General features: G+C 69.0%; 55 protein-coding genes, 2 tRNA genes and 2 pseudogenes. 10 read left to right on the top strand and 49 right to left on the bottom strand.

Features of this window, described 5'->3' with window-relative positions:
* Nucleotides 1-171 precede the first annotated feature (171 nt).
* Together OG828_RS00300 and OG828_RS00295 are read right to left on the bottom strand one after the other, a co-directional pair.
* Nucleotides 172-561, bottom strand: coding sequence for a hypothetical protein (locus OG828_RS00300; protein ID WP_328499638.1), 390 nt, complete (start codon nt 559-561; stop codon nt 172-174).
* Nucleotides 558-1181: a hypothetical protein gene (locus tag OG828_RS00295; protein WP_328499637.1), complete on the bottom strand. Its 624-nt coding sequence runs from the start codon at nt 1179-1181 to the stop codon at nt 558-560. Before OG828_RS00295 ends, OG828_RS00300 begins: the two co-directional genes overlap by 4 nt.
* 827 nt (nt 1182-2008) lie before the next feature.
* Here OG828_RS00295 and OG828_RS00290 point away from each other — a divergent pair.
* Genes OG828_RS00290 through OG828_RS00280 form a run of 3 tightly spaced genes read left to right on the top strand, consistent with a single transcriptional unit; the run spans nt 2009 to nt 5090 of the window.
* A complete protein-coding gene (locus tag OG828_RS00290; RefSeq protein ID WP_328499636.1) occupies nt 2009-2854 on the top strand; it encodes a helix-turn-helix domain-containing protein in 846 nt (281 codons plus the stop codon).
* Nucleotides 2851-3645, top strand: a complete 795-nt coding sequence (locus OG828_RS00285; protein WP_328499635.1) for an SAM-dependent methyltransferase — start codon at nt 2851-2853, stop codon at nt 3643-3645. Before OG828_RS00290 ends, OG828_RS00285 begins: the two co-directional genes overlap by 4 nt.
* Nucleotides 3642-5090, top strand: a complete 1449-nt coding sequence (locus OG828_RS00280) for a helix-turn-helix domain-containing protein (protein ID WP_328499634.1) — start codon at nt 3642-3644, stop codon at nt 5088-5090. Before OG828_RS00285 ends, OG828_RS00280 begins: the two co-directional genes overlap by 4 nt.
* A gap of 39 nt (nt 5091-5129) precedes the next feature.
* On the opposite strand, the gene OG828_RS00275 is transcribed toward OG828_RS00280, so the two are convergent.
* Nucleotides 5130-5258 carry a hypothetical protein gene (locus OG828_RS00275; protein WP_282615240.1) on the bottom strand — a complete coding sequence of 43 codons (129 nt, stop codon included), beginning with the start codon at nt 5256-5258 and terminating at the stop codon, nt 5130-5132.
* 253 nt (nt 5259-5511) lie between these two features.
* Between OG828_RS00275 and OG828_RS00270 the strand changes: the two genes are divergently transcribed.
* A complete protein-coding gene (locus OG828_RS00270) occupies nt 5512-6690 on the top strand; it encodes a serine hydrolase domain-containing protein (RefSeq protein WP_328499633.1) in 1179 nt (392 codons plus the stop codon).
* Nucleotides 6691-6931: 241 nt separating this feature from the next.
* Nucleotides 6932-7309, top strand: coding sequence for a VOC family protein (locus OG828_RS00265; protein WP_328349132.1), 378 nt, complete (start codon nt 6932-6934; stop codon nt 7307-7309).
* Between the two features lie 80 nt (nt 7310-7389).
* Here the strand turns inward: OG828_RS00265 and OG828_RS00260 are convergent.
* The 10 genes and pseudogenes from OG828_RS00260 to OG828_RS00215 all read right to left on the bottom strand — a co-directional run.
* Nucleotides 7390-7539 (bottom strand): annotated as a pseudogene (locus OG828_RS00260) (IS5 family transposase); the annotation flags it as partial.
* A 166-nt stretch (nt 7540-7705) separates the two neighbouring features.
* The gene (locus OG828_RS00255; protein ID WP_328499632.1) at nt 7706-10336 is read right to left on the bottom strand and encodes an ATP/GTP-binding protein; all 2631 of its coding nucleotides are present in this window, start codon (nt 10334-10336) and stop codon (nt 7706-7708) included.
* Complete coding sequence (locus OG828_RS00250) at nt 10312-10935, bottom strand: hypothetical protein (protein WP_328499631.1); 624 nt, start codon at nt 10933-10935, stop codon at nt 10312-10314. The genes OG828_RS00255 and OG828_RS00250 overlap by 25 nt, the downstream gene beginning before the upstream one ends.
* Nucleotides 10932-12032 carry a C40 family peptidase gene (locus tag OG828_RS00245; protein WP_328499630.1) on the bottom strand — a complete coding sequence of 367 codons (1101 nt, stop codon included), beginning with the start codon at nt 12030-12032 and terminating at the stop codon, nt 10932-10934. Before OG828_RS00245 ends, OG828_RS00250 begins: the two co-directional genes overlap by 4 nt.
* Before the next feature lie 50 nt (nt 12033-12082).
* Entirely contained in the window at nt 12083-14872 is a 2790-nt protein-coding gene (locus OG828_RS00240) for a hypothetical protein (protein WP_328499629.1), read from the bottom strand.
* Nucleotides 14873-15250, bottom strand: coding sequence for a hypothetical protein (locus OG828_RS00235; RefSeq protein WP_328499628.1), 378 nt, complete (start codon nt 15248-15250; stop codon nt 14873-14875).
* Nucleotides 15247-17925 carry an ATP-binding protein gene (locus OG828_RS00230; protein ID WP_328499627.1) on the bottom strand — a complete coding sequence of 893 codons (2679 nt, stop codon included), beginning with the start codon at nt 17923-17925 and terminating at the stop codon, nt 15247-15249. The genes OG828_RS00235 and OG828_RS00230 overlap by 4 nt, the downstream gene beginning before the upstream one ends.
* Nucleotides 17922-18485 carry a hypothetical protein gene (locus OG828_RS00225; RefSeq protein WP_328499626.1) on the bottom strand — a complete coding sequence of 188 codons (564 nt, stop codon included), beginning with the start codon at nt 18483-18485 and terminating at the stop codon, nt 17922-17924. The genes OG828_RS00230 and OG828_RS00225 overlap by 4 nt, the downstream gene beginning before the upstream one ends.
* The gene (locus tag OG828_RS00220; RefSeq protein ID WP_328499625.1) at nt 18482-18814 is read right to left on the bottom strand and encodes a hypothetical protein; all 333 of its coding nucleotides are present in this window, start codon (nt 18812-18814) and stop codon (nt 18482-18484) included. The genes OG828_RS00225 and OG828_RS00220 overlap by 4 nt, the downstream gene beginning before the upstream one ends.
* Entirely contained in the window at nt 18811-19746 is a 936-nt protein-coding gene (locus OG828_RS00215) for a conjugal transfer protein (RefSeq protein ID WP_328499624.1), read from the bottom strand. The genes OG828_RS00220 and OG828_RS00215 overlap by 4 nt, the downstream gene beginning before the upstream one ends.
* Before the next feature lie 705 nt (nt 19747-20451).
* Between OG828_RS00215 and OG828_RS00210 the strand changes: the two genes are divergently transcribed.
* Nucleotides 20452-21879: a hypothetical protein gene (locus tag OG828_RS00210; RefSeq protein WP_328504767.1), complete on the top strand. Its 1428-nt coding sequence runs from the start codon at nt 20452-20454 to the stop codon at nt 21877-21879.
* Nucleotides 21876-23321, top strand: a complete 1446-nt coding sequence (locus OG828_RS00205) for a hypothetical protein (protein ID WP_328499623.1) — start codon at nt 21876-21878, stop codon at nt 23319-23321. The genes OG828_RS00210 and OG828_RS00205 overlap by 4 nt, the downstream gene beginning before the upstream one ends.
* A gap of 341 nt (nt 23322-23662) precedes the next feature.
* On the opposite strand, the gene OG828_RS49400 is transcribed toward OG828_RS00205, so the two are convergent.
* The gene (locus tag OG828_RS49400; RefSeq protein ID WP_443062487.1) at nt 23663-24136 is read right to left on the bottom strand and encodes a bacteriocin fulvocin C-related protein; all 474 of its coding nucleotides are present in this window, start codon (nt 24134-24136) and stop codon (nt 23663-23665) included.
* 1580 nt (nt 24137-25716) lie between these two features.
* On the opposite strand from OG828_RS49400, the gene OG828_RS00200 reads away from it, so the two are divergent.
* Both OG828_RS00200 and OG828_RS00190 read left to right on the top strand, forming a co-directional pair.
* A complete protein-coding gene (locus OG828_RS00200; RefSeq protein WP_328499622.1) occupies nt 25717-26628 on the top strand; it encodes a helix-turn-helix transcriptional regulator in 912 nt (303 codons plus the stop codon).
* Between the two features lie 919 nt (nt 26629-27547).
* Nucleotides 27548-27943 carry a hypothetical protein gene (locus OG828_RS00190; protein ID WP_328499621.1) on the top strand — a complete coding sequence of 132 codons (396 nt, stop codon included), beginning with the start codon at nt 27548-27550 and terminating at the stop codon, nt 27941-27943.
* A 1794-nt stretch (nt 27944-29737) separates the two neighbouring features.
* On the opposite strand, the gene OG828_RS49395 is transcribed toward OG828_RS00190, so the two are convergent.
* From OG828_RS49395 to OG828_RS00150, 7 genes and pseudogenes are all read right to left on the bottom strand, one after another.
* A protein-coding gene (locus OG828_RS49395; RefSeq protein ID WP_443062357.1) for an IS630 family transposase occupies nt 29738-30801 on the bottom strand; the annotation gives its coding sequence in 2 pieces (ribosomal slippage) (nt 29738-30355 and nt 30358-30801; 1062 coding nt in all).
* A gap of 73 nt (nt 30802-30874) precedes the next feature.
* Nucleotides 30875-31792, bottom strand: coding sequence for a replication-relaxation family protein (locus OG828_RS00175; RefSeq protein ID WP_328499620.1), 918 nt, complete (start codon nt 31790-31792; stop codon nt 30875-30877).
* Nucleotides 31793-32119: 327 nt separating this feature from the next.
* Nucleotides 32120-32836: a hypothetical protein gene (locus tag OG828_RS00170; RefSeq protein WP_328499619.1), complete on the bottom strand. Its 717-nt coding sequence runs from the start codon at nt 32834-32836 to the stop codon at nt 32120-32122.
* Nucleotides 32837-32969: 133 nt separating this feature from the next.
* Nucleotides 32970-33308, bottom strand: a complete 339-nt coding sequence (locus tag OG828_RS00165; protein ID WP_328499618.1) for a hypothetical protein — start codon at nt 33306-33308, stop codon at nt 32970-32972.
* A 49-nt stretch (nt 33309-33357) separates the two neighbouring features.
* Nucleotides 33358-33978, bottom strand: coding sequence for a hypothetical protein (locus OG828_RS00160; protein WP_328499617.1), 621 nt, complete (start codon nt 33976-33978; stop codon nt 33358-33360).
* A gap of 215 nt (nt 33979-34193) precedes the next feature.
* A complete protein-coding gene (locus OG828_RS00155) occupies nt 34194-35573 on the bottom strand; it encodes a hypothetical protein (protein WP_328499616.1) in 1380 nt (459 codons plus the stop codon).
* Between the two features lie 190 nt (nt 35574-35763).
* Nucleotides 35764-36188: pseudogene (locus OG828_RS00150) on the bottom strand (transposase); the annotation flags it as partial.
* Nucleotides 36189-36251: 63 nt separating this feature from the next.
* Here OG828_RS00150 and OG828_RS00145 point away from each other — a divergent pair.
* Nucleotides 36252-37082 (top strand): DUF6602 domain-containing protein, encoded by an 831-nt coding sequence (locus OG828_RS00145; RefSeq protein ID WP_328499615.1) that lies wholly within the window; start codon nt 36252-36254, stop codon nt 37080-37082.
* Nucleotides 37083-37130: 48 nt separating this feature from the next.
* Here the strand turns inward: OG828_RS00145 and OG828_RS00140 are convergent, their stop codons facing one another.
* From OG828_RS00140 to OG828_RS00005, 28 genes are all read right to left on the bottom strand, one after another.
* On the bottom strand, nt 37131-37364 hold the full coding sequence (locus tag OG828_RS00140) for a hypothetical protein (protein ID WP_328499614.1): 234 nt from the start codon (nt 37362-37364) through the stop codon (nt 37131-37133).
* Between the two features lie 8 nt (nt 37365-37372).
* Complete coding sequence (locus tag OG828_RS00135) at nt 37373-38491, bottom strand: DNA-processing protein DprA (protein WP_328499613.1); 1119 nt, start codon at nt 38489-38491, stop codon at nt 37373-37375.
* A gap of 133 nt (nt 38492-38624) precedes the next feature.
* On the bottom strand, nt 38625-39092 hold the full coding sequence (locus OG828_RS00130) for a single-stranded DNA-binding protein (RefSeq protein ID WP_328499612.1): 468 nt from the start codon (nt 39090-39092) through the stop codon (nt 38625-38627).
* A 44-nt stretch (nt 39093-39136) separates the two neighbouring features.
* A complete protein-coding gene (locus OG828_RS00125) occupies nt 39137-39943 on the bottom strand; it encodes a hypothetical protein (protein ID WP_328499611.1) in 807 nt (268 codons plus the stop codon).
* Between the two features lie 30 nt (nt 39944-39973).
* Complete coding sequence (locus tag OG828_RS00120; protein WP_328499610.1) at nt 39974-40585, bottom strand: cell envelope biogenesis protein OmpA; 612 nt, start codon at nt 40583-40585, stop codon at nt 39974-39976.
* 53 nt (nt 40586-40638) lie between these two features.
* On the bottom strand, nt 40639-41070 hold the full coding sequence (locus OG828_RS00115; protein ID WP_328499609.1) for a hypothetical protein: 432 nt from the start codon (nt 41068-41070) through the stop codon (nt 40639-40641).
* Between the two features lie 120 nt (nt 41071-41190).
* Entirely contained in the window at nt 41191-41523 is a 333-nt protein-coding gene (locus OG828_RS00110; protein WP_328499608.1) for a hypothetical protein, read from the bottom strand.
* A gap of 100 nt (nt 41524-41623) precedes the next feature.
* Nucleotides 41624-42001, bottom strand: a complete 378-nt coding sequence (locus OG828_RS00105; RefSeq protein WP_328499607.1) for a hypothetical protein — start codon at nt 41999-42001, stop codon at nt 41624-41626.
* 83 nt (nt 42002-42084) lie between these two features.
* The gene (locus OG828_RS00100; RefSeq protein WP_328499606.1) at nt 42085-43557 is read right to left on the bottom strand and encodes a ParB/RepB/Spo0J family partition protein; all 1473 of its coding nucleotides are present in this window, start codon (nt 43555-43557) and stop codon (nt 42085-42087) included.
* 172 nt (nt 43558-43729) lie between these two features.
* Complete coding sequence (locus OG828_RS00095) at nt 43730-44428, bottom strand: hypothetical protein (RefSeq protein WP_328499605.1); 699 nt, start codon at nt 44426-44428, stop codon at nt 43730-43732.
* 58 nt (nt 44429-44486) lie between these two features.
* Nucleotides 44487-44726, bottom strand: coding sequence for a hypothetical protein (locus OG828_RS00090; RefSeq protein WP_328499604.1), 240 nt, complete (start codon nt 44724-44726; stop codon nt 44487-44489).
* Between the two features lie 61 nt (nt 44727-44787).
* On the bottom strand, nt 44788-45132 hold the full coding sequence (locus tag OG828_RS00085) for a hypothetical protein (RefSeq protein ID WP_328499603.1): 345 nt from the start codon (nt 45130-45132) through the stop codon (nt 44788-44790).
* A gap of 166 nt (nt 45133-45298) precedes the next feature.
* Entirely contained in the window at nt 45299-45997 is a 699-nt protein-coding gene (locus OG828_RS00080; RefSeq protein WP_328499602.1) for a hypothetical protein, read from the bottom strand.
* A 162-nt stretch (nt 45998-46159) separates the two neighbouring features.
* Nucleotides 46160-47017, bottom strand: a complete 858-nt coding sequence (locus tag OG828_RS00075) for a hypothetical protein (RefSeq protein ID WP_328504766.1) — start codon at nt 47015-47017, stop codon at nt 46160-46162.
* Between the two features lie 466 nt (nt 47018-47483).
* Nucleotides 47484-47552 (bottom strand) — tRNA-OTHER (locus OG828_RS00070).
* 36 nt (nt 47553-47588) lie between these two features.
* On the bottom strand, nt 47589-48020 hold the full coding sequence (locus tag OG828_RS00065; RefSeq protein ID WP_328499601.1) for a hypothetical protein: 432 nt from the start codon (nt 48018-48020) through the stop codon (nt 47589-47591).
* Nucleotides 48021-48052: 32 nt separating this feature from the next.
* Nucleotides 48053-48126 (bottom strand) — tRNA-Ile (locus OG828_RS00060).
* Nucleotides 48127-48308: 182 nt separating this feature from the next.
* Nucleotides 48309-48914 (bottom strand): hypothetical protein, encoded by a 606-nt coding sequence (locus OG828_RS00055; RefSeq protein ID WP_328499600.1) that lies wholly within the window; start codon nt 48912-48914, stop codon nt 48309-48311.
* Nucleotides 48915-49120: 206 nt separating this feature from the next.
* Entirely contained in the window at nt 49121-49831 is a 711-nt protein-coding gene (locus OG828_RS00050) for a hypothetical protein (RefSeq protein ID WP_328499599.1), read from the bottom strand.
* Nucleotides 49832-49883: 52 nt separating this feature from the next.
* Nucleotides 49884-50243 (bottom strand): hypothetical protein, encoded by a 360-nt coding sequence (locus tag OG828_RS00045; protein ID WP_328499598.1) that lies wholly within the window; start codon nt 50241-50243, stop codon nt 49884-49886.
* A 70-nt stretch (nt 50244-50313) separates the two neighbouring features.
* Complete coding sequence (locus tag OG828_RS00040) at nt 50314-50556, bottom strand: hypothetical protein (RefSeq protein ID WP_328349049.1); 243 nt, start codon at nt 50554-50556, stop codon at nt 50314-50316.
* 133 nt (nt 50557-50689) lie between these two features.
* Nucleotides 50690-51502, bottom strand: a complete 813-nt coding sequence (locus tag OG828_RS00035) for a hypothetical protein (RefSeq protein ID WP_328499597.1) — start codon at nt 51500-51502, stop codon at nt 50690-50692.
* Nucleotides 51503-51671: 169 nt separating this feature from the next.
* Entirely contained in the window at nt 51672-51869 is a 198-nt protein-coding gene (locus tag OG828_RS00030; RefSeq protein WP_328499596.1) for a hypothetical protein, read from the bottom strand.
* Nucleotides 51866-52345: a hypothetical protein gene (locus tag OG828_RS00025; RefSeq protein ID WP_328499595.1), complete on the bottom strand. Its 480-nt coding sequence runs from the start codon at nt 52343-52345 to the stop codon at nt 51866-51868. The genes OG828_RS00030 and OG828_RS00025 overlap by 4 nt, the downstream gene beginning before the upstream one ends.
* Nucleotides 52338-52826 carry a hypothetical protein gene (locus tag OG828_RS00020; RefSeq protein WP_328349043.1) on the bottom strand — a complete coding sequence of 163 codons (489 nt, stop codon included), beginning with the start codon at nt 52824-52826 and terminating at the stop codon, nt 52338-52340. Before OG828_RS00020 ends, OG828_RS00025 begins: the two co-directional genes overlap by 8 nt.
* A 248-nt stretch (nt 52827-53074) precedes the next feature.
* Complete coding sequence (locus OG828_RS00015; protein WP_328499594.1) at nt 53075-54250, bottom strand: DUF932 domain-containing protein; 1176 nt, start codon at nt 54248-54250, stop codon at nt 53075-53077.
* Between the two features lie 117 nt (nt 54251-54367).
* Nucleotides 54368-54931: a hypothetical protein gene (locus OG828_RS00010; RefSeq protein ID WP_328499593.1), complete on the bottom strand. Its 564-nt coding sequence runs from the start codon at nt 54929-54931 to the stop codon at nt 54368-54370.
* A 65-nt stretch (nt 54932-54996) separates the two neighbouring features.
* The gene (locus OG828_RS00005) at nt 54997-55368 is read right to left on the bottom strand and encodes a hypothetical protein (RefSeq protein ID WP_328499592.1); all 372 of its coding nucleotides are present in this window, start codon (nt 55366-55368) and stop codon (nt 54997-54999) included.
* Between the last annotated feature and the right edge of the window lie 777 nt (nt 55369-56145).

Here is a 56145-nt window from a genome sequence, read left to right as displayed (position 1 = left end):
CCCGTGGAGCGCGGTATGACATGGCCGCTGTTGCCACCGGTGCACGGCAGCCCGGATCCGCGGCACGGTCAAGCCGCGGTGGTGCGTTTGCGTAGCGAGAAGATTACGCATATGCCAGGCAACTTCCCAGTGCGCTAGGCGAGTTGATCTCAGTGACTTGGATGCCTCCGCTCACCTGCCGAGCAAGGCCGTCAGCGGGTCGATCGGCGGCTTGGTTGCGGCGGGATGGAAGGACAGTTCCCACTCGGGATGGCCGGCCCAGATACTGTGAGCGACGCTGCGCAACGCCCAGCCAAGGGTGCTGACCTGGTTAAGGTGCAGGTCGTCGGTGTCCTCGGTGGCGAGGTCGCGTTGGGCGAGCCATTCGGCGAAGACGTCTTGCACGCCGGCCAGGGCCTTGAGTTCTGCGAGGCAGCAGCCGAGTGCCTCGGCCTCGGCCAGCCGTTTGGTGAGGAACCGTGCGAAGCGCTGGTCGCGGTTGTGGGCCCACTCGTCGAGGGTCGCGAACGTTTGCCTCAGCGATTGCGGGATGCGCGGCGAGGATGTCTGGGCGGGTCTCATCGGGAGTTCGCCATCGTGTACCTGTGGGTGAGCACCTTTGGCTTGCCCGTCAGGGTCAGTGTCGCGAGGGCCTGGCCCTGATACTCGTCCGTGATCAGGGGCCGCCGCTCGCTGTTGTAGACCGCCTCCGCCGGGCCCGGGATGATCCTGCCGCCGTTCATGAACCGCTTGTGGAGGTATTCGATGGTGTAGGCGCTCGGGAACAGCGCGAGGACGCCGCCGTCGGCCAGGCGCAGCGCGTACACCTTCGGGTGCGCCGGTTTCCCGTCGAAGTGCTTGACCGTGGCGAAGCTGGCCTCTTTGACCTTGGTGCGGTTCGTGTAGTTCTTGGTGAACTCCTTGGTGGGGGCCAGCTGCTGGCCCTCCTTCTTGCCGCCGGTCTCCACCAGGTCCTCGAAGGTGTTGCCCAGTTGGTGGTTCGGGGAGTGCACGGAGGGGACGTCAGCTTCCCGCAGTGCGTGCCGAGCTCTGGCCGGGGCTTGGCATGTGGCGACGGCTGCAGGGGAGTTGCCGGGCAGGCCCAGGTGCTGGGGCAGGTGGGCGGCGAGCCTGGCATGGCGGGGCTCGTTAGTGACGGGCCCGCCGACGGAGTGGTCGACGAGGCGTGTTGTCGTGTGCACGGTTACGCCCTCCGGACGTCAGGGTGCGTCGGCTGGATGACCGTCGGTCACCGCGGCGCGGCAAGCCGGCTGCCGGGCGAGCAAAGGCTGGTATGAGCTGCGGCTGTGCACCGAAGTCACCGGTCGGTGCCGGTCGGTGGCCTCTTAGGGGGCTGTGGCGTGGGCCGGAGGGCCGGGGCGCGGCGTGCAGTGCCGGGAGCGGCGGGCGGGGGATGGCCCGCAGCACTCGAGTGTGTAGTGTGCATGTCACATCCTTGGGTGAGGGCAGGGCACCCCGGGCTCAGAATCGGGATCCGGCCGGACGGCACAGGACGTCGCGATCCTGTGCGTGAGCCGGTCTATCCTGAGCCCAGCGGCGTGCCGCGAACACGCCGACCGGAGCACCCCAGTGATGGATGGGTCTGTACCTGGTGTGCCTGACTCGGATGAGTCGCCAGGTGGCCGTTCCCTCCGAGGGCGGCCACCTCTGTGCGTGTTACATCGTGCAGGCGCGCATAGCCGCCGAACCGGATCCGGCGCCGTCGTCCCTCCTGCTGACGGAAGTCCCTCCAGGGGCCGACTGCCGCAGATCACGTCTGTCCATGCGTCCTCCCGATCCTGTCCCCATAGACGTCGACCGCACCCGACTTACTCCCGGGCCGGTGCGACGGCACGTATGTGAACGGAGCCCCCGTCGGCGGCCGACCGCGATCTCGCGGCATGCCGTCGCCTACCAACTGCGCGCCGGCTGCGGCGGGTTAGACATACTCAAAGGGTTGTGAACGGAGATTGCAAGGTACAGAGTTTGCACTACCCGCAGGTTGTAGAAAGTGCCGGAAGGGGATGCTGTGGCTCGCGCAAGGTCTGGAAGGACCGTCGCGCACCTGGTTCTAGCCACCCGGCTCAAAACGTTGCGTGAGGCGGCCGGGATGTCCCGGGGCGAGGCCGCCCATGCACTTGGGGCCCACACCGCAACAGTGCGCCGCATTGAGCAGGCCGAGACCTCCCTGGACGAAGGTCAGGTCCATGCCCTGCTCACGGCGTACGGCGCGGGCACGGCCGAAATCGAAGCGTTCCTCGGGCAGCTCGCGGCTGCCAACCTCCCCGGGTGGTGGCATCCGTGGCGGTCTGTCATGGACTCATGGCAGCTGGACCTCATGAGCGTGGAATCCGCGGCCCGGATCATCCGCGTGTGGGAGCCGGCCCTCGTCCCTGCCCTGCTACGTACGCCGTCCTATGCCCGCGCCGTCGAAAACGTCCGCAGACCTGACCTGTCCCCCGCGGACAAGGACCGACGGACTGAGCTGCTCATAGAACGCCAGAAGCGGTTGCGTCACCAGGACACCCGCATCTGGGCCATCATGTCCGCCGCGGCGCTGCATACGTCCGTAGGCGACGAAGATGTGATGGCCGAGCAGCGGCAGGCACTGAGGGCAGCCGTCGAGCGCCCCGATGTGACCTTGCAGATTCACCCACTCGACGGTCGTTGCCACCCCATGACCGGCATGCCGACCGTGACCCTGTACCGGGTCGACGTACCGGAGATCCCCGACCACGTAGTCCGTGAAGGAGATCTCCGCGGAACAGCCGAAGTCTTGAACAGCCTGCACGCGGTGTCAGCATATCACTTGTTGATGGACCACACCTGCGTCATCGCACCCCATCCCAACGAATCGAAAGACGTACTGACATGACCGAACCGACTCGCCCGCATCAGCCGATCGACACGTCCGTCGCGCACAGTGCGCGCGTCTGGAACTACTGGCTGGGCGGAAAAGACCACTACCCCGCCGACCAGGCCGCCGGTGACGCCTACAGCAGCAAGTACCCCAACATCGTCCCGTTCGCCAAGGAATCGCGGGACTTCCTCCGACGTACCACCGCCTTCCTCGCCAAGGCAGGGATCCGGCAGTTCATCGACCTGGGTGCCGGGCTGCCGACCAGTAACAACACTCACGAAGTCGCACAGCGGATCTCGCCCGACTGCCGCGTGGTCTACATCGACCACGACCCGATCGTGCTGCTGCACGTCCATGCGCTGCTCACCAGCACCCCCGAGGGCGCCACCGCCTATGTGCAGGCGGACATGCGCGACACGGACGCCGTCTTAACCGGCGCGGCCAAGACGCTGGACAGGACCCAGCCCACTGCCCTGGTCATCAACGACGTGCTGGGCCACATCGAGGACTGGACCGAAGCCAGGGGTCTGGTGCGCCGGCTGGTCGAGCAGCTTCCCCCAGGCAGCTACCTGTCACTGAGCCACTCCACCGCCGCAGACCAGGAACACCAAGCGGTGCAGGACGAGTACAACAGCTCCGGTGCGATCCCCTACATCTTCCGGGAGCCGTCGGTGGCCGTCGAACTCTTCGAAGGCACCGAACTGGTCGAACCCGGGTTCACGAGCTGGCCGCGCTGGCGCCCCGACGCGAACACCGGCACGCTCACCGACCGCGCGGGCTGGGGCGGGGTCGCACGGATCCGATGACGACGAGCCGTGCCGGGCCGCCCATGCCTGCCCGCCCCGTGAAGCTGACCCGATACCAGGTGGTGCGACGACTCACCCGGGCAGCAGCCCACTCGGACGCCCAGCTCATTGCCGAAGCCGCAGTCCTGGCCGAGGGCTCGGCGGTCCTGGCGGACCTCACGGGCGGCGTCGTCTGCAGCACCCCAGACACCGCCGGACCTGAAGGGGTGCGTGCCGCCGCGCACCCCCGCCTGCACCCGCACCTGACGATCCGCAAGATGACCGGTGGCGTCCTCGTTATCCGTCCCGGCCCGGCATCGCCCGTATCGCGCATTGACCTGATCGCGCGGACCTGCGTCGATCTGCTCAGAATGCGGGCGCGGGTTCGCCGGGCGGAGGACACCCGCCACGCTGAGCAGAGACTGCACACCGCCGTCCTGCATCTCCTGCTGAGCGGCCAGCCCCATCTGGCGACCGACGTGCTGGGCACCGCCGCCACCCACGCGACGGTGTTCCGGCTGGCCGGTCCGCAGATGCATGCCGCCTATCAGACTCATTGGCGAGCAGCGCAGCCCAGCGTGACTTCCAAAGCCCCCCGCATGCTGGTGTGTATGGAGGGAACCGAGGTGGCGGTCGTCGCGCTCCACGGCCTCGGCCACGACCGCCACGTGGCCCGCCCTTACGTCGCGCGCATCGTAGAGCGCCATCAACTGGTCGGCGGCGTCTCGGACCCATTGCCGCTGGACATGGTCGCCACGGCATGGGCCGAGGCCGGCAACGCGCGGCACGGCGCAACTCCCGGCTGCCTGGCGTCCGCGACCTTCCTGGGTTCGCACGGGCTGCTCCGCGCCGTGCCCGCCGACCGGCTCGCCCGCTGGTCCGCCGCCGTCCTTACGCCCCTCACCCGCGAGCAGCACCGGACGCTGGAGGCATACCTGCGGTCGGGGTCCGCTCAGGCCGCCGCAGCAGTGCTCGACGTGTCCGAAGGCACGGTTCGTGCACGCCTGCGCTGGATCGGCACTGCCCTGGCTGCCGACCTGGACAACCCCACCGTGCAGGCACAACTCCTGCTGGCGTTGCGGGCCCCGGTACCTTCCCCACAAGTCAGCACATCCGTACGCCTTGTTCCCGACCCCCCGCTGCCCACCGATCTACTCGGCCCCGACGACGCCCATCACTGGGCTACCGCCCTCCTCAGACCTCTGGACAAGCCGCTGCGTATCGCCCTTCGCTGCTGGCTCCAACACCGCGGCCGCACAGCGCCCGCTGCCTCCGAGCTAGGCCTGAGCCGCAGTACGCTCACCGACCGGCTCAGCAAGTGCGGCAGGGCACTATCCCTGGATCTGTCGTCCGCGACCGTGCGGGCCGAACTCCACCTGGCCGCCGAGACGATCGCGACCCCCGAGGACACCCCGGCCCGGTTGCCGCGGCGAGGAGGCAGAACCTACCGGGGACAACTGCCCTGAAAAGAGCGTTCTTCTCTGCAGCCAACCGGAGCGGGGATGTCACTGTTCGGTCCAGGACCGTCGTCCCCCGCCGGCCAGCGGCACCCACACGTCAGAGGTGGGGCCGTGCTCTTCGAGGTCGTTCAGGACGACCGCTCCGAGCGGCACCTCGCGGGCCATCTCGGCCACGAGTGGATGGTGGTCGACCATGGCCTGCAAGTCGTTTGGCCTGCCTGATGTCGGTGATCTGCGGCCTTTCGTGAGCGTCGAGACTCCGGAACGGGGTCCGACGTTTGCGGGGCAGCGGCGTACACCGAAAGGATGTCGACTCACTGTGACGTTCTTGGATTAACTTGAGTACCGCCAGGTACGGGTTGGATTAGGGATACCAGGGGGACATCCCGGATACCCGGGGTACGAGGCCGTCGGCAGCATGAGCTCCATGAACTCTCAGTCGATCTCCCGACGTTCTCTGGCCCGTGGTTTTGTGGCCGGTGCCGTGCTGGTCGCGGCCGGAAGTGCGGCTTCCCGGGCGGCGGCGGACTCCGCCAGGTCTGAGGAGTTGGACGCCGGCTTGGACACCGGCGCCTTACAGGCGGCGATCTCCGACCTCTCCCACCCGCCGGCCACCTCCGCCCAACTACGTGCCGCCCACGGCACGGACCACTGGTACGGCACCACAGGCATGGCCGACCTCACCACCGGGCGTGCCGCACGCCCCGACGACAAGTTCCGCGCGGGCAGCGTCACCAAGGCCTTCGTGGCCACGGTCGTACTCCAGCTGTGGACAGAGCGCCGCGTGGAGCTGAACGCACCGATCGGGCGCTACCTTCCGGGGCTGCTCCCCTCCGACTTCCCTCGCATCACCGTCACCCAACTCCTCAACCACACCAGCGGAATCCCCGACCACCAGGGCATCCCTGACACGAGCACGCCGGAGGCTGCCCTGAGGCACCGGTTCGACCGCTGGACGCCGCACGAGTGGGTGCGGACAGTGACGCACGGTCCGCTGAAGTTCCGCCCGGGCACCAAACAGGAATACCGGGGCATCAACTACGTACTCCTCGCCCTCCTCATCGAAAAGCTGACCGGACAACGCTACGGCGAGGCGATCGGCTGCCGCGTCCTGCGACCGCTCGGCCTCACGCGCACGCTGCTACCGGGCGACGACCCCCGCCTGCACGGTCCGCATGTCCACGGCTATCTACGGATGACCGACGGCTCCCTGCGCGACGCCACCGTCTACAACCCCTCCAGCACATGGGGCGAGGGCGAACTGGTCTCCACCGTCGACGATCTCTTCAGTTTCCAACAGGCGTTGTTCTCCGGCGACTTGCTGCCGCCCCGGGCGATGGACAAGCTGTGCACACTTCCCCCGGCCGAGGTCCGCATGCTGAAGGACGGCAGTCCCGCCCGCTACAGCATGGGCCTGCAGACGGCCACGGTGAACGGCGTGACGTTCTGGGGAAAGACCGGCGAGATGTACGGCTACCGCACCCGCGTGTTCTCCACTCTCGACCTCCGGCTCCGCTTCGTCCTGTCCTACACCCCGACCCCGTTGACCACGGACGAGGACATGATCAACCGGGTGGTCGCCGCACTCACCTCCGACAACTCCTGACCTCGCCCAAAAGGGAAGGCCGAATGTGTCTGTGACGACCACGCCGGCGAGCTGAGCACACTGGGCTGCGACCGAACCGGACAAGAGGAGCACGCATTCGAACATGATCATTGGGTGGGCATGAAGTCCGTCGCGAGTCGCCCCGGTGGGTCGAGCCTGTGACTCGGTAGCTCCGCCGTACTCCGGAACGTTAAGACTCAATCCATGGGCTGCGAGCGGGCCGACAGAGCAGGATGGCGGCATGGAACGCGTGACAGGCATCGGCGGCATCTTCTTCCGTGCTAGCGACCCCGAGGCACTGGCCAGTTGGTATGAGACTCACCTCGGCGTAGGACGCCCACCGGATACCTACGATGAGCGGTCCTGGGAGACCGAGACTGGGCCGACTGTGTTCGCCCCGCTCCCGAGCGGATCGGAGCATTTCCGCACCCCCGAACAGCAGTGGGCGATCAACTTCCGGGTTCGCGATCTCGATGCCATGGTGGCCCAGCTGCGCAGCGCGGGCATCCAGGTCGATGTCCATGAGCAGGACTACCCCAATGGCCGGTTCGCCGAGCTCAGCGACCCGGAGGGCACCCCGATCCAGCTCTGGGAACCCGCCGGTGCGGACGCCGTATGAGCATCCGAGACAGGATCAACGCTCAGTAAGACCTCGTTTCCTCCCGATGTTTCATCCCGAGATGGATCTTTGACGAACTATCAGAGCCCTCGCCAGGTTGGTGCAGATTCCTTGGTGAGGCGGCGGGCCATCAGGGCGATCATCGCGATGTAGATTATGGCGGTGGAGTGGGTCGGGAGGGCTTCGTAGTCGCAGGCCAGGCGGCGGTGGAGCATCAGCCAGCCGAGCGTGGAGGTCTTGATGCTCTGCGCGTCGATCACCATCGCGGTCGGTTCGGGCCAGCGGCCTTCGTCCTCGCGGACGCGGCGCCCAGCAGGGCGTTGAGATGCTGGAAGATGCCGGCCTTTTTCTGACCGGAGCGGACCGTCCCACAGGACCTGTCGCACGGGATTGGGATCACTGATATCCGTCCGAGTGCTTGCTCATTCGTACGTCCGCTGTGGCAGCGGGAGCGCGCTGGGCGAGGAATGCGCTGACACGGCCTTGCTGGTCGGCAGCGGTGGCGGTGAGCTCGCCGAGCGGCACTGCCCCGGCGGTGGTGCGGGCAGCACGCTCCAGGGCGGCGACATCGCCGGGTCGGGCGTAGTCGGCGAACACCTCGTCCAGGTGCGGACCGGTGATCCGGACCGGCCCAACACGGCGGCCGTCGACGGTGAGCGTCATGTAGTGCTCGAACCGGTCGAGTGCGGCGACCTCGTCCGCGCTCGGCTTGTCCCCCCACTCCGCGGTGATCGGAGCGATCGCGGTCTTGGAACCGGCCGTGGACGCCAGCGTGGACGCGTTCTGCGTCAACGACATCCGCACCGGCGCCGGCAGACGGCCCAGCAGCTGCGTCATGCCGTGCACGGTGACCCTGAACTTGCGGAAGTCTTCGAACATCGACGCGATGGTCTCCGGAGCCGCACCGGTCAGGGTGATCAGCTCGTCGAAGTACAGCCGGAACAGCCGCCGTTGCTCCTCGGGCGTGTCCCGGCGCGAGCGCACCGCCCGCAGCAGGTCCCGCGCGAGGAGCGCGGTCAGCAGCCGGTCGGTGGGGCCGTTCCCGGCCGGGCACACCCACACGATCAGCCCGTTGTCCATGGCGGCCCGGCTGTTGTAGACGCCGACCGGCTGGCCGAGAAAGGCACGGGTGACCGGGTTGGCGGCCAGCCGGGCGAGCGGGTTGAGGACGACGGCGAACGCGTCCGGAGGGAAGGTCGGAAACACCGTCCGCCACCACGCCCGTGTCTCCTCGTCCAGCCGGTCCGCCATGGCGGCCAGCGCCGCAGCCCGGAAGCCGGGGTCGGAGATCAGGGACCGCACATGGAAGACGGTGGTCTGGTCTTCGCGGCGTCCGGCCTGGCAGGCGGCCTGGTTGATGGCGACCAGCACGGCCAGGCACGAGGTGAGGATGGTCAGCGCGCGGGGAGCGGCGGCGTCGTCCCAGCCGAGGATGGAGGCGAAGGCGTCGGTGACCGCCTCGACGACGTCGTGCGGAGCCGGCCCGTGGTGCATGGCGATCGGATTCCACGAGCTCAACATCGGTGAGGGCCCTGCTGCGTTGAGGTCGATCAGCGCGATCTTCTGCATTAGGTGGTCGTGGGCGAGGAACGTCGCGGCGCGCGGCCAGGAGTCGCGGTGTGGGTCGAGGAACATCAATCCGCCGCCGGCGTGCGCCCACCCGATCGCCTGCGCCAGCGCGCGTTCCGTCTTCCCGCCACCGGCTTTGCCCACTCCGCACTCGAACAGCGTCTGGGCCGTGTAGGTGGCGACCAGACGCCTGCGGCCGTCCGGTCCCCGGTAGATGCCCTGCAGCAACAGCTCAGGATTCCCGAACTCGAACGTCGGCAAGTCACCGGGAAGCAGCGGCAGCCGGCAGTGGACGGTCGGCGGCTTGAGCAGTCCGGTCAATTCCTCCAGCCGCACCCAGTTCGCGCGGGGCGGCTGGCACTGCCCCAAGTCCCAGCGGCGTTCGAAGCTGCGCCGGGTGGGCCAGTGATCGGCACCGAACCGCCACGGTCCCAGCCGCCAGCCGCGCATGGCCCACCGAGAGCGGCCGCCGAACACATCGAACCCCGCTTGGAGTTGGGCGAGACGGGCCTGGGCGCGGCCTTCGACGTTCGACGCGCACATCACGAGCAGCTGCACGCGGACGAGGTGGTCGTCCTCGGCGAGCTTGCCGAGGGCCTGGGACCGGTCAACCCGGCGCGGCACCGGGGGCATCACCAGTCGCCGCCCGGCTGAGTGGTCCTTGCCGGTGACTAGCGCCTGCAGGTTCCAGGCCAGCGAGTCTTCGATCCCGGTGGCGTCCTGGCGCACCCAGCGCGCCGCGCGCTGGGTCTCCCGGCGCTCCTGGCGGCGTGCGGTACTCATGAGCTGCAGACGGCGAGCGCGCAGGGCCCACTTGGGGGCGCGCTGGATGTCGAGGCGGATCTCGGCGAGGTCGCCCAGTTCGGCCCGCAGGTCGGACACGGCGTCGACCAGGGGCTGCAGCGGGTCGGGCTCCAGTGGCACCTCCCGCAGGGGAGCGGTGAGTCTGCCGCGCAGGATGAACTCCGCCCGCACCACGTGATCGCGTGGCTTGTCCACGATCGGGCGGGCGCGGTCGACGGTGACGTTCGGCCCGAACGGGGTGATAGACAGCAGCCGTTCGCCCCCAGCGGGGCCCTCGATGCGGTAGCGCAGCGTGCTGGAGCCGTCCGCGCGCAGCCTGATCTGCACGGTCTTCGACCGGCGCGGCGCCCACCACGGCATGCTCGTCGAGGCCCGGGCCAGCTGCACACCGCGGCGGAAGATCTCCTCCAAGCCCGGGTCGAAGTGCCGGGCGGGGGTGAGCTCCAGGGCCATCCGCTCGGCAACGGCCCGCTCCGCCAGGCGCCGTACCACCATCTCGCCCACACCCCAGGGAGCGGCGACGGCGAGGGCGAGCAGGTACCAGTGGTCGTAGAGCCAGGCGACGGCTTCGACGAGCCCGGTGATCAGGCCGAATACTTGGCCCGTGGCCCCGTCGAAGGCCTGTTCCCTCAGATATGAGGCTGCGGAGTCCACGTCGGCTCCCCCTTCCGGACGGTGCGGGTGAAGAACAGATCGGTGATGCGGCCGTCGGTGTAGGTGCCGCCGCGGTCGGCACCCGCCCACACCAGGTGCACGACCGCCGTGTCCGGGCTGCCGTCGCGGCGGGCGATCGCGGCCTGGATTCGGAAGCGGGCCGTGGCGAAGGCCGGAGCGACCGCCCGCCCGGAGCCGCGGAACATGCCGGGCCACCTGGCGCGGCCGATCCCGGTGGCGTCCGCGCGCAGCAGGGCGCGGCCGGCGGTGAGCAACTGACGCTCGTCGACGGCGGGAAGGTCGGCGGGCCAGGCCCTCTCCAGCACTTGCTGGATGGCTCGGTCGCCAGCCGGGCCTTCGCCGTGCGGCGGCAGCGCGGACTCGGGTGCCGCCGGCGTCGTGGGCGCGGAGCGCGTACGGTTCGGAACCGGCGCGGACGAAGCCCTGGACGGGGAATCCGCTGACGCGGTCACGCTGGGCGGTGTCGCCGAGACTGGCACCGTCCTGCCGTGGGGGAGGGCCAGGAGAACGACCCCGCCAGCGGCGAGCGCGACGGTGATGATCAGCAGCAGGCGTGGGGAGCGTGGGGTGGAGGTCACAGCAGTCTGGCTCCTCCCGCGTATCCCGACATTGCGTCGACCGCGTCCAGGCGGACGACCGTGTTCGGGCGGGCGGCGTTGGTCATCTGTCCGCCGCCGGTGTAGAGGCCGACGTGGTAGATCGTGGAATCGCGGCCGGGTGCGTAGGCGAAGAAGACCAAGTCGCCGGGCTTGAGGGCGGATGTGCCCAGGCGGGCGGGGATCCGCTGGCCAGCACCGGCCTGGGCGGATGCGACCCGCGGCAGCCGGATGCCGACTTTGGCGTACGCGTACTGGGTTAGCCCAGAGCAGTCGAAGCCGTTGATGTGCTCGCCGCTGGACCCGTTGGGCGAGCAGCAGATCCCGGTCGATTTGCCGTTCGTGTTGCCGCCACCCCATGAGTAGGGCACGCCCCGCTGGGACAGAGCCGCATCAAGCACGGTGCGGATCTTTCTGGACACGTTCTTGAGGCCTGGGTCCTTGGCGGCCGCCGTGTACTGGTCGATCCAGCCCAGCACGTTCGAGAGGTACGTGTTGGAGTGGTTGTACTGCAGGATCGCCGCCTTGAGCTGGTCACGCTGGGTCAGGTCCCGGCCGTTGCCGCACAGATAGATCGCGGCGCCGAGGGCGGCGTCGTCGGCGTTGTGCGGGTCGGCGGTCTTGTCGCCGCCGATGTCCTCGCCGACGGTCGACCAGGTGGACGGCAGGAACTGGAAGGGGCCAACGGCGCGCTCGCCCTGAGAGGTGCCGTCCCATTTGCCGCCGTCGGTGTCCGGGAAGACGGTGGTGTTGCCACCGGCCCCGGACCCGTTGAGGAGCACCCCGTAGATCTTCGGGCGGATGTCTCCGTTGCCGGCGACGTTGCGGCCCACGGCGTGGTTGGACTCGACCTTGGCGATCCCGGCGAGGATCGGCCAGCGCATGCCCTGACACTTCGGCACATAGTTCCCGACCTGCTGGACCGCCTTCTTGTAGGCGGTGAGCATGCGCGGTGGGATGTCCGCTGCCGTGCCGCCTTCGGCGATCCCGCCGTCGCCGGTGCCTGCACCCGTCTTCAGCGCGACGTACGCGCTGATCGCGTTCCCTGCCGGCACGGCGCAGCACACGGCGGCGAACATCAGCAGTGCGACGATACATACCCACCGCCTCATGCGACGGCCAGGCGGCCTCACTCGTCGTCACCGTCCTCGGAGCGCCACCGTTCGCGCATCTCACCCAATGCCTCTGCTTGTCGCATCCGCTCCTGGTTGGTGATGCCAGCGGAACCGTCTGCGTCACTGCCGCCAGTGCGGCGAGGCGGGCCGGCAGGCGGCGTGGCCGCAGTGCGGTTGGTGCGCGAAGACGGTGCGCTGGGCCGTGCGGTGCGAGGGGAGGCATCGGGCCGGTGAGGAGACGCCGCCGGGGCGGCGGTCGCCGACGATGTCCTGGTCAGGCGGCGGCTGATGAAGGGGCCTGGCCCGCCGCGGTCATCGCTCTCCCGCACAACCCGGGCCACATGACGCCCCGTGTCACCCCAGGCGCGGCCGTCTTCGCGGACAGTGTTGCCCCACACCCGCACCTGCTGCCGGGCATCTTGGGCATAGCGCGAGCCGCCCGACCGTGCCCGGCGGACGCCTGCGGGCAGGCCGTACGTCGCTCCGTACGCGGTCCGGCCGCCGCGGTTCAGGATGCGGTAGCCGCGGAAGCGGACCAGCCGGTTGTGGGCGCGCGTCGACAGCAGCGTGCGGTCGGTGTCCTGGTCGTGCAGCACCTGGCCGGTGTTGCGGTCGACGACCTGGCCCTGCTCGTTGCGGTAGCGGTCGGGCGGACCTCCCGGCCGGCGCGGCCCCGCACCGCCGGGACCACCGTCGCCGCCATCCGGCGGGCCGCCCGAACTCGGGTCCCCGCCGGCGGTGGGCTTGCGCCACTTGGCCAGCTGCTCTCTGTCCGGCCGACGGCCGATCAGCAGCCAGTGCGCACCCTTCGCGCCGAGCCGTGCGCCCAGCCCGCCCACGGCCGCCGCCGCGGTGAGCGGGGCCAGACCACGTCCGGCTTCGGCGGTGGCATCGGCGAGGACGCCGCCGGTGTCCACCGGCATCCCCGCGCCATCGACGAAGGAGGCGAGCGCGCCCATCAGCCGCTGGCGGGTACCGAGCATCCCGTACCGGCCGCCTCCACCGCCCGTGAAGGCACGCAGCCCGCCGCCGTAACCGCCCATCGCAGCTGGGGAGTTCATGGCAAGCGCGGCGCCGAGCTCGGAGGTGTCACCGGGCAGGTGGGTGCCGCCGACCTTGGCGTAGCGCATCCGCATGGCCATGCGACGGCCGAACGAGCCGATGCCGGTCAGCAGGCGGCGGTGGCCGGCCGCGCCCGCGATGGCCAGCACGTCGATCAGCAGGATCCGCTCGACCATCAGGTCCGGGCCGTCGGTGATCGTGGCGTCGATGGCGATGCCGAAGAACGGGATGAAGGCGCAGATGCCGACCATGGCGAGGATCGCAATGCCCCAGATCGACAGCCACCTCCACACCGACTGCCGTGGGGGCCCGGGCAGCATGGCGGCGACGAACGTGACGCCGCCGGCGGCTGCGGCCGCGGCGCAGACACCCTGGGTACCGAGCAGGACGATCGCGGACGACAGCAGCATGCCGCAGACGAACAGTGCGGCGAGCAGCATCAGCAAGGCGCCGCCGACCCGCCACCAGGTGGGCTGCTTGGCGTACGCGGCGCAGGCCTTGCCGACGTCGCCGGAGTCGCTCAAATCGCCGAGGAATGCCTCGAACTCGCGGTCCTCCTTGCTGACCACAGCGTTGGTCGAGTTCAGCAGCTCGCCGCCGGGGGTGAGTTCGGGCAGATCGTCCGCAGCGACTCCGCCGCCGCGCTCGCAGTAGGCTTTGGCCGGCCCTTTGATCCGGTTGCAGGGATCGTCGCCTCCACTGCCCCCGCCGGTGTCCCGCATACAGACTTCGTAGGCTTGGCCGTCCAGGAGGCTGCAGGTGTTCTTCTCTTCCTCCTTTTCGTTCCGTTCTTCGCAGTATTTCTGGGCGGGTGGGGCGAGTTGGTCACATCCGTTGTCCTCATCGCCGCTGGCGTCGCTGTCCTTGGTGGCCTGGTAGCCGCCGGTGACCCACTTCAGGTGGACGGCGTAGGCCTGGCGGTCGGACTTCTTGGCCGGGTCGAGGATGCGCCCGTACTGCAGCAGCATGTAGGGCTTGACGATCATTGCGTTGGTGACCGAGTCCTGGAGCGGGCGGGCCACGTCTTGTGCCGACACCGGCTTTGCGGCCTGAAGCTCCTCGCACTTGATTTCCTGCATGCCGGCCATGCCGTCGCACGGACTCAAGGTGGCGAGCTTGCCGCCCCAGTCGTAGGAGTTGACGCTCTCCTGGGCGACCTCGGCGGCCACCTGCTGAGTTTGCCCCAGCGGTCCGTTCTGGGTGAGCAGGTAGTCGGGGCGGACGAAGGTGGACGCGGCGAACGCCGCGATCAGCAGGGTCAGGAAGATCTCGCCCAGCCCGCGGCCGACCCGGCCGCGCACGATCATGAAGCCGGCGAAGACGAAACCCCAGGCCAGCAGCAGCCCCTTGAGACCGAGGGCGTCGACGACCACGGTGTTGTAGGCGTCGGCGACCTTCTGCGCCGGAGCGGTGAGGATCTTCAGCAGCGGGAACCGGAAGGCGACCTCGATGGCCCACCCCGCCAGTCCGACCAGGAGCCGGATGAGGGTGAACAGGCCGGACAGGGCGAAGGCGAGGGACTGCGTCTTGAAGCTGACGATGGAGCCGCCCTGGGCGTTCAGCTCGTAGCCGTTGATCGGCACCCCTTCGGAGGAGGTGATGTTCAGCGGCGCGAGGAGGTCTCCGGTCTCGCTGTTGCTGCTCGCCGCGTATACGACCTGGCTGTTGACCAGGAGGAACACGCCGGTGAGCAGGACGACGACACCGGCCGAGCGGAGTGTGCCGCGGTCTGGGCGCCACATTCAGCGCCGCCCGTGTCCGGCAGTGCCCCGGCGCCGCCACACGACGACGGCAGCCAGTCCTGCAGCGGGTGGAATCAGCATCCAAGCCGCGCTCGCGCCGTCGCGGGAAGCCGCGTTCGCCGAAGACGTGGCGGAGTTGGCGCCGCGCTCGCAGTACTCCTTGGCCGGGCCCGCGATCAGATCGCACGGATCCTGGCGTGCGGATGCGGAGTGAGTGTCGGCGGCGAAGGCCTGTTCGGTGCGCGGCCACCACGGCTCCGGCACGCCTGCCCCCACAACCAGGGCGAGCAGGGCGGCCGGTAGGACGATGGCTATCAGGACACTCGCCGCGGTGGCGAGGAGCCGGGCGCGGGATGCGGAGAAAGAAGACGCGGTCATGAGACGTGTTCCTTCGGTCGTGCCGTGGCGGGATCGCTGGAGGCATGCGCAGCGCGCGCGGCAGTACGGCGGCCCGGTGTGGTGGCGATGGACGTGGTGATCCGCTCGATGCGGGGGATGACGGCCTTGATCCGGCCCGTGTTCTGCCGTGGGCAGGCCAGCAGGAACTCCCCCTCGCGGCCGCGCTGGCCGACGGGGGACAGGCCAGTGGTAACCAGCCGCAGCAGCTCGGCGTCGTTCGGGTCGAGGCCGACGAACTCAAGTCCGCGGCGGGCGCGTCCACGGTCGGCCGTGCGTGCGAGCGCCCGGTAGGCCATCAGCCCGCGGTCGGGGCCGAGTTCCTCGGCGTCGTGGGAGGCGGCGAGCAGGCCGGCACCGTGCTTGCGGCCGTCATGGAGGATCTCGTGGACCAGCGCGGTGCCCTCGGCCGACGAGGTGAGCCAGTACAACTCGTCCGCGACAACCGCGGTGAACCGCTCGGGGTCCTCGAACGCGGTCTGCCGGGCGAGCGCCGCGATCAGGTAGAGCACGGCACGCCCGATCAGGGCTTCCAGCGGTTGCTGGTGCAGGACCTCCGGGTTGGCGAACGCAGCCTTGGGCGGCAGCTTCAGACCCGCGGTCGTGATCACGATCATGTCGGAGGTGCTTGAGGCGTCCAACCGCACCGGGGGCAGGGTGGGATCGAACACCATCGCCGCCAGGGAGTTGGTGGCCACGACGCGGACGAGTCCGGCGAGCGCGGACGCCGCGTCCTGCCGCTTGCCCACCTCGCGTACGGCCATCTCCTCCAGGACCTTCAGCACGCGGCGCATGGAGGGGGCATCGCTGGCGGCGGCCTTCTCGACGGCGTGGTGCAGGACCTCGCCGTTGGTGCTCATCGGGCCGATGCCGAGCTGCAAGGTCAGGTACGACAGGGCGTAGTGGCGGCCCTCGGGCCCGTCGAACATCCTCAAGGGGTCGATGGACACCTCGGCCTGGGCGGCGTCGATGATCTGGACACGGCCCTTCGCGGCGGTACGGGCGAAGGTCGCCCACTCGCGGATGGGGGTGCGGTCGATGCAGATCGCGCAGCCGCCGCGCGCCCACACCGCCTCCGCGATCAGCTTCTGCAGGACGCTCTTCCCGGCCCCCAGATCACCGACGATGCCCAGGGAGGCGCTGGCGTCGTGCTTCGGCGCGTCCGCCACGTTGATCATGACGGGGCGGGTGGTGCCGCAGTCCAGGTCGATGCCGAGGAACATGCCGTTGGGGTCGCCGACCTCACCGATGGTGAAGGCGCCGCCCAACGCCCAGTCCTCGGAGACCTGGTGCTGCGTGAACTCCCGCACTACGCCCGGCCGTGTGGTGCCCGGCAGCCCGAGCATGAAAAGCGCCTCCTGCAGTCCGGCCGGGCGTACGGCCCGGTAGTCGGCGCCGCCGAGCAGGGCCGCCAAGGCCCGGGCGCGGGCGTCGCAGATCGCGGCGGTCGGCCCCCACACCGTGAGGACGGTCACGGACTGCACCTCGACCTCGACCGAGGTGCGCGACAGGCGGGCGTCCAGCTCGCCCAGGTCGCGGGCGGCGTCCGTGAGCGAGGCGGGCATGCCGGTCGGCCGGGCGTCGTACTGGTCGGCCTGGTCGACGAGTTCATTCCGCTTGCGCCGCACTTGGTCCCGCGCCTTCTCCGCAGGCACGAGCGTCAGGTCGACGGTGTAGTCGACAGGAAAATCGAGCGTCTCCAGCTGAGCGAACAGATCGGCGGCATCCACGCTGACCGCGGGCGGGCACTCAGCCAGCGCCAACTGCGCCTGGTAGCCGGTGCCGGCGTCGGACTCGATCTGCAGCCATCGGCGGCGCAGCGGCGAGGCCGTGTTCACTCGCCACCACGCCTTGCGTCCCGACCGGGTGAGCTGGTCGGTGCTCTTGAGCTCGTCGACGTCGTCGAGGTCCGGGTCGATGCCGCCCTCCTGGAGGCGGACCTGCCCGAGATCGGCGTAGCTGGGGGAGTGCAGAACCCCCTCGCGTACCTGCCCGCCGAACAGCTCGCTGCTCTCGGCTTCGGCCAGCAGCGGCTCGTCCATCCCGCGGTGCAGCGCGTGCTGGACCATCCACACGATCTCCGCCGGGCGGGCGGGGCGGAACGCGGCGCCGTCGGCGAGGGCGGCCTCCACCCGTGCAGCCTGCTCCTGGTACGCGGTCACTTCCCGCCGCGCCACTGGCGTCGGCCGCATGCCCAGCGCCGGGGCGATCTCGGCCCACAGCGCGCCGAACTGAGCGGTCATCTGCAAGCCGGCGCCGTCGGTCTGGAGCGGGACCGCCAGCCACAGGGTGCGGCGGTGCATCTCCTGCCCGTCCAGCAGATCCAGCGTGGCCTCGACGTTCTCCACCCACGGGTGCATCTGGCCCCGCGGTGCATCCGCGGGTTCGATGCCCTCGATCATGCGGAGCGCGACCTCACCCGGATCGACCCGGGCGCACAGGCCGAACAGCCGCGGCGCCCCCGACAGGGACCGCACCAAATGGGTGATCTTGGCAAGCTGCTCCTCCCGTACAGCGGCCGGCACATAGGTGCCCTGCACGGTCTCCTCATGGCGGCCCTGACGGTCCGGGCCCGGGTGCAGCCGGTAGACGGCCCACACGCTGCCGTGCGTCGACCACACCAGATGCCCGGCGATGTGACGGATCGGCACCCTCACCGCGCACCCCCCTGTTCGGCGAGCGCGAGCAACTGCTGCACACCCGATGCCGGCCTCACCGGCGCCGGGCCGACGGCCACCGGGCGATCGCCCGACCGAGACCGTGCCGGTGCCCGGCGCGGCGAACGCCCGGCCGACGATCGCGGCTGCGGAGCCGTGGCGAGGGGCGCGGCCGGGGCGGCGCCCTCGATGACGAAGCCGCCGATCAGAGGGCGGGCGGCGTGGTCGCGGGCCGCGCGGCCGCCGATCCGGCCCCCGCGCGGCTGCCAGCACAGCAGCAGCCAGCCCAGGGCCGCTGGGATCGGGGCACGCCCTTTGATCTTCTGGCGACGCACCGCCCAAATGGCCAGCAGCCAGGCGGCGATGGGGACCGGCCCCATCCACGACCACCACGGAATCGTCTTGACCAGAACGAAGCCGCCGACGACGGCGAGGAGAATCTGCGCGGGTGTGAACGGGCCGAGCGGGATACGCCAGTCGGCCACCTTGCCCAGCACCCACGGGTGGCGGCGGGCTGCGGTGTAGAAGCGGCCCATCCGTACGGCGGTGGTGGCGCTCACAGCCAGCCTCCGACGCCTGCGGAGTGTTCACGGGCGGCCGGCGGCTCACCCTGCTCGATGCCGGGAACTGTGGGCGCCGATTTGGACGGATTCTTGACCTCGTCTTCGAACATGTCGGCGAGGTCGTTGCGCGAGTTGTACAGGCCGAGCGCGATCACCATCAGAATCAGCGCACCGATCCCGGCCTTCAGGCTGAACTTCTGGACCATGATCACGACGACGAGGACGAGCAATCCGGCCTGCAGGCCCTTGGTCGCCCAGTTCTCGAACATCGTGATCCACGAGTCACCGAGGTCGTCGAGCCTCCCAGCGAGCACCACACCGGTCATGACCCGGCACCCCCCGCCCGGGCGGTGCCGGACTCCAGAGCGGCGACTTCCCAGCGGCCCGAGCGGGCCTTAAGCGTCAACTCGTACGCCAGCGGCCACCGCCCTGAACTGTCACGGGCCTCCACCTGGGCCATCACCCGCACCCGGGTCCCGTCCGCCGGGACGGACTCGGCAGCTGCCGCCTGGTCGGCGGCAAGGATCTGCTGGACCGTGACCGTCTGGTACGGGGCGGGGGAGACGGGCCACAGACTCACGCCGGGCGCGAGGTAGCGGTCGACCTCACCGGCACCCGCCAGATACGCGGCGAGGAATTCCCCAGCCGCGGACGACAGATCGCTGTCCGTCGGGACGGTCACCGTGTACGGCGACTGCGCCTCCTGGGCGCGGGCCGGGCCGGAGACCACCCCGGGGGCGCCGGACACGGTGAACGAGGCGCCGCCGGAGTCGGCGACGACGGGCACCGCGAAGTAGCGCACCGAGCCGTCGGCGTACTGCGCAGCGAGCGTCACCGACCACGCCCTGCCGGTCTGCTGCGCACTGCGCACCGCCACGACCGACTCCGGGCCGGGCTGCGCATCCGACGCCTCGGGCAGATCAACGTCCGGGCCCATCGACTGCGCAAGCCGGGCCTGCGCAGTGCTCTCGGCGCCTGCGCGGCTGCGCAGCCACGCGTCGAGGAACACCGTGGCATACCCGGCCGGGTTGGCCGCCCCGGTCGTCTTCACGGTGGTGGCCGGCTTCGCCGCGGAGGCGGCACGGACCACGGTCGCTGGGGTAGCCACAGCAACGGCCAGCGCGATGGGGCCGGCCGCCACGGCGGCCCACACGCCCAGGCGGCCCAGACGGACCCGACGCCGCATCTGCTGCAGCCGAGCCCCCGCAGCGGTCGGAGGAGCGGCGTGCTCCTCCGCTGCCTGCTTGGCAGGAGACATTCCAAACTCCCAGGTCAGAGCGAGTTGTTGCTTCTGACCCGAGGCAACCGGCCGACCCCGACCCGACCACCGACCACAAGTCCCCGACCACGGTCACGATGGGGACACGAAGGCCATGGTCGGGGTCATGGTCGGCCCGACCATGACCCCGACCATGGGTCAGCTGCGAGCTGGCAACCGCTCACCCTGTCTGGCACGAGCCCTACTGCTGGCGCCTGCTGCGTGGCGTTCATGCCGCGCGGCCGTCGGATCCGTACACCGATGCGCAGACGGCATTCGCCCGGGACGGTTGCGGAGTTGCGCGCTGCGCCATCCAGACCTGCGCACCCGAACGTCAGGAACCCTCGGGCGGACTGCGCAGCCGCTTAGCGCCACGCGACTGCGCACGACCCTCGACCGGTTGCGCACCCGTGCGCACTGCTCGTTCGGGGCTGCGCAATCGGGCGTGCGCACCGGGTGCCCGCCGGGTCTGACCCCGCGTGGTCGGCCCGACCATGAACCCGACCACGGCAGCTAGACGGCTGCGTTGCCGGATCGTGACCGATGGTCGGGGCTGGTGGCCGCCAGCTTGGTCGGGGTCGGCCGGTGAGCTGGCGGCATGGCACACACGCCCGCCTCCACGCCCAGGCTCACCGGCTGCCCCACCTCGGCGAGTCCGGTGCGCCGTCCTGGCTACCGCGCGCAGCCGGCGTCGGGGGCACGGCGGTGAGCCGCTTCGGGGCGGGGATCCGCCGGGGTGTGATGGCCGGTGATCAGTTCACCCAGATCGCCAACGCGCTGTTCCGCGACGCCCAGCTGTCGTTCAAAGCCAAGGGGATCTTCGGGTACGTCAGTACGCACCGGAGCGGCTGGCAGGTGACGATCGCCGACCTCGTCCGCCTGGGCCCGGACGGACGGGAAGCGGTCCGCACCGCCCTGAAGGAGCTGGAGGCGCACGGCTACCTGATCCGTGAGCGCCTGCGTCGCCCGGACGGCACCCTCGGCGAGATCGTCTACTGCATCACCGACCGCCCGGCCACCCTGGACATCGCGCTGATCGAAGCCGACGTGGTGGTCACGGCCCCCGAGACCGAGGCGGCCGGCCGCTTCGGGGCGGGGATCCGCCGGGGGGTGATGGCCGGCGATCAGTTCACCCAGATCGCCAACGCGTTGTTCCGCGACGCCCAGTTGTCCTTCAAGGCCAAGGGCCTGTTCGGACTGCTCTCCACGCACCGGGAGGGCTGGCGGATGACCGTCACCGACATCGCCCGCCGGGGCCGCGACGGCGAGTCAGCCGTCAAGAGCGGGCTGAAGGAACTGGAGAAGCACGGCTTCCTCGTCCGCGAACGCGAGCGCGACCTGGACGGCACCCTCGGTGCGGCCGCGTACTTCATCACCGATCTGCCCGCCCTGCAAAACACCAGGTCCGGGCCAGAGTCGGGTTTTCCACCATTGGATGACCCTACGTTGGCTGATCGGTCCACTAAGAACACCAACAGTAAGAAGACCACTCAGCAGAAGACCAGACCCCTCCCTCCCGGCGCCTGCGCACCACGACCGCGCCGCGCGGCGCCGTCGGCGCCGCGGACGGCCCCGACCGCATCGGAGCCCGCGGACCTCGAACCGGGCGTTCGCCTGCTGCTGGCGATCGGCGCACGGCGCCCCGAGCTGCTGCTGACCGACCAGGTCCTCACCGAGCAGGGCCGGACCGTCACCGCGATGCTGGACGCCGGCTGGACGCGCGAGCAGCTCGAGCACGTCATCAGCGGCCGCCCTCTGCCACAGCCGGTCCGCACCACCGTCGGCGCGATCATCGCCGCCCGCCTGCGCGCCGCCCAGGCATACCCACCGCCCGCCACGGTCGCCGATCACCACGACATGCCCGTGTGGCGTGACATGCCGCCGCGATCGGCGAGGTCCGCGGCCGCGCGCACGGTGAGCGAGGCCCTGACCTACCGGGCCCTCGTCGAATGCGCCGGCTGCGGCAGGCCCGGCACCGCCCCCGGCGAGGACCTCTGCCCGGCCTGCCTCGGCTGGTCGCCGTGCCGCACCTGCCCCGGCCCCACCGCCCGCCGGGCTCACCCCGACGGCGACGGCCGCTGCACCACATGCGCCTCAGCCCTGATCGATCCTCTGGAAGCGAGCACTTCATGACGGACACGCTCCACACACCGCGCACGGCACCCCAGCAGCCTCTCCGTCCCTTCGCCCGCGATCCGCGACGGTGGGAGGAAGAACGATCCCGCGCGCTGCTGACCGGCCACGTCTGCCGCGACACCGCGTGCACCGGCACGTGCGAGCCCGTGCTCGTGTGCGAGCGCACCGGGTGGGGCTGGCTGACCTGGACCGTGCCCGGTGACGGCACTCTGCCCGACCTCCCTCGACAGATCGGGGTGCTCACCCCGGGCGCGACGATGACACAACGGCTGGCCGTGCGCTGGCTGACCAGGCGCCCCGCCCTGACCAGTACAAGCCCCGCATCCCTGCGGCTCTCCGCGGTTCTCGTGGCCGTCATCAGCCTCTTCGCCGCCCTGTTCGCCCTCAACCGCGGCATCCCCACCGACCTCGTGCTGCCGGCGATGCTGCTTGCCCCGCTGCTCACCGAGCACCTGCCCGACCGGCTCGACGACCGGGCCCGCGAACACGTCCGCAGCGTCGAAGGAGACGCCGCCTGCCAGTACCTCCAGCGCCTCGCTGCCCTGCACACCTACATCGTCCAGGCTGCCGCTGGCAGGGACCGCTACGACCTGCGCCGGGCGGCCGAGATCGGCCACCACCTGTTGTGGGACGCCGCCGACCTGCTCCAGAACCAGGACACCCGCTCGGCCTCGACTCGCCTTAGCGACCGGGAACGGCTGATGGTCCAGCTCGCCGACCAAGTCGCCCAGACCGTGGAGCGCACCCGCGCCGAGCTGGCTTCCGGCGAGGCCGACCAGCCCCACGGTGGCGACGGCCCGTTGGGCCCGCTCCCGCCCGGCTTCGAACCAGCGACACGGCCAACACCTTCACCCGCACCCGACACTTCACCGCTGAAGGGATTCCGACCCATGACGCAAACCCAGGCCGACGACGCCGTCCGCACCACGGACGTCTACCTGCTCTTCGCCCACGAGCCGTACTACCCTGGCGATGGCGCACGGGAGATCAACACCACCGTGGTCGCCGCCGCCTCCCTGCTCCACCCCCAGGTGCAACAGCCCGACGGCGCCCGGATTCACGAACGCCTCACCCGGAGACGCAAGCCGGGCGAGATCATCCCGCTCTCGACCCTCACCCACGAACTGGGCGGCGGCGCCGACTGGCCGAAGGTCGGCGATTGGGAGAAGGTCACCACCGACCTCCTGCAGCTCGTCCACGCCAGGGAGTGCGACGCCCTCAGCCTCGGCCTCCCCGAGATCGCGCGCGCCCTCATCATCGCCGGGCCGAACAACCACGTGCGCGCCTACGACACCGCAGCCGACCAGTCGACCACTTACGGGCCGACGGACCGCGCCGCCGTCCTGGCCGAGGTCACCAAGTTCCTCACCGGCCTCGTAGCCGAGCAGGACCTCTGGCCGGGCGATGGCCTGCTGCCCCCGCGCTTCCACCAGGCGTAAAAGCCCGGTTCTGACCCCTGGCCCGGCGGCAATGTCGGTGCGCTGCGCCAGTTATCACGTTCAACCCTGCGTCGTCGGCTGCGAATGCCGCCCGAAGACAAGCTCAGAGGCCGTGTCACAACGGTTGCGTCCATGGAGATGGTGTACGGGTTCGACCTGATCCGGGGGTTTGCTCCGGCATTGGGGATGGTGCCCGCATAGATGAACGGCCACCGGCTGATCTTCGAAGTGAGATCACCGAGTGGCCGTCAACACACCACTCCCGCGGACGTGACCGCGGTGGCAGTACTTGGGGCGATTCCTCATCGCTCTGGTGGCTGGCGAGGATGGCCCCGACCTCATCATCCGCATCGACCATTGCAATCGAACATCCAGAACAAACCGCAGTCGGAGGGAATAACGGTGCAACCTCCGCGCAAGCAGTAGTAGCCGCCGGCGCAGCAAACGCAGTCCTGGGTTGAACAATCACAATAGGCAGACGGGCCCCGGATTGCTGGCGGGTCAGCAGGACCGATACGCATGGCCATAGCTTCAGCTTCCTGCAAACCTAGTGTCTCCTTGGCCCGCTTACTGAGTCTGCGCATCTCCTCGGTGTGATCGCCGGGTGACACGAAGACGCGAGCAGCGAGGGCGGAAACATCATCCATGACCTGGAGTTGAGCGGCTGTCGCGTGGGGGTGATCTCGGCGGTAGTGATCGATGTTCCTGAGCCAGACCGCGGTTCGTTCCTCGGGGGACAGGGCTTTTACGATTGCCTTCCGGTAAGGGACTGTGTGCCGGACGATCTCCTCGTACGTGCGCGGCAGACGGTCCATGTTTGCTGTAACCCAGGCGTCGGCCGCGGTACGTTTCGATTGGGCGAAGGCGGGAGTCCGACCGGTCAGGGTCAGCCCAATTGCGACGCCCAAGCCACCACTCAGCTGAAGGAATCGCTTGCGCCCCATTTCGGGGCCAGATGCCTCTGAAGGCTTCCCACTGGTTCCCTGGCGTTGTCTTCCCAGTGCTCGCAGCACCCGTACCGTCACCTGGGGACCGAGATGCCTGGCCAGTGTGAATGACATGGCGGTGCCTGTCCAGGCTTTTACTTTGTCGCCGTTCACTCGCAGCAATGTAGGCGCCCATTTCGGGTCCGCGCCCATTCTCCTGTGTCGCCAACGCTGGACGTCGTCATGTTCCAGTGGCATCACCTCAAGCTTCCCGGCGCTTGCCTCTGACACAGATGCGGAGATGGCAGAGCATGTATTACATGCCCCGTCGAAGGCTAGAACCCATCGCGTCTGATCTAATTGAGGTTTCATTCTCTCCCTGTTCTGCTTGCAGGAACTTCACTAAGTGAGGGACAGTGATTTTCTGGTCAGCGTTGTTCTCATGCATTCGATGGCCCATCAGCGGCGTCCTAGCCTCGGTCTTGCGTTTTTCAATTCCCTGCAGAGTCATGATGGACAGGCCGGTGGCTTGACAATCGCGTCGGGTGGTCGCAGGTTCCACTGTTCCGGGGCAGGACCTGTTGCGGTGCCGCCGACTACGCTTTCCGGCGGCACCGCGACAGGCGTCGGAGAGCATGGCGACTTCCCGGCAGCGGTAGATGAAGGACTTAGCGCTGACGCCCCAGAATCTATGCAGGTCGGCGAGCGTGCCAGGTCAAGGCGGCGCAGCAGGGGGCGATCCTCGTGGAGGGGGTGAGGAACTCCTTAGCGAACGCGTCGGCCTGGCTCCTGCCGGCGTCGCAGTGCGGTACGAGGGAGCCCAACGGGACTACCTGGAGCGCCACACAAGGCAGGCCACTACGCCAGGCTGCCTCACCTTTTTAGTATTCCCACTCCGACCAAATATCGCTGGCGTATTCCAAATTCGGACACGTAGCCCTAGACCTGCTGGTGCTACCCACCCATGGTCCTGTCACCACGTGGTCGCCGGTTCGGGGGTTGAGACAGTAGACCTTTACTCGGTGAGAAATGCCCCATGAGCCAGAAATGCAGCGAGACTCGCCTGTGACCTGATTGACCCGATAGCCCGAGCAAGGTGCGGCAGCTGAAGGGGCGGAAGCCGACGACGGGAGCACAGCTGCTTGTGCCGCGGCGGGGGCGCAGAGGGCTACGATCGCAGCGGCGCCAGTAGCGGCGGCTGCTAGGCGTATGCGCATCAGATCTTCTCCTATGCATCGTGTTGCGGGATTCGCTTATCAGGGCAGGCTTGCAACGCCCCGAAGGCAGAGGCTGATGACAAGCCGTAAGGCTGGCTGGCGCCCACGGCCGGGGCAACGGCCATCGGTTGTCCCGGACAGACATGGGCTGTCCGGGCAGGTCAGGGCCTTGTCTGAATCGTGTCCCGGACAGCCGGGCATGGCGGATTCCGCCGTTGTCCCTCCTGCCAAAGCCACAGCAAGATGACGTTCATGGGGAACCTGGGGGAGTTGTCGCCGTACGAAGCCCGAGACGCTGCCGGTTTCATCCAGTCGATGCAGCAGCTCAAGGAGCGTTCAGGGCTGACCTATCGCGAATTGGAGGAGCAGGCCGCCCGAAACGGCGACGTGCTGGCGCGCAGCACGCTGGCCGACATCCTCAGACGGACAAGCCTGCCGCGACCCGACCTGCTGGCCGCATTCGTCCGCGCCTGCGGGGACGGCGAGCGGGTCGACGCCTGGCTGGACGCCAGGGACCGGATCGCCACCACACACACGACTGCCGCGCCTGTCCCTGCGCCCGACTTCGAAACCGATGCTCATCCGCAAGCCGAAGCGGCTGCGATCGTGCGGCCCCGCCGGACCAGGACCCGCACAGCCGCCGCCGCGACCGCGCTCCCGCTCCTGGCCCTGGCCGCCTGGGGATTGCTCCCCGGCGACTCCGACGAGCCAAAGACACCGGCTTCTCCCGCCGACGGCTGGGTCACCATCCACCCCGTCCGCACGCCCGATCTCTGCCTGACCGACGGACGCGACCGCGACGGCGCCTACGACAGCGCCGTAGCCGTCCAACTCCCCTGTGCCCAGGCCCCCGTGCCGCGCACCTACCTCGAACCGACAGGTGCGGGGCTCTACCGCATCCAGTGGCACCATCCCCAGCTGGGAAAGGGATGCCTGACGGTCATGGGCGAGGACCAGCTCAAAGGCATGCTCGAACCCCGCCGGAACTGTGCGCAGGGCACCCTCTTCCGCCTGGAACCCACTGCCGGGACCTTCCGGCTGCGTCCGGCCACCAGCAGCGGGTGCATCGGCATCGTCGACAACGACACCACTGCGGGCGCCGAGGCGATCGAGGAACGCTGCACCGGCGCGGCGGATCAGCGTTTCCTGGTCCGGGCGGGCTGATAGCCCCGTGCACCTGAGCCTTCGCAGGCGGCGACCCTGCCCCTGTCCTGGCCGCACGGGCGGCTCCTTCAACGACACTGAGAGGCGAGTCGTCGCACGAGGCAATGAGTGGTGTGCATCGTGAAGTCGCAGGTCGCGGGTCTGGTGTGCGTGACGAGTGGGGTACTCGTGCTGGTCGGCGGCCGATGACCACGACCTAGATCATCGGGCATGTCCGGTTCAGGCGGGATGCTGGGTTCGACTGCGACCACCACCGGCCCCCGCAGGGGGCCGGCGTGTTCCTGCTGTGCGGGGAAGGTTCCCGCATCTTCGGTAGTCACGTGCTCACCCCTCCGTCGCCGTCTGCAGGTGTATACCGGCGTATCCAGGCCCAGTTGGACCGCTGGGCGTCGCCGCGGGCCCGGAGCTGGTCCGCCGCCTCATACGTGAATTGGGCCTGGTGCCCTGCCAGCCGCGGCCGAGGAGGTTCGGCCTCACGCAGGCCGCAGCCGGCCAGGTGCCGGACCTCGTCGGCCACGACTTCACGGCGGATGCGTCCGGCGCAAAGCTCGTCAGACAGGATCCGGACAGGATCCGGACAAGGCGAGTGACCAGGCCGGACAGAGTGTCAGCTGTCCGGGACAGAAAACTCTGATTGCGCCGCCTGGCATTCCCCCGTCAGTCTTTGTCTCGCTGTCCGGTCCGCATGTCCCCCGCTTCCATCCGCACACGGAGCGGCCGGGCCGACTATCCGAGCGACTGCCCGAATACCAGACTGGAGAAGGTCGTTGCGAGCCCTCCAGGGCTTATGACAACCCGATCATGGGAAAACGGGCGATCTGAAACCGTTACGACCCAGAAGAGGGGAATGCCTATGCGTGCGCGCAGTGTTGGTCGCCGTCTAGCCACCGTCTGTGTTTCTGCTGCTGCTCTCACACTCGTGATCAGTAGTGCGCCGGCCAACGCAGCCGACGACTACAACCAGGCTGTGCCAGGCTCACCGCCGTCGGGCATGAGCTGTTACTCCAACTCCTACCTGGATGCCTGCTTCAAGAAGTACGGCGATCAGCTGTGGGTGAGAAACCACAGCGCCAGTTCGCCCGCCTACATGCAGTGGGAGAACTGGTTGTACATGACCAACGGCGGGTGGGAACTGTACCGCCAAGGCAACTGCACGACTACGCAACTCAATGTCGGGCAGTGGGGTGTGTGCAACAAAGACTTCTACGAGAACACCACCGAACGGTGGGACGGTACCGGCAGTATGCTGCGGTGGCGCATCATCTCTGGGGCTTCCATCTCGTCCTGGGGCCCGTATTACCTGAACGATCAGTAATCTGGAGTCGCCCGCCGGGGACGAGGCCCGTGGCCCTGGAACCACCTTTCCAGGGCCACGCCGCATGTCGGTGCAAACCTGGGTGAACCATCATCGTTTTCTCTTCATCCGCCGATAGGTGCGATGGCCTAATCGAACTCGGGAAGACCTTCGGCGGCCCCGAGGGCTGGTACGTGAAACGCGTCTCGGGGAACGCCCGGCGTCTGGTCGGCCAGTGGCCCACCGCGGAGCAGTTCGTCGACGAATTGGCCCAGCGTCTCGGCCAAGCAGCGGATGACGAGCCGGATGAGGAGCGCCCGTCCCGACTGCGAGAGCTGGCAAGTTCAGCTGGGGACGTGGCCCGCAACGTCTTCGTCGACGTGGGGCTGTCCCGAGTCGACGCCGAATCTTTGGCGTGGTTCGGACTCGGTGTTGTGCGTCCAGTCAGGCGATCGGAGAGGGACCCCGTACTGCTCATAGCCCGATGGCTGACTTGGGTCCCATGTAGGAACCGGCTCCCGGGATCCATCCCGGCACAGCTTGACGCATAGCTCGCTGAATCCGATGCCGGTCAGGGAGTCGAGCGGGACCAACTCGAGTGCGTGGATCGGCCGGGTGTCAGTGCCTTCGTAGACCGGGCATCAGGGTGGGGCGTCAAGAGTCGGGTTCCTCGACGACTCGGACGGCGGCAGCGCGGTCGCCGAACATGGCCCGCGGCTGGGTGCGGAACAGCCATCCAGAGCAGGGAGGGCGCTGGTGTCGCCGATGGCGACCGGGGTTCGCCGTGGCCAGCGCTCCCCCTCAGTCGGTGCCGCTCCGCCCCGCAAGATGGGGCGGCTGTCTCCTTCAGGCGCCCAACCAACGCACCCACATTGTCAGGGCCTACCTGCGACGCGCCTGTGTTGTCAGTTATCAACTGACCGTCGATGCGAGACCAGCGTTTGCCGGAACGGTCGGCGAAGCGCAGGCGGACAGATCGGACGACGAGCGTTGCTTCCTTGGGAAGCTCGTTGAGTTCGTGCCCCCCGGCGTTGTCGGTTCTGGGAAGCACCATTCTCAGTTGACGGGCTTCGACTGTCTTCACAGTGCAGGGGGGAACACTCGTCAGTTTGATCTCGTAGGACAGGGAGTCGATGTCGCCTCCGTGTTCACCGTGCACATCCAGAGCGAAGTAGAGGGTCACAGTGGTGACGGGGTCTGCCGAACGATTCATCACGCTCACGCGCGGTTGCTCACCTTGAGGTGCCTCGTCCCAGGCGGCCACCTGAACAGCCTGGGCTTTCGCCTGCTGATCGGCGGCCTTCTCTGACTGTTCAAGCTGATCACTAGCCACCACCGCGCTGAAGTACGTGGCAACGCCCGTGAACGCCAGGCTGCCGATCGCAGTGATCGCGCCCGAGACGGCCCCAACGTGCACCCATGGCACGCGCCGCCTCCACCTGCCGACGCGCTCCGCCACGCGCCGCCACCACCTATTTCGCGCCGATCGCGGTTCCGGCTCAGGCCGAGACTCCGGCTGGGGCTCCGGCTCGGTGTCAGGCTGGGGCTGGAGTGGCTCCTGTCGCACCCGCGCTCGTACCCGGTCCGGCGTGGTGCGACGGCGGGCCAGTCGTAGCCTGACCCGCCGTTGTTCCTCGTTGGTCATTCGCCCCCCTGTGTCCTCAGAGCCCTAGACGCTGACACAGCACACATGGATCCCACAGCTCACTTTGCCAATACGGCGCCCTTACGCCGCGGCCGTGCCGTTCGCTGGTCTGGCGGTACCCTCCTGTTCCGCAGGGGGACGTGATTACCGACCTTGAATGCGTGATGTCGTCATGGCGGGGTGGGGCGAAGTCCGGTGCCGGTGAGGCAGCCGTCGAGTGCGTCGCTGCGGTATTGGAGTAGGCGTAGGCCCTGCCGGACAGCGGCGATGAGGTCCTCCGGGTCGGCGAACGCGCGGTTGGCCAGTGTCGTCCGGCGGAGGATGGACCAGATTCCTTCGACTGGGTTGAGGTCAGGCGCATAGGCAGGCAGCTGGTAGACGGTGAGCCAGTCGCGCTCGGCGATGTAGCGGCGCATCCCCGCTGTCAGGTGCGTGTTGAGGTTGTCCCACACCAGCACGATCGGGCCACCGAGCTGGTGGTGAGCGGCCTGGACGAGATCGCGGTAGTCGGTCCAGGCGAAGCTCTTGCGTCCGTCCGGCCGGGTGTCGGGGCGGGGTCGGTAGATCAGCCGGGACGCCCGCCCGGGTTTGTAGCAGGCCAGGGCGGCGACCGATAAGCGGCGGCGGGAACGGCCACGGACCCGCACGATCGGCGTGTGCCCGCGTCGGGACCAGGTGCGGGTGGTGGGCGGCGTCATCGAGAAGCCGGCCTCGTCCTCGAACACGAGCCAGGCGTCGAGCGCCGCCGCGGTCATTCCACGCGCGGCCAGGTCTCTTTCACCCAGCCGGCCACCGCTTCCTCGTCCCGCTCAAGCGCCCGGCGGGCGGGGACCTGGCAGGTCCAGCCGTGCCGCTTGAGCAGGGCCGCGACGCCCTGGACCGTGTAGCTCTTGTGGAACCGGCGCCCGATCAGGGTCTTGATGCGCGACAGAGTCCAGGTCTGGTCCGGCCAGCCATGCGCGACCGGTCCCTTGTCCAACTCACGTTCCAGCACCACGAACAGTTCGTCGCTCAGCAGCGGCAGCGACGCCGGGCCCTTCGACGCCAGTGCTCGCGGACCTTCTTCGGCCCACGCTTTCCGCCAGCGTTGCACCGAGCGGACGGTGACCCGCAGATCACGGGCGACGACGGCATTGTCGTCACCCCGGACGAAGCGTTCGGCGGCCTCTCTCCGTAACCGCTCACGAAACGCCCGACGTTCAGCGGTCAGCCCGCCACCCTGCGCGTACCTCATAAAGACGGCATACCGCTGGGATCACCAGCCGTCAGCCCTCACGACACCACGCTTTCAAGGTCAGTAGACGTGATTACAGGTCGGTCCATGGGCGAGGTTCGCCCCCGGTCAATGGCACCCACACGGACCCGGACGGGCCGCGCTCCTCGATGTCGTCCAGCATGCAGGCGCCAAGTGGGACTTCGCGGGAGAGGGCTGCAACGAGCGGGTGTTGGGCGACCATCGCCTTCAGGTCGCTGATCCGGTGTTCCAGCCTGGTGCGGGAGGCGCCGGTGAGGATGAAGAGCACGCGGGGAAAGACGGGGTACCAGCGGAGCCATGCCGGGCCGGTGGTGGTCGGCCTGCGGCGGCCGACGGGCTGCGCTTCGTACTGGAACAGCCTGGCGTACTCGATCAGCTTCACGGCCAGGCGCTCGCTGCTCATGGTGGTGCGATCGACTTCCACGAACGCGCGCAGCTTCCGTCGGTGTTCGCCGTCGACGACGGTGTAGTGCATGACGGCGTCAGCCACAAGCCGCTCGCCCTCACCGATGGAGTGAGCAACCTCAGGGGTCCAGTCCCACGGGCCGTGCTCATGCCCGAGCCGACGGGCTTCTGCCGCGAAGGGCAGGTGGGCGCGCACGACCGTGAGCGTGTGCGGTGTCTTCAGCGACGCTGCGGTTGTCGAGGTGATGGGGTACGGCGGCCGCCCCCGCAGGATGGGGAGATCGCGGGTCAGACGCGCCCCCTCCGGGGTGAGGTACCAGGCGTGCGTACGCGACCGGTCCGAGTCCGGCAGCGGGGTGAGGTCGACGAAGCCCGTGGAACGCAGCTTGTTCAGCCCGCGGGAGACCAGTTGGCGGGAACTGTCCGGCCGCAGCATCTGGCGCAACTGGCCGGTCGTGGCCATGCGGTGCAGGGCGAGCGCGGTCAGGACTTGCAGACGCAGCGGTTCAGCGGGGCTGGGGGCCAACTCGGCGGCCGCAGCAGCACCTGATGTGGGACGGGTCATGGAGAAGAGGCAACCCTCAGCCCTCGACCCAACCCCCGACCACGAGACCCCGACCACGGTCACAACACAGGAACACTCTCGTGGTCGGGGCTCCACAGCCCTGACCACGCGACTGCGCGAGCGCTCAGGAGGACCCGCGATCGTGTCAGAGCTCAACGACAGGTGCTGGAAGATGAGCGATGGCCGGTCCGCATTGCTGCTGCGGGGCGTGGTGGCGAACCACGCCATGCCGGCCATCGTGCGACACCCGGCCCGCAAGGGACCAACTCCCAAAACCAGGCGCCGCGTTCATGGGGCGGTGCGCGGAGGTCCGCTCACCGCCGGGTACTACTTCTTGGACCGCTGGGCGGCCTGCTGGAGGATGCGCCGGCGCGTCCACCGCCGACGTCCGTTCTGGCGCCCGGCATTCTCGGCAACCCCGTCCGTGGTCTTCAGCAGCGGAAGGTTGCCCTGGGACAGGCTGCTAGAGAAGGAGCCGACGCTCTTGTACCCCAGCAGCGCGGCCGCCTGGCTCGCCCCCAGCAGCTCGTCGGGATCACCGTCGGCGGAGACCTCGGGCAGGGGCGGCGCCTGCTTGGCTCCGGCTCGCCTTCCGCGGCCGGGCCGGCTGGCCATCCACTCCTGCAGGGTCGCCACCTTCCAGAGCTGCCGGCGGTAGGGGTTCTCGGCCGTGCCCATCTCTTCGATGGCGTCCGGCTCGGGGAAGTAACCGGGGTGGTCGCGCACGAAGGTGGTGACCTGGTTGGGGTTCTTGTAGCCGAGGAACCTCGAGGCGTCCGCCGCGTTCAGCAGCTCCTCCGGATCACGGGCGGGCGGCTTGTGCCCCTGGAGGCGTGCCGGCGCGCGGTGGGCGAACCACTTCGTGACCGCCGCGTGGTCCCACAGACGGGCGCGGCCGCGCATGTCGACAGGCTCCGGGAACGTCATGCCGACCGAGTTCTCCGCACGCTCGGTGTAGAGGCCGGTGATCCTCGCGGAAGTCAGGCCGTGTTCAGCCGCGATCTCGGCAGCGTCGGCCAGGCGAGGCACACGGCGCGAGGTCATGGCAGAACCGTCCGTCCTGTCAGCAGCGAGCCGGCCTGCCCGGCGCGCAAAACAAATAATGGCAGGAGTTCGGGTTGGGGGTCCAGTACGCGGACCAAGGGTTCTCCCTGACGGCCCGCCTCACGGACCACGGCTACTCCTCGGGGATCAGGCAGACACCCCGGCGTGCGGCGGCCTCGGCCATCTCCGTGTACGCCATGGCGGCCGGCGTCATCTCCCACTCGACCAGGGCCAGCAGCAGGATCACCTCGTCGCGGCCCTGCGAGGCATCACATGGCATGCCGGCGGTGTCCGCGGCGGACATCAGGTCCGCGGTGGCCAGCCCGTCGAGACGTGCTGCCACTTCCCGGTGCAGATCCTGCAGGCCCTGTTGGTACAGCTCGTTCGCCTCGCCCAGGAGCAGCACCAGGTCCTCGCCGTGGCTGGCCGGTGCCGCAGCAGCGAGGTCGAGGATGCGCTGGGTCGTCGTCATCGTCATTGAGTATCCCTCCCCGGATGGGGGTGAGCGCCGGCCTGGTGGTTCAGCTGCAGCCATCGCACCCGGCGGCGCTGTGCAGGAGCTCGCCCGGCCCGGTACGGGCCTTGGAGTCCCATGTGGGCGGCTTGCGCAGGGCAGCGTGGACGTCGCGCTCCATCCGCTCGAAGTCCTCGGTCTCCTCAACCTCGACGCCAGGGTCCGGGGCGTCGCGCCGACGGGACAGCGCGATGAGCTCGGCCATGGTGATGTTCGGATTGAACGGCACCTGGCGGACGCGTTCGACCAGCGCGCACAGCTCGGCGAGCCGCGGGCGGCGCCCGACGGTCAGCAGCAGATCGCGGTGGTTGGCCAGGGTGCAGGCCGAGCACGAACAGCGACTGGAACCACGCCGGTCCTTGGCGCCGGGGTACGAGTCGTAGCACCAGTGGTAGGGCAGCCCCGCACTGATCGTGCATTCCCAGACCTCCTCGGTGCTCACCTGGTGGGCGGGCAGCCACTCGTCGACGACCCGGGCCGAGTTGTCGGTCGTACGGCGCCACACCTCCCGATTGCGCCGGTCCGGGCTCTCCTCGGCCCGCATCCCGAGCACGTTGGCGAACATCAGCGGGCCGTCCGTCTCTTTCCTGAGCGCGCGGACCTGCGGGGTGAGCGCCTGGTACACCATCCTCGTCTTCCACGGGCCCGTGCACGTGCGGGCACGGCCGAGCCAGGGCCAGTCGCCCCGCTCCGCGATGACGCTGAGAAGTGGACCAAAGAGGCTGGTTCAACCCGAGCTGACTACGCTGCCGAGATTTCCCGTCGCAGCACTGCCGCCCCGATTTAGGAGGAGGATCGCGGCCCATTGGTCGCTCCCCTCCATAACCGAGATGAGTTGGCGCCCTAATGGGCGCGGAACTGATAAGGAATGGAGCCAAATAGGCTCATTTCGATGAAGCCGTCACTTCGGAGCTCGGGGATTATCGAGGGATCACGCAAGAATTCGCCCGTCGCCTCCCGGAAGTCCTCTTTGCGGTTCTTGATTTTTTTCGCCCTTTTCAAAGTAAAAAGGGTCAGAGCTGCACCCACGGACGCGCCAGTCCCATAACCAAGCAGATGTGCGCTATCCGGAATTGCCTGACTTAGTTCATTTACCCTGGCGGCGATAGTTCCGACCGCTCCAGGGATGGGAACCCGAGTGAGCTGACCTTTCGGCGTCTCCCACAGCCAGCTTACTCTTTGATGATCCCATTCCGTTAGAAACTCGCCCGTACTCACCTCCAGAGAGTCCCTGAATTCTTGCATGGCTCGGTCGATGCGAAATGCGGCAGAATCGCTCTCTTCTTGGCTGTGCTTTTGGAGGTCTCTGAGGAATTTCTGATGCTCCGACCTGCGGCGTATTTTGGAGATTTCATCTGCGCCTAGAAGTGCTGCTATCTCATGAATGTTACGTTCCTCGTCAAGGCGTCTCGGAGATTTCTCCTCGAACGGCTCCAGTAGTTCCATCTTCCCGTCGGAAGGTCGATGCCGCCATGGAGTGTGTGTGCCGTAGAGCCGGTCAACGCTTCGTCCGTAAGCCGCAGGAAAGGTTGGAGGCAGTCCCATTCCTTTAGCCATAGTGCCCAGGGATGCGATAGTCATGTATACGCGAATTTGTTGCGCCAGTGCCACTTGATCAGGCCTGACGAGGCTGTCGCGAACGTACTCCCAAAATTCGGTTTGCCGTATAGACCCAATGTGGCGCTCTTCAATTTTCCGGCTGACGATATCGATCATTTCAGTTGCTACTTGCTCGGGTACGCCAAGGGATACCCAGTACTCCGGTTTCAGGAGATATTCGTCCCCTATCGCTCGCATCTTGTCGCGAGTGTCAGTACGGATGATTTGCGGATTGAGACTGTCTAGGAGGGCTGCCGATTCTCGTATCCTTTCCTTCTCCATCTCGGCGACGAAGTGGCGCCTCTCTATTACTATCTCGGCGACTTCCGCATAGTTATTGGCCTCCGCCCGCAGGGCGGTCACTATCAGCCCATCGCGGAACAGTTGTTGATAGCCAGAGCCGTAGCGCTCATCGCGAAGAAGGGTGAACATTGAAGGGCTCACCAACATACTTGTGTCTGCGAGAAACAGGCGGCGATGCAGAAGAAGATTATGGTTGATATTCGCGCGCAAGCGGGATGTTCGCTTCTCGCCTGGTGGTTCCAGAAGTTGGTATGCTTCGTCGCCGGCGGCCCAATAGGTATCGGGGTACTCGGGAGGATTGCTTATCTCACGGAGTTCCATCCTGTGCCCCCAAGATGCTGCGGAGCGATGGTTGAAGAACGAGAACGGCTTCCTCGAAAGAGTGAGAGTGCCTTCTTAGTCAGTCTACGGAAGCTGACCCTGTGTTGTCGCGGCATCCGACAGTCCTGGATCCCTGTGTAGCCGCCATGGTGCGCTATCCGCAGGGCGGCGCGAGGTACGTTTACGCCTGTCTCATCAGGGCCGCGACGGCCTCGCCGGTTCTGCCCGGTCCGTGGTCGACGAACCCATCGGCGGGTGGTGCCGTAGGTCTCCTTCCAGGTCGAGGGTGGCGTCCTGCTTGTCCGAGTGCGCGACGACCAGCACTCCGCCTAGGTCCACGGTTACCCGCCCGTCGGCGTCCGGAGCCCGACCCCGACCTGCAGCCAACTACCAGATGTGGCCGCGGACTTCGGCCCGAGCGGCTCGCATCACGGTCAGTGCCTTCCCGCCGACGGTGGCGAGGGTGTCGATCAGGCGGGAGACCGCCGGGTCGGAGGCCACCGGTCCGAACACGGCCGGCTCGGGCCGCAGCAGCGCGACGTCGGCGAGGCAGTCCCCGCCGAGCGCGACCGCCAGGTCCAGGTCCAGGAGGACCTTGCCCGGGTCGTGGACGGCTAAGCAAGATGTCTGTAGGTCTGGGGGCATGCAACTTGAAGGTGCGAAACATACCATCAAGGGATGAGTGGGAACTTTCTAGAAGAGACTCTGCACTCGATCGCCCAACGCATGAAGGAAGACTTCCAGCTATCTGGAGGATTCAGTCATAACACGGGAAAGGGGACTGCCCGCGAAGGCGTCTTCCATGACTTCACGGAGAGCTACCTGCCGGGCCACCTTCGCGCCTTCCACAACGCCGAGATCATCTCAGTCGACGGCAAAAGGTCAGGTCAGTGCGACATCCTCATTTGCGACCGAAGCACGCCGCCTTTGCTCGACATGAACAACTACCGGATCGTGCCGAACGAGTGCGTATACGGACTCATCGAAGTCAAGTCCTTCCTTGACGGCAAGCAACTGGTCCAGGACTGCGAAAAGATCAAGAAGGCTAAGGCCCTCAAAAAATCCGCATACCAGAAGAGCCCAGGCGCCCAGAACCGACTGATGCCAGCCGACTTCAAGCCCTTCCCGACGGTCGGCATGATCTTCGCCTTCGACAGCATCGCACCAGAGACTCTCGGCACCCACTTCGCTGAGTGGTGCGACGATCACGATCCTGCAGAGCGGCCCGACGCCATCTGGCTTCTCAACAAGGGTTACCTCGGTTGGGTCAGCCCTGACGGGCAGGCTCTCCGGCCATCCCGACAAGGAACGAACCTTCACCTGGTCGATCCGATGCCACAGGGCGACATCATTTTCCCCCTCACGATCTACATGAACGCTGCCTTCGCTTCTGCCTGGATGCCACCGTTCGAGCTCTTGGACTACGCCTCCGGCAACCTGGGAGAAAGCCGCAAATACTGGGGCGAGCAGGAAGAGGGAGAAGGCATTCCGGGCGCAACGGGCGACTAGCACCTGTCGCATCTCGCAGAAGGCCCCCCACCCTCCATTCCGCAAGATTCAATAGCCGGGATTACCGATATCGGCCAGGAGCCGGGTTTCGGGCCACTCGCTGCCGGCTGCCATGTAGAGGACGGCGGTACGGTCGAGGTCGATCCCGTGGGCCTCCGGGGCGGTGAGCATCTTGGTGATGTAGGCCGTGCTGTCGGCGCCGGCACCCCAGTTGATGACGGTGTCCAGGTTGTCGTCGGAGCTGAGGCCGGGCAGCGGCGGCGTGTAGGTCGGACGGGGCATGGCGGCTCTCACTCCTCGAGGGGCCGGCCGGTCAGCCGCTGGGCGGAGACGATGAGCAGGAGGTCGTCGGCGGGCCACGGATCGCAGGACTCCCAGGGATCGCCCTGGGACAGCACCACCACCTCGCCGGGTTCCGTGACGAGGCAGCACACGCCGCAGCCGCACGACGGGTCGAAAGGCTCGGGGTGGGCGATGTAGGGGGTGTTGAAGTAGTCGGCTCCCTGCTCCCCGACCGCGGCCAGGAGCAGGTCGCCGTCCGCGACGTCGCCGGCGCGGGCCACACGCGCGTGGGGCAGAGCGAGCGGGAGACGGGGGTCCGGGCTGTTCACGGCGAGCTGCCCGTCGATGAGGCGGGCGTTGCCGCTGGAGCGGACATCGCCGGTGGCGGGCGCGGCGAGCAGGGGCCGGTGGAGGTCGACGGCCGTCTCGGCCGCGTACATCGCCTCGACGTGGTCCAGGGCCTCGACGAGGATCACTGCCCGGGCGAGCGCCGCCAGCACGACGGCGCTGGCCTTCAGCGTCGCGCCGCTGGCTGCTGTGCCGGGCCGGTAGAGGCTGACCGCCGCGCCGCCGCCGTCGAGGACGGAGCGCAGCAGCGGGGCGTGCGCGTGGGGGTGGGTGCCGTCCAGGCCGCGCGGCAGGACGGTGAGGGATGCCCGGCCCGCCTCGGCGGCGGCCTGGTGGGCGGTGGAGTCGACGCCGTAGGCGAGCGTGGCGGTGACCGTGTGACCGGCCTCGGCGAGGGCGGTGGCGAAGTCGTGCGCGCGGGTGACGGCCTGCTCGGTGGGGACCCGGTTGCCGGTCACGACGACGGCATTGCCGGTCGGCCGCGGCAGTCGCTCGCGGCCGCGGACCCACAGGCCCAGCGGGCAGGCAGGCCCCAGGTCGGCGAGGGCGGTGGGCCACTCCTCGTCCGAAGGGATGACGAACGGGCAGGTCAGCTCTGCTTGGGCGAGCTCCTCGCGCGGCCGGTAGGAGGCAAGGAGCCCGTTGCCGTCGTCGCGGACGCGCCGGTCCCACGCCTCGGCCGGTATGTACTTATCGAGGTCGGCGGCGAGTTGGCCGGGGGCGAAGTGGGCAGCGAGCGCGGCGCGTGTGGCTCGTTCGGACACGGCGCGTGCGGGCATGGGCGGCCGGCCTTTCGGGCAGGGCGCGGCACTGGCAGGCGAACCGGTGCCGCGCCGGGGCGGGCGAAGGGAGAAGGGACCAGCGGCCGACGGGAAGGGGAGTGCCGTCGGCGGCTGCCGTGGACGGGCCGGGCTAGGACCAGTTGGCGGACGGCTTCTGCTCCCACCAGGCGGGCGGGCCGCCCGGCCCGGTGGCCGGTCGGGACGCGGCGGCGGGCTGAGGCGCCGGCGGTGCCGTGTACCTGCGGGCGGCGATCGGACTGGGCAGGCTGGTCTCGGTGTAGGCGATGCGCTTGCGCAGGCTGATGCCGAGGTCGTCGATGCTCAGGTAGAGAGAGTCGTCCTTGACCCCGGTGATGCGCCCCTTGACCAGGACGTTGACCCCGTCGGCGAGCGACTCGGCGGCGTTGCTGGCCAGGTCCCGCCAGGCGGTGCAGATGTAGGGAATCGGGTCCAGATCACGCCACTTCTGCGCGGCGGCATCCCACTGCGTGGGGGTCTCGGTGAGACGGAACCGGCAGACAGCAATGCCGTCTTGGGTGAACCGGACTTCCACGCCACCGGCGATGGTGCCGGTCACGTGCGTGACGGACGGGGCCATGCGAACACCTCCTGTTCAAAATAATAGTGTTTCTCGGGGGATGGTCAACCCCCCTGCCGGCACTTACCGCCGCCGGAGAGAGCGGTACGGCGGGTGAGGTGCCGGAAGCGGGCTTTCCACCCGGTCGGCGGCGCTGGGGCCGGCGGCGGGGTGAGGTTGTCGAACACCGTGGCGTCCTCGATCTCCACCAGCAGCGGCACCGTGCCGTCGGCCCGGACCAGCTGCTCGTCGGTGGTGTCCAGATGAACGGAGACCCGTACGGCCCCGCGGTCGGCGTCGAGGTAGACGAACACGAGGATGCCCGCGATCTCCATGCAGGGCAGGCCCTCGTCGTCAGGCCCCCGCATCGCGTGGAACACCGCCGCGCTGTTCGCCTCCGCGCACTCCTCGGCGTCCGAGAGGCTGGGATTTCGGGGCGCGATCACGCAGCGGGAGATGTCCGCGTCGTACAGCGTGTAGCCCTCGATGTCCTCCCTCGACTCGTAGAACAGGTCCACGGCCGTACGGTCGTCGGCGGGCGGACGGAACGGGACGCCGTCCTCGCCCGCCACGTCGTCCCAGGCATTGCGCACGTGCTGCGCCAGCGAGGCAAGGGCGGAAGCCTCGTCAGACCAGAGCGTGACATCGTCGCTGTGCCGGTCCCACTGGCGCAGCACCCACGCGCGGCCTGTCACCTGCGGGGCGAGGTTCTCGTCGACGGCGAAGCTGAAGCGGCTCAGCCACCCTTCGAGGATGCTGACGGTGTCCGCCCCCGGCCATTCGCCGGTGCGCTCCTGGAGGCCGTCCATCAGGTCGGCCAGGTCGATGATGGCCCCGCCTGCGGGCGTGGCCGGGTCCGGTTTGATCGGCATGGCGGTTTCCTTCCGTGTGGAACGGGGCGGTCAGGACCCGTCCATCAGGGCGTTCCAGAGGTCCATCAGGTGTTGCTGGTCGGGGGTGAGAGTCGCGGTGCGCAGCACGCGCTGGCGCAGGACAGGCACGTCGAGGCTGATGCCGGAGGGCACATCGGGCCGCTCGGGCAGCGTGACCAGCTGGTAGTTCCGGGTGTGGATCATCCAGGCCTCGTACCGGTCGGCAGGGCTTCCGCTGCGGGCGGTGGGGCCCTCGCCCGTCGTGCGCGACAGGCAGAGGCAGGAGGGATCGGTGCAGGGCCGTCCGGCGGGGTGGCTGGCCAGGACCGGGCTGCGGCGGTAGTGCGTGGCGGTGCCGTTCAGCATCGGGCAGTGGTCGGCGGTGTACGGCAGGCACTCGGGGTGCAGTGCCGGTTCCGGGGAGCGTCCCTTGAGGACGTCGGCCGGGCGGACGAGCAGGAAGCACCGTTCGTCCAGCGGGTGTTCGCAGATCTGGCACAGGCGGCGCCGGAAGGCGTTGATGGTCTTGTCGGCGTCGAGGACACCGAAGGCCGCGTGGCCGTCGTTGATCAGGGTCACGTACGGCACCACCAGCCCGCCCGCCAGCGGCCGGTGGGCACAGCGTTGGGGTATCGCGTGCATGGGTCAGTTCCTTCGGATCGCGGGAGTGCGCGGCGGGGCCCGGGCGCCCGGCGTCAGTTGCTGGCCGGTGGGGGAGGGTCGGCGGGGCCGCCGGCCAGGAGCGCTTCCCAGTGGGCGTAGCGGCATTCGGTGGCGTCGTGCAGGCGCAGGTGCAGCCAGCTGAGGTTGTCTCCGGCCCGGATGACGGCCTCGGCCCCGATGGCGGCGGCCCGGGGGTAGATGGTGCCGTCGTCGGGGTCGACCAGGACGACGATCAGTCCCCGGCGGTGCGGCACGTGGCGGAGCGTGAAGTCGCTGTAGCTGCGGTCGTCCAGGAGCACGAGCGGGGCACGCCGGTACTCCTCGGCGCTGAAAAGGGGCGACGGCAGATGCAGGCGGGGGACCGGGCACGTCCGCAGGCCGACCGGATCGTCGTCGGTGCTGTCGCTGATGACCAGCACCGGGGCCTGCGGTCCTTCCCTGGGGGCTAGTGCTGGGGCGGACATGGCGGTGACACATCGCTTTCGTGAATACCGAGACCAGAAAAGGGCCCCGGGCAAAGGGGAGTTGGCGGCCTGCGGGCGAGGGGCGTCCGGATGCGGGCGCCCCCGCCCGTGGGCGTTCGCTCAGCCGAGCGGGAAGAGCACCAGCGCGGGGACGGCGGTGTCGGGGATGCGGTCCGCGTACAACTCGCGCAGGTCCTCGTCCTCCTTCAGCTCTTCCGGCATCGGGTAGACGTCGCCCAGGCGGTCGGTGTGGGTCGGCGCGTACCGGGAGCGGGTGTAGTAGGAGAAGGGCGAGAAGAGGTTGCCCTCGGCGTCCTGGGAGAGCACGACGAGCGTGTCTCCGGGCAGGTGCTTCCAGTCTGTCCGGACCAGGTCGCGCAGCACGGCGAGGGTCACGGGGCTGTCCGGGGCGTCGCTGTCCGGCCCGGGGGAGGGTGCCTGCTGGTCAGTCATGACGGCCTTTCACGTGCGGGCCGGGCTGGGAGGGGCCCGGCCGGTTGATCGGCGGGTGGCGGGCGCCGCCCCGATGCCGGGGCGGCGCCGTCAGGCCCGGTCAGTCGTCCTCGATCTCGTCCAGGCAGGCGACGGGGATGCCGCTGCCCGGGAGCCGGAAGCGCGTCATGTCCTCGGGGATGCGGTACTTGGTGTTGCGCGGGTCGCGGCGCAGGATGCGGGTGGATTCCTCGTCCAGCAGGAAGCCCGCCCGGGTGCCGGTGCGGTTGCGCTCCTGCACGGTGCCGGTGAGACCGCGCAGCAGGGCCGGGCGCAGCGACTCGTTGATGCGGGCCCGGCGTCCGGCCACGAGTCCGGCGAACGCCTCCTTGTCGATCGCGCGGAGCCGCCTCGCGGAGGCCTCCTGGACCTTCGAGACCTTGATCGCATCCGGCAACTGGCCGATGAAGTCGAGGACTTCGTCCATGGTGACGGTCATGCTGGTTCGCCTCTCTGTGACGCGGGGATGGGGGAACCGGCCGGGCAGGGGCGTGCCCGGCCGGAGCTTGCGGGGAGGTTCGGTCAGGCGGCGGGGGCGGGCCGGTGGCGGGCGACCGCCTCGTCCTCGACCTCGGACAGCCGGTAGCTGCCGTTGTCGTCCTGACCGAGCGCTTCGAGGAGCAGCAGGTAGCGGGCCTGCCGCACGGTGAGGTTCGACCACGTCTTGGGCTCGCGGATGTCGTACTCGCAGGCGGCGGCGACGTGCGCGAACAGCGCGTTGACGACGCGTGCCTTGGGCAGCTGCACCGCCGTATCCGTCAGGTCCGCGTGCTCGGGCTCCTTGATGCCCAGGAAGCGGGCGACGGTCTCGGACTCGTGCTTGTCGGTCCAGGAGCTGTAGAAGTACGGGAGGGTGAGCACGACCTCCTGCGCGAAGACGCGGGCCGCATCCGGCAGGGTCTTCTGGCGCACCAGGCGGGCGACGAAGTCCTGACGGGGACCGGCGGCGGCCTTCCAGGCCCGGTTGCAGGCGATGACCTTGCGGCGCTCCTCCGCCCTGGCCTCGTCCTCCTCCGTCCTGGGCTTCTTCGGCTGCGGGCGGACCTTGTGACCGTGCGCGGCAGGGTCGGAGCAGTGCCACACGGGCTGGTGCTCGTCATCGAGCCGGGCGCTGTGGCCGGGGCAGTTCCTGTGGTTGTCCTCGGTGAGCGGATTGCCCAGCCCGGTGGTCAGCTCGACCAGCGGCTTGGACGTGTCCTTCTGCCCCCACCCCGGCTGCCCCAGCAGCGGGATGTCCGCCGTCTTGAGGGCTTCCTCGGCCTTGGTCCGGGCGTCGTCGTCGGCCTGCTCGGCCTTGAGCAGCGCCATCTCCTGGTCCCAGTGGCCGCGCCCGCCGTTGCCCTCCTCACGGTCGCGCTCCAGCGCGCGCAGCAAACGGCGCTCCGCGCCGCGCACGTTCTCGACCTCCGCCAGCTGGGCGATCTGCTCCAGGTCCATGCCTCCGGCCGTTGCCCGGCGAAGGGTGGCGTCGTCGAGCTTCTGCGCCGCCTTGGCCTGCTTGGCGGCGTTCCGGCCGACGCCGAGAGCCCTGGTGGCCCGGCGGCGCTCGACGTCGCTCATGTCGATCAGGGCCAGCTCCTGCGACTTCAGGATGTCGCGCTCGCTCATCTCCTCGCGGTGCGTGTTCTCGACCAGGGACAGGAACCGGGTCCAGCCGTCCTTGCCAACCAGGTCTTCCCGCACGTGCGCCTTGATCCTGCGCACCTGGCGGCCGTCCTGTTCGGCGGTGTCGTTGGCGATCTGCTGTGCCTGCGCGCGCCGCCAGCCCTTGAAAGCGCCGTACGTGCCGTCGGGCCGGGGCCGGACACTGATGGCCTCCTCGACACCGATCTCCTTGACGGAGGCGATCAGCTCCTCGTCCGGTTCGGTGTCGGTTTCGCGGGCGTTCTGCTCGTCACGCACCACCTGCGCCGGGTCGAGCAGGACGATCTGCGGCGCGTCTTCCTCCTCGTGCGTGACGGGTTCGGTGGGCTGGGTCGAGACGGCGGTGGCCATGGGGCTCTCCTTCTCCTTGCCTGTTCGGCGCATTGGGGCGGTTGAGGGTGCGCGGCGGGGTGGGGCCCGTACGGCGGGGCGGCGGCCCCGCCGTACGGGGTGTTCCGCAGGACCAACAACATCAATAATAGTGTCTTTCAGGGTGAGGTGAACCCACCCCTGACCTGCCGCTTTACGGCCAGTCGTGCTCTCGGCGGGGCGGCAGCGGGAAGGTGCGCCGGGGGTCCATGCGCACGCAGCGCTCGCAGTAGGCCGTGACGCGGTTGGCGGTGCACTCGCCCCACTGGCACTCGAAGCGCTCGCGCGGCCCGCAGATCAGGCACCGCCACAGCCTGATCCCGTGCGCCTCGCACGGCTCGTAGCGCTTGCGCGCGGGCAGCAACTCCAGGGCGGGGCGGGGGCGTTCGAGGCGGGCGGCGTCGGCGGCCGGGAACGACTCGTCACCGTCCCGTATCCAGCGGGGCGACAGCTGGGCGTACCGCTCGGGAGTGGTGTAGTACGGCAGACCGGCCGGGCTGAACACCATGGCCAGATGGCCGCCGGAGATCAGCGTCTCCAGTCGGTCATGGCTGAACTCCCCGCGCAGGGACAGCATTTCGTCCTGGCGCAGGCTCCAGGCGTACCCGTACCGGCGCAGGATCCGGCGCTCGCGGGCGGCCGGGCCCGTCTGGGCGGCGTCGAGCTCCTCGACGGCTTCGATCGCGGCCGTCGGGTTGGTGGTCAGCTCGTGCACCGCCTCCTCGGCGGCCGCGCGGGTAGCGTGGCTGCTGAGCGCGTACCCGTGGAGCTGGTCAACGACCTGGTGGCGTCCCTCGTGCTCTGCGGCGGCATACCGGACGGGCCGCTGCGGCTGGGTGCGGCGTCGGGACATGGCGGAACTCCATCTGCACAAGGGAGGGTTGCGGGACGGGGGCCGGCCGGGGCGGCGGTCAGCTCCTGGGCAGCGGCTTGTGGGAGGAGAAGACGTAGTGGCCGAGCTCGCGCAGCATGCCGGCGGTGTCGTCCACGGCCGCGGGGTTGTGGCCGGTCTGGCGGGTGTACGCCTCGATCTCGCTGTTCCAGGTGAACCCCTGGTCGGCGAGGGACTGTTCGGTGGCGGGTGTGAGGTCGTCAGAGGACTGCGGGGCGGCGACGAGTCCGTGAGCGGGGTCGGGTACGACGAGGAACACCGGGCTCCTTCCGTGTGGGCCGCCCTGGTCGGGGCGGCCCACGGCCGGGGCGGGCAGCTGGTCAGCGGGTGACGGTGACGGTGTAGTCGGCGTCCAGGACGGCGAGCGCGGCACGGATGGACGCGCGGGTCTCCGCGCTCGGGACCGAGTAGGGGAAGTCCAGGGCGAGCACCGCGTCGTCCAGCTCGTCGTCGGTCATCGGCAGCGTGTATCCGCTGCGGTAGAGGGCGACGGCGGTCGCGGTGGCGACACGGACGCGGTTGTAGGCGATGGCTTCCCCGGCCGTGACGTCGGTGCCGAGTGCTTCGCGCGCGGTGGGCGGCAGTTCCGCGATCCCGGCGGCGAACCGGCGGGCGGGCATGCGCAGACGTGCCGGTCGCAGGGCGCGGCGCAGCGTTCGAAGCATGGCAACTCCTGGGGCTGGAAGTGGGGAGGGTGCCGTCGCCTGGTGAAGGAAGTGGGGGAGGTGACGGCACCCCGGGCTCACTACTAATAATAGTGTAAGCGGGGAGGGTGTGAACCCACCCCTGACCTGCGCAAATGGGGAGGCGTGCGCGTCCGCGCGCGGTAGGTCAGAGCTGCGGTGCGTGCGCGGCCAGCGACTTCGGTGCCGCGCTGGTGTAGATGCCTTCCAGGCCGGACGGGGCGATCAGGCCCCAGGTGAAGGTGGCGGTGTCGGCGTAGAACTGCCCGCGCCGGGGGTGCGGCGGGGTGAAGGCGCGCAGGGCGCCGACGCCGTAGACCTCCAGCGTGCCGTCGCGGAACGCGTCGCGCTGCTCCCCGGTCACGTCCGGTCCGTACTTGTTGCACTGCTCGTCGGCGACGACGGCGAGGACGGGGCTGAGGTCGTCCTCGATGGGGCCGAACATACTGCGCCAGTGGGCGAGGTCGGCCATGGCCTCGGCGCGGCTCGCGCGGGTGCTGCGGTAGAGCACACGGTCGCGGTGGTCGGCGAACTCGTCCGTGTCGTACAGCCACGCCTCGAACTGATGCTCCGTGTACATCCCGACGCCGTTGTGGCGGCAGCGCAGGAACCCGAAGGGCTCGCCGTCGACGAGTACAGGGTGGCGCTCCGTGCAGAACTCGCAGGTGACGCCGACGTGGCGCAGGAGGCGTTGCAGACGGGGGAAGCGGGCGAAGCGGGTGGCGCAGTTGCAGCAGGTGTACACCTCCCAGCGGGAGGGGCTCGCGACCGTGTCGTGGCGGCAACGCGGGCACTGGTAGGCCTTGTTGCTGTACCAGTCGATGACCGGCATCGGGTTCCCTTGCACGGCAAGCTCCTGAGAACTGGAAACGGGGGAAGAGGGCGGGCCGTCACCCTGGCGGGTGGGATACCGGCGCGGCGACGACCCGGGCTCACCCTCCATAATAGTGTGAGTTGAGTTGGCGTGAACCCCCCTCTGACTTGCTCGTTTACGGTGTGCCTGGGCCTCTCAGTGCCGGTGGGTCGGCGGCGTGGCGTCCGGCCCGAGGTCCGGCGGCACGCAGTAGTCGACGTCGGATTCCGGGGAGACCAGGCCGCCGGATTCGGCGTCGGTGCAGTAGGCGTCGAAGACCTCGCCCGCGGTGAGGGGTTGCAAGTCTCCTGTGCGCAGTCGCCAGCCGTAGACCTGGTCCGGGGCGCTCGGGGCGGTGGTCCGCACGACGAGCCCGCCGGGGCTCCCGGTCGCCAGACCGAGGGCGAGGACCGTGGTGAATTCGAGGGCCTCGGCCTCGTCGAGCTGGCTCGCGCCGTCCGGGTCCGTGTCCGCGTGAAGGACGGCGACCAGGGTTTCGGGTGCCGCCGAGACGCTGCAGACGAGGTGTCGGTGGCCCGGTCGGGCCGTGTCGAGGATGCGGGCCAGCAGGCTAGAGGACCGGGCGAAGGCCGTTCGACCGATGTCCTCGCCGCAGCAGGTGCAGGCGCCGAGACGGGCCAGAAGCATGGAGGCGTACTCCCAAGTGGCCTGGCGGACGGCTTCGTCGGCCAGGGCCGGGATCAGGTCGGCCAAAGGCTGGCCGTCGTACGGGAGGGCCGGGCCCATGGTGGCGAGTTCGGCGGTGAAGCGGGCGCGGCTGGACGGGCTGTCGGGGTCGAGACCGGTGTCGGCGCAGAAGTCGGCGTACTCCTGCGGGTCGAAGTGAGCGACCGTGGTGTGGGCGCCCTGGGACGCGCGGCTCCTGAGAAGGTCTTCGACCGCTTCCAGGTAGGTCGCGAAGTCGGCGAAGGCGAAGGTGCGGTAATGCCGCATGGCACGGAAGTCGTGTTCGTCGGTGAGCAGGCCGATCGTGCCGGCGACTTCGCGCCGCAGAACGCGGCGCGTGGTCTGGCGGTCGGTGTGTGTCCTGTCTCCCGCGCACGATCGAGCAGCGTGGGGCTCGTCCCGGCTGCACTGGGAGGGCTGAGGTGTGTGGGTCACGTGCACGCCTTTCTCGTGGGCGGACTGAAGGGATTCGTCCTGGGTGTCGGCAGGGGCGGGGCTCCAGTGCATCCCGTCGGCCGCGAGCGAGGCGCCTGCGGGCACGGTCCCCTGAAAGTGGTGGTCGCCCGGCTCGTCGTCCTCGGCGTGGGCGTCGATCCATTCGTCGGCGGCCTGCTCGGCACCGAGGGCACGGAGCACGTCGGCGAGGGTGTCGGCTTCGGTGCATCCGAGGCTGGCGGCGACGTCGGACGTGATGACGCTGTTGCACCAGGCGTCGGTGAACGCCTCGGCGACTTCGGACGGGATGCTGACGGTGTCGGCCATCGCGGCCTCCAGGGGCGGTCAGGTAGGTGCGTGCCTGCGAGGGGATTTGAACCCCTGACCACCCACAAGTGGAGCCGCTCTACCGCTGAGCTACGCAGGCTTGGGGCCGCCGGTGCGGTGGCCGGGTGATGGTGGGTCAGCGTCCGGCGATCTCGCGCAGCCGCTTCAAGGCGGTGGGCGCGTCGACGTACCAGAACGTCTCGTTGGGCTTCAGGCCGAGCGCCTTGGCGGCAACGTCGCAGATCAGGCGGCGCTCCTCGCCTCGCTCCGCGTAGACGCTGGCCAGCGTCTCGTACTCGTCACCGTCGTCGTCCGTGCCGGTGACCTCCGTCTGTTCCTCGTCGGGCAGGGACACGAGCGTCCAGCCGGTGAGGCGCGCCGTCCATCCGGCCGCGCACAGTTGGGAACCGCACGCCGGAGCCTCTTCGGGGGCCAGCCGGAGGGCCTCGGGCAGATATGCCCAGTGGTCCATGCTGAAGACATTGGGCTGCGCCTCGATGGCGTCCAGGACGGCAGACGCCACGTTGGCGGGCGTCTCGGGTTTCTTGGTGACCTCGGTGTCGGTCATCACAACTCCAGTCATGTGGAACGGCGTTGGAGTAGTGCTGGCGGGACTCGAACCCACGACCTCAAGACTTATAAGATCCGCGCTCTACCAACTGAGCTACAGCACCTCGGTGTGCGGTTGTGAGGGCCGCGCCCTTCGGCCCGGTCGGGCGGGGCGCGGCCTCGTTCTGGGGGCCGGGCTGGGAGGGTCTGCGGAGGCTGGACGGGACCCGATGGGGCGGCAACCGCTCTCGACTTCTAATAATAGTGTCAATTGGTTTAAGGGGAACCCACCCCTGACCTGCGCTTCTTACTCCCGGACCGCCTGGGTGAACGCGGTCAGCATGGAAATCACGGAGCTGGGGCGCCCGGACACTTCGGCCTGCGCCCCCTCACCAGAGGGGCCGACGACCACGGTGACGCTGTCGACCTGGACGGGGCCGCGCTCGTCGGGCGGCCTGGTGTCGTGCTGCCAGATGATCCGGGTGCGCCTGTACTGCTCGTCGACCCGGGCCCCGGGGAGTGCGGCGGCCACGGCTTCGGTGACGGCGCGTCGGCTGCTCTCCTCCGCCTCCTGCCGTGCGGCGAGTTCGGCGGCCTGCTGCGCGGCCTCGGCGTGCAAGGGATACAGCCGCCGGGTGATCTCGCGTGCCACGTGGCGGGCGCTGCTGGCTGTGACTCCGATCGACGGCGCGATCATCTTGGTCTCGTCCGTGGCGTGGATCTTCAGGCGATCGGGGCGGCGGTCGTCGGGCTGGCACAGGCGCAGGGCGCGGCCCTCGCCGTCGATGATGAGCCGTCCCATGCCGCGTACGTAGCCCGTGAGTTTGGCCGTCCGGCAGTGCGTACCCAGCTCCCGCGCCACTTCGGCGGCGAAAGCGTCCACCTGCTCCTGCGTAGTCAACTCGCGTGTCATGGCAGTCTGTTCACTCCTTCGGCTGGCTGGAGGTGGTGCCGGGCGCGTGGTTCCTCGCGCCCTGGTCGCGGAGCTCGGCCTCCCGGCGGGGTCCTCGGCGGTATATCCGGTGTCGCACCCTGGGCGGCACAGCTGGCCTGGGGGTGCGCCGCAGGTCTCGGACTGGTCGTCGAAGTCCTCCGGGCGCCACGGGTGCAGCTGGCCGCTCACGCGGGGCTCTCCCGGATGTGGTCGGCCAGGGCTCGGGCGGACATGACGGGGCTCTGGTAGGGCGGGGTGGCGCGGACGGCGCGCCACAGATTCGAGGGCTGCCACGGGTCGAAGTCGATTCCGGGGACGGGCCGGATGGACCACTGGCGGCCGCGGGGGCCGGTGACGGTGTAGGTCAGACGCCGTGGGGTGGCCCGGTGTCCGTTGTCGGCCCAGGAAAGGCCGGCGGCCGTGAGCACGCTGCCCAGCTCGTTGCAGCGCGACCGGGTGATGTGCTCGAACTCGGCCGGGATCAGGTGGAAGTCGGCCATGTCGTGGCCCCGCCACTCTTCCTTGTGACCGTCTTCACGGGTGACGACATACACGCAGGCCTGCTGCTGGAGGCGGCGCCCTCCCCAGGTCCAGACCCGCCGGAAGCTGGTGACCTCCCACACGCCCTCCGGGCTGCGCAGCTGCTCACCCACCCGGAGTGGACGGGGCGGCTGAGTGTGGAAGCTGCGGGGGCCAGGCGTCAGGCCGTTGTCCTTCAGGTCGGTGCACCCCGAGCACATCCACACCGTCTCGCCGTGAAGCCGGTAGATGGCCCAGCAGTCCGTGTAGCAGGTCGAGCACACGAACCGGCAGTCCGCAGAGGCGAGGACCGTTGCCGCGTACGTCAGGCGGGGCATGCGGCTGATGACCAGGCCGAAGTGGCGTCCGGCGGACACGGTTTCTCCTTCCAAGGGGGTGGTGAGCAGCGCGGGCGGCCTGCCGGACGGGTCAGGGGGCGGCGGTCCACAGGGGGAGCCCGGTGGTGGTGCGGGCGCTGACGCCCGGGCGCACAGGAACGTCGCGGTAGTCGGACACCTTCACGTAGCCGCCCCGCTCGGTGTCGAGGCGGACCGGGGCGCCCTCCCATTCCCACTGCTCGATGAGTTCCGCGGGGAGGTTCTCGACGTCGTCGGCCTCCACCTGTACGGCCCAGGCGGTCAGTTCCTCGCCGTATTCCTGGCGCCACTCCTTCAGGACGGTGAAGAGGTGGGCGAAGTCGTCGACCAGGGCCAGGGCGCGCGCCTGGTCGGGGGCGGGGGCCTCGGCGTAGGTCGGTGCGTCGGGGCGGGTGCGCTCACCAAGGCTCATCAGCCAACGCATGGTCAGAACATCTCCCTCGTCGGGCTGGCGGTGTCGGTCTGGGGTGCGGGGCGGTGGGTCAGGGGCGCCCGGACGGCTCGGGCTTGCGGTAGCGGTAGAGGAAGCGCGCGGCCCACGTGCGGCTGGCGAAGCCGGGGATGCCGCCGCCGCTGCCGGGGCGGTTGCCGGGATACTCGGCCACCCATGCCCGGCAGTCCGCGTGGTACCAGGCGACCCCGTAGCAGGTGGCGCGCTCTCGGCGGTCGAGGACGCGGTAGCCGTACGAGCCGGTGTTGGCGGTGAACGTGAACTCCTCAGGCACGGTGGCTCCTTCGGCTCGGCTTCCGGGTGCGAGAGGGGGCGGGGCGATCCGGGTCGCCCCCTCTCGCACTACTAATAATAGTGTCTTTTGGGGTGACGTGAACCCACCCCTGACCTGCGCTTCTTTTCGGGTGTCAGGGAGTGCCGACCAGGTACGGGCGGTGGCCGCGCGGGCGCCTGCGCTGCTGGGCGCGCAGAGAGTCGGCTTCCTCCTGGGTGCGGTGGGCGCGCTCGCGCTCTTCAGCGGCTGCGTCGACGCAGTAGGGGGCCCACCACTGCAATCCCCTGACCTTCTGGGTCAGTGAGTCGGGACGGTCGGCCAGCACCAGCAGCAGGACCGGGTGCGGGGAGAGAGCGAGCCACTGTGCGGCGGTCCGCCAGGCGGCTTCGGCGGCTTTCCGTGCGGGGAGCGCGGCACGGGCTTCGCGCTCCAGGCGGACGGCTTCGGCCTGGTGGTAGGAGGCGGACCAGGTGAGGAAGCGCAGCAGGCCGGGAGTATCGCGCTGCCGGGAGGCCTCCAGAATCGCGGGCAGGTCGGCGCGCTGCTCGACGTGCTCGGCGCACCCGCGCAAGACGGCGGTGAGTACCGCGGCCGTCTTCTGCGACGGTGGGTGATCTGCGGCGGAGAACAGCGGGTATACCGAGACCTCGGGGCGGTCGAGGCTGTCGCGGTAGAGGGTAAGGCTGCCGTGGTAGCCGGTGCGGCCGTTGGCGAGTCGCGGGAGGTCCTCGTCGGGGGCGGTGGTCTTGAAGGCGTTCACGGGGCCGAGACAGGCGCGTACGGCGGTGAACTGGTCCCAGTGGTGGGGGTCGGTGGTGCCGGTGACGTGCACGCTGCCGCGCATCGCTCCGCCCAGCTCGAACACGACGGCGTCGGCGTCGCGGGGGCCGGCGGTGGCGCGCACGGGGCCGGCGGGCGTGTCGATGGTCAGGCTCAGGCTGGTCATGGGCTGCGACTCCTCGGGGCTCGACGGGGTGGGCCGGGGGGCCTGCCGCCCCGCGCTCGGCGAAGGGGAGGGGGCGAGCGTCGGGGCGGCAGTCGGCCAGTGGCGCGCTGGCCGGGGCGGGCCGTCCACGCCCCCGTACCGGGGAGGAGCGTGGACGGCGTCTGTGGGGCTATTCCTGCGGCTGCTTGTGTCGGCGGAGGTTGCCCCGGTCGGTCAGGCGGCCACACGGACAGTCCGCGTAGCGGCGGCCGTGCATCTTGACGAACTTCCCGCCGAGTGCGAGGCCGTTGACTTGCTCGGTCGTGCCGGAAACCGGCTCGGTGTTGGTGCAGTAGCCGTCCGGCGTGGCAGCGGGCTTGTCGCTCATGAGCGCTCCCCGGTGGATCGGTGGGGGTGGCGCAGTACGGGGGCATGGCAGACCAGCACGGGCGGCGCGGGGTCGTCTGCGGAGCAGGAAGTGACTGCTACGTGGAACTCGTGGGTGTCCATGGGGTGCAGCCATCCGGCCCGTACGTCCCAGCCGCACGCGCGTAGGCCAGCGTCGGCGGTCGTAGCGACGAGGACGGCGTCACGGACGCTGTTGTCCAGGGCGAACGTCAGCAGCATGAAGAACTGCACGAACTCCTCATCGGAGTGATCCACGCGCAATGATCCCGGCTCGACGGAGACGTACAGGTCGGCGCTCGCTTCCGTGCCGTCCGTACGGTCGGCCGTGATGTTGAGTTCGTGGCTCCCCTCGCCCAGGGCCGGGAGTAACGCGGTCAGTGCGTGCAGGGCGCGGCCCATGGCGGCCCCGGACGCCGGGGCGTCGTCGTCGGGCCGCGGAACCTCCGGCTCAGGCATGCGGGTCCTCCAAGTCGGAGTCGGGGAGCTGGAGGAGAACGGGGGCGGGGTAGACCTCGCGCTTGACAGCGGCGACGTCGGGGCACGGAATGACGGCCTCCTGGAGCGCGGCCGTGTCCATGGGGTGAAGCCACCCGTCCCGTATGGACCAGCCGCACGCACGGGGGTTGGGGTCGGCGGCCGTGGTGGCGATCAGGACGGCGCTGCGCATCGTGCTGCCCTCCAGCGCGAACACCAGCAGCATGCGCAGGGCGCAGAACTCTTCTTCGTCCAGGACGGCCAGGCGGAGCGGCTCCATGCCGATGGAGAGATCGGTTCGGCCCGTGACGAATGCGTGGTCGGTCCGCTCGGCCACGAGGTTGAGTGTGTGCTCACCGTCTCCGAGTGCCTGGAACACGGCGGAAAGGGCGGTGAGGGTGCGACTCATGGCGGCTGCGATGGCGTCGTCTCCGGGGTGGGTGAGCTCCGGGCGTGCAGGCATGAGGACTCCTTGCATGGCGGGCGGTGGGCGGTGGGCGCCGGAGGCCGGCCGCACTGCGCCCCTGGGCACAACGGGTGTCCTGGGCGCGCGGGCGGCTGCGCCGACGCATCGTGCTGCCGCTACGCGGCAGGGGCCGGGGCGGGAGCGCTCGGCGCTCCCTGCGGGGCTGGGGCGCTGCTCCGGGCTCTGGGTCGGTCGGGCCCGTGCGGGCCGGGCTGGGGGAGTTGCCCGGCCCGCACGGGGGTCTGTCAGCCGTGCGCGGCGGCGGCCGCGAGGGCGGGTACCGCGAGTGCTTCCAGGGCGGCGGCCTGGTCGGCGTCGGCGAGCGTCTGCGCGGTCGACGTGACGGCCTGCATCACACCCCCGGCCGTCATCTGCCCGCCCCGGACGAAGTGGGCAAGGATCATGTCCTTGGCCTCGTTGCCGATGCTGAGCGACTTGGTGACGTGCTCGATCGTCTTCGTCGGCTCGTCCAGCGTCTTACCGGCGGCGGCCTCCATCTCGTACACCTTGGCCTCGACGTACTCCTGTGACAGGAACGTGCGCACGGCGTCGGTGGTCTTGGATGTGATCAGCTCCAGCGTCTTGCGCTGGGTCTGGCCGGACCAGGACACAACGCCCTCGTCCTGCTTGCCTCCGAGGTGCACAGCGCGCATGACGTCCTTGGTCTGGGTCAGACCGTTGCGGCAGACCTGGATGACCGCACGCGGGGTGATGGTGTACGCCCCCGCTCCGACTTCGCTGTTGGTGATGACGAACCCCGCCGAGATCATCGGGAGTTCGTCACCGCTGCGGCCGTCGAACGGGGAGCGGTAGCCGCGCAGCAGGTTGCGGGCCTGGATCGCGACCGCTTCGGACTCGACGCGCACGTACATGCGGCGGTCGGTGAGGTCGCACCCCGTGATCCGGGTGGGGTGGCCGGACTTCTGCACCCCGTCCAGGGCGGCCAGCAGCATGTCAAGGTTGTCCATCAGCTTGTAGCTGTCGGACAGCAGCGCGCGGGCCACGCCCTCACCGGGCATGCCGGGGCCGTTCTCGCCCCGGAACGCGCGGAGCATGAAACGGCGCTCCGGCCCCTCACGAAGCCACGCGTTGACGTTCTCGTCCAGCAGCGGGACGTTTTCCGCGCGCATGCGGCGCAGGTACGCCAGCGGGATGCGGAGCTTGTCAGAGATCCCCTCGTCGGCAACGGCGGTGGGCCGGTAGATGCCGTCTACGGCCGTCACGCCGCGCGCGCTGAGTTGGGCCTCAACGCCTTCGACGTGCACGTTTCCCTCGCGCATCCGCAGCGCGGACGCGGGGGCGATGACGTCCAGCTTCCGGCGCTGTCCGTCCTCCAGGATGCTGACCAGGTCGGACAGGTCGGCGTTACGGGCGCTTGTGGGGGCGACGTTCGTAGCGCGCTCGGCGAACTGCTGAGTCATGCGGTGTTCCCTTTCGCTGTTGGTCTCTGCGGGTCGGAGGGCGGGGCCACCGCCCCCCGAACAACTGCAATAATAGTGTGTTTTAGGGGTGAGTGAACCCACCCCTGACCTGCACACTTAGACCATCGGCGCGCGGAACTCGGGAAGCGGCGTCAGGCTCTGCCGTCGTACGTTCGTGACAGCGGGCACCGGCATGGCGCCGATCACCTTGCACAGGTCGTAGCGGACGGTGTGAGCCGCTCCCACCGGTCCGGCCTGCGCCTTGATCGCCTGTACCCAGTAGAGGCCGTGACGCCGTGTCAGGCTCCCGTGATACCTGACCTTCTGCCACAGGACCGGTCCGGCGTCCTGTGGGTCAAGGATCTGAGCTACTGAGAGCGCAAGCTGATTCGCCACCCGCTCAGACAGCAGCAGCTCCATGAACGCGCGGTCAACCGTCGCCCGGTCGACCGGCACATCGGCCATGGCGGGGCCGGTGTGGCCGGTGCGCACACCCATCGCCCAACCCAACTCGAAGAACGACCCGACCACGTCCAGCTGTTCGGGAGACACCCTCAGAGCGTCCGGGTCCCTCTCGCTGCGCGCCATCTCCCGCAGCGCGTAACGGGCCTGCTCCTTCTCGGCGTCCGTGAGCGGGGCTCCGGCTTCCCGGGCCTGCTCTGCAATCCGCGTGTTCTCCATGGTCCCTTCCTCTTTCCTTGATGCCGGGTGGAAGGGGGCGCCCCAACCGGGCGCCCCCGTGCGGATTACTTCAGGAATCCGTTCGACCGGAGGAATTCGGCCGTGATGTGCGCGATTCCGTGGGGCTTGTAGATCTGCGGGAATCGCCGCAACTCAACTTCCATGCGCCCCGACTCGTCCGGGTCGATGAATTCCTGAACCAGGCGGTACGGCTCCTCACCCGTCGGCATTTCCAGCACGACCGGACCGGCGGCCTTGGTCTCGAACCGAATTCCGGTGTAATTCCGGTCGCAGTTGTGCACGATCGTCACTCCTGCTCGCGAGCACAGCAGGGGCAGGAAGTTAGCGATCGTGCGGGCCTGCACTGCAAGCCCAGTCATGGGCGCGTCTGCGCCTCGCACCCCGCGCACGATCCCGTCAGTGATCGTCAGTTCCACGTCTTTCCCCTTCGTTGGTCCCTTGCGGTTCCCGGGGGTCGCCTCCCCCAGGACTTCAAATAATAGTGTCTCTTTCGCTCGGATGGAACCCTGTTGCGCTGCGGGTTGCGCTGGATGTTGCGCCATGGTGTTGCGGTAGAGGTTGCGCTGGGTGTTGCGCGGCCTCCTGGGGGTCTCCGCGTCACCCCTGGTCATCCCAACAATCAGGCGTGGTGCGTCTGCTGACATCCCCTCTGCTGCCGCTGCTCCCTGCCCGAATGAGAAGAGAAGGGGGGTGGGGGCGGGCGTGGTCGGCGCGGCGGCTTCGGGGATCGGGCGCGGCTGGTGTCTTGTGCGGCGCGTCGGCCTGTGGCCGTCGCGCGGGGTGGGGGAGTGGGCGGGGTGCTGCCGGAGGCAGCCCCAACCCTCCATCCGCACACGGGCAATTGGGCCCCGGAGGGGCTCTGTTGCCTTTCCCTGGTATTCCGTGATTTACTTTTCCTCACGGAATACAAATCAAATGCCTTATCTTTAAGGGAATCGGAGATTCCCCTAAGCCCGCTCATTCGAAGGTATATGACCAACCGTCAACTAAAACCCCAACACTCCACCCATAAAACAAAATAGACACCCTCGATTTGTGCCGGAGGCACAAACCCCTTTCCCGCTCTTTTCCGTGCCGGAGGCACGCCGTTATGGAAAATGGCCGGAGGCCAATTTCCATAACACCCGCCGGAGGCGGGGCAATTCGCGCGGGGACGCGCGAAACGAGCGAAGCGAGTATTCGGCTGCCGGAGG

It is taken from the genome of Streptomyces sp. NBC_00457, assembly GCF_036014015.1.
In the GTDB taxonomy this organism is placed as follows: domain Bacteria; phylum Actinomycetota; class Actinomycetes; order Streptomycetales; family Streptomycetaceae; genus Streptomyces.
This window is presented reverse-complemented; position numbering and strand designations above follow the sequence as displayed.

Excerpts from the sequence above, each read along its gene's own strand:
- OG828_RS00300 (WP_328499638.1), bottom strand. The coding sequence starts at position 561 with ATGAGACCCGCCCAGACATCCTCGCCGCGCATCCCGCAATCGCTGAGG.
- OG828_RS00285 (WP_328499635.1), top strand. The coding sequence starts at position 2,851 with ATGACCGAACCGACTCGCCCGCATCAGCCGATCGACACGTCCGTCGCG.
- OG828_RS00280 (WP_328499634.1), top strand. The coding sequence starts at position 3,642 with ATGACGACGAGCCGTGCCGGGCCGCCCATGCCTGCCCGCCCCGTGAAG.
- OG828_RS00270 (WP_328499633.1), top strand. The coding sequence starts at position 5,512 with ATGAACTCTCAGTCGATCTCCCGACGTTCTCTGGCCCGTGGTTTTGTG.
- OG828_RS00265 (WP_328349132.1), top strand. The coding sequence starts at position 6,932 with ATGGAACGCGTGACAGGCATCGGCGGCATCTTCTTCCGTGCTAGCGAC.
- OG828_RS00245 (WP_328499630.1), bottom strand. The coding sequence starts at position 12,032 with ATGTTCGCCGCCGTGTGCTGCGCCGTGCCGGCAGGGAACGCGATCAGC.
- OG828_RS00240 (WP_328499629.1), bottom strand. The coding sequence starts at position 14,872 with ATGTGGCGCCCAGACCGCGGCACACTCCGCTCGGCCGGTGTCGTCGTC.
- OG828_RS00235 (WP_328499628.1), bottom strand. The coding sequence starts at position 15,250 with ATGACCGCGTCTTCTTTCTCCGCATCCCGCGCCCGGCTCCTCGCCACC.
- OG828_RS00220 (WP_328499625.1), bottom strand. The coding sequence starts at position 18,814 with ATGACCGGTGTGGTGCTCGCTGGGAGGCTCGACGACCTCGGTGACTCG.
- OG828_RS00215 (WP_328499624.1), bottom strand. The coding sequence starts at position 19,746 with ATGTCTCCTGCCAAGCAGGCAGCGGAGGAGCACGCCGCTCCTCCGACC.
- OG828_RS00205 (WP_328499623.1), top strand. The coding sequence starts at position 21,876 with ATGACGGACACGCTCCACACACCGCGCACGGCACCCCAGCAGCCTCTC.
- OG828_RS49400 (WP_443062487.1), bottom strand. The coding sequence starts at position 24,136 with ATGGACCGTCTGCCGCGCACGTACGAGGAGATCGTCCGGCACACAGTC.
- OG828_RS00200 (WP_328499622.1), top strand. The coding sequence starts at position 25,717 with ATGGGGAACCTGGGGGAGTTGTCGCCGTACGAAGCCCGAGACGCTGCC.
- OG828_RS00175 (WP_328499620.1), bottom strand. The coding sequence starts at position 31,792 with ATGACCCGTCCCACATCAGGTGCTGCTGCGGCCGCCGAGTTGGCCCCC.
- OG828_RS00170 (WP_328499619.1), bottom strand. The coding sequence starts at position 32,836 with ATGACCTCGCGCCGTGTGCCTCGCCTGGCCGACGCTGCCGAGATCGCG.
- OG828_RS00165 (WP_328499618.1), bottom strand. The coding sequence starts at position 33,308 with ATGACGACGACCCAGCGCATCCTCGACCTCGCTGCTGCGGCACCGGCC.
- OG828_RS00160 (WP_328499617.1), bottom strand. The coding sequence starts at position 33,978 with ATGGTGTACCAGGCGCTCACCCCGCAGGTCCGCGCGCTCAGGAAAGAG.
- OG828_RS00155 (WP_328499616.1), bottom strand. The coding sequence starts at position 35,573 with ATGGAACTCCGTGAGATAAGCAATCCTCCCGAGTACCCCGATACCTAT.
- OG828_RS00145 (WP_328499615.1), top strand. The coding sequence starts at position 36,252 with ATGAGTGGGAACTTTCTAGAAGAGACTCTGCACTCGATCGCCCAACGC.
- OG828_RS00140 (WP_328499614.1), bottom strand. The coding sequence starts at position 37,364 with ATGCCCCGTCCGACCTACACGCCGCCGCTGCCCGGCCTCAGCTCCGAC.
- OG828_RS00135 (WP_328499613.1), bottom strand. The coding sequence starts at position 38,491 with ATGCCCGCACGCGCCGTGTCCGAACGAGCCACACGCGCCGCGCTCGCT.
- OG828_RS00130 (WP_328499612.1), bottom strand. The coding sequence starts at position 39,092 with ATGGCCCCGTCCGTCACGCACGTGACCGGCACCATCGCCGGTGGCGTG.
- OG828_RS00125 (WP_328499611.1), bottom strand. The coding sequence starts at position 39,943 with ATGCCGATCAAACCGGACCCGGCCACGCCCGCAGGCGGGGCCATCATC.
- OG828_RS00120 (WP_328499610.1), bottom strand. The coding sequence starts at position 40,585 with ATGCACGCGATACCCCAACGCTGTGCCCACCGGCCGCTGGCGGGCGGG.
- OG828_RS00115 (WP_328499609.1), bottom strand. The coding sequence starts at position 41,070 with ATGTCCGCCCCAGCACTAGCCCCCAGGGAAGGACCGCAGGCCCCGGTG.
- OG828_RS00110 (WP_328499608.1), bottom strand. The coding sequence starts at position 41,523 with ATGACTGACCAGCAGGCACCCTCCCCCGGGCCGGACAGCGACGCCCCG.
- OG828_RS00105 (WP_328499607.1), bottom strand. The coding sequence starts at position 42,001 with ATGACCGTCACCATGGACGAAGTCCTCGACTTCATCGGCCAGTTGCCG.
- OG828_RS00100 (WP_328499606.1), bottom strand. The coding sequence starts at position 43,557 with ATGGCCACCGCCGTCTCGACCCAGCCCACCGAACCCGTCACGCACGAG.
- OG828_RS00095 (WP_328499605.1), bottom strand. The coding sequence starts at position 44,428 with ATGTCCCGACGCCGCACCCAGCCGCAGCGGCCCGTCCGGTATGCCGCC.
- OG828_RS00085 (WP_328499603.1), bottom strand. The coding sequence starts at position 45,132 with ATGCTTCGAACGCTGCGCCGCGCCCTGCGACCGGCACGTCTGCGCATG.
- OG828_RS00065 (WP_328499601.1), bottom strand. The coding sequence starts at position 48,020 with ATGACCGACACCGAGGTCACCAAGAAACCCGAGACGCCCGCCAACGTG.
- OG828_RS00055 (WP_328499600.1), bottom strand. The coding sequence starts at position 48,914 with ATGACACGCGAGTTGACTACGCAGGAGCAGGTGGACGCTTTCGCCGCC.
- OG828_RS00045 (WP_328499598.1), bottom strand. The coding sequence starts at position 50,243 with ATGAGCCTTGGTGAGCGCACCCGCCCCGACGCACCGACCTACGCCGAG.
- OG828_RS00035 (WP_328499597.1), bottom strand. The coding sequence starts at position 51,502 with ATGACCAGCCTGAGCCTGACCATCGACACGCCCGCCGGCCCCGTGCGC.
- OG828_RS00030 (WP_328499596.1), bottom strand. The coding sequence starts at position 51,869 with ATGAGCGACAAGCCCGCTGCCACGCCGGACGGCTACTGCACCAACACC.
- OG828_RS00025 (WP_328499595.1), bottom strand. The coding sequence starts at position 52,345 with ATGCCTGAGCCGGAGGTTCCGCGGCCCGACGACGACGCCCCGGCGTCC.
- OG828_RS00020 (WP_328349043.1), bottom strand. The coding sequence starts at position 52,826 with ATGCCTGCACGCCCGGAGCTCACCCACCCCGGAGACGACGCCATCGCA.
- OG828_RS00015 (WP_328499594.1), bottom strand. The coding sequence starts at position 54,250 with ATGACTCAGCAGTTCGCCGAGCGCGCTACGAACGTCGCCCCCACAAGC.
- OG828_RS00010 (WP_328499593.1), bottom strand. The coding sequence starts at position 54,931 with ATGGAGAACACGCGGATTGCAGAGCAGGCCCGGGAAGCCGGAGCCCCG.